Annotated in this window: 55 protein-coding genes and 2 tRNA genes (2 of these 57 cut by a window edge); 33 read left to right on the top strand and 24 right to left on the bottom strand. The window is 61.8% G+C overall.

All coding sequences use genetic code 11. From position 1 onward, the window contains the following. The 4 genes from HME9302_RS11415 to HME9302_RS11400 all read left to right on the top strand — a co-directional run. Positions 1–1,202, top strand: the 3' portion of a protein-coding gene (locus HME9302_RS11415) for an efflux RND transporter periplasmic adaptor subunit (protein WP_230079984.1). Its footprint begins 31 nt before the window's first position; 1,202 of the gene's 1,233 nt are visible here — the last part of the coding sequence; its start codon lies off the left edge, out of view; its stop codon occupies positions 1,200–1,202. 11 nt (positions 1,203–1,213) lie between these two features. Further along, positions 1,214–4,708, top strand: a complete 3,495-nt coding sequence (locus HME9302_RS11410; RefSeq protein ID WP_115367114.1) for an efflux RND transporter permease subunit — start codon at positions 1,214–1,216, stop codon at positions 4,706–4,708. 218 nt (positions 4,709–4,926) lie between these two features. Next, positions 4,927–6,138, top strand: a complete 1,212-nt coding sequence (locus tag HME9302_RS11405; RefSeq protein WP_115367713.1) for a DUF445 domain-containing protein — start codon at positions 4,927–4,929, stop codon at positions 6,136–6,138. A gap of 108 nt (positions 6,139–6,246) precedes the next feature. Further along, positions 6,247–6,933 (top strand): hypothetical protein, encoded by a 687-nt coding sequence (locus HME9302_RS11400; RefSeq protein ID WP_147270816.1) that lies wholly within the window; start codon positions 6,247–6,249, stop codon positions 6,931–6,933. Positions 6,934–6,975: 42 nt separating this feature from the next. On the opposite strand, the gene HME9302_RS11395 is transcribed toward HME9302_RS11400, so the two are convergent. The 3 genes from HME9302_RS11395 to sucC form a co-directional block, all read right to left on the bottom strand. Then, complete coding sequence (locus tag HME9302_RS11395) at positions 6,976–7,908, bottom strand: electron transfer flavoprotein subunit alpha/FixB family protein (protein WP_115367112.1); 933 nt, start codon at positions 7,906–7,908, stop codon at positions 6,976–6,978. 73 nt (positions 7,909–7,981) lie between these two features. Continuing rightward, positions 7,982–8,728 carry an electron transfer flavoprotein subunit beta/FixA family protein gene (locus HME9302_RS11390; protein WP_115367111.1) on the bottom strand — a complete coding sequence of 249 codons (747 nt, stop codon included), beginning with the start codon at positions 8,726–8,728 and terminating at the stop codon, positions 7,982–7,984. A 186-nt stretch (positions 8,729–8,914) separates the two neighbouring features. After that, positions 8,915–10,114 (bottom strand): ADP-forming succinate--CoA ligase subunit beta, encoded by a 1,200-nt coding sequence (sucC, locus tag HME9302_RS11385; protein ID WP_115367110.1) that lies wholly within the window; start codon positions 10,112–10,114, stop codon positions 8,915–8,917. A gap of 106 nt (positions 10,115–10,220) precedes the next feature. Between sucC and HME9302_RS11380 the strand changes: the two genes are divergently transcribed. Further along, positions 10,221–10,997 (top strand): 3'(2'),5'-bisphosphate nucleotidase CysQ, encoded by a 777-nt coding sequence (locus HME9302_RS11380; protein WP_115367712.1) that lies wholly within the window; start codon positions 10,221–10,223, stop codon positions 10,995–10,997. An 84-nt stretch (positions 10,998–11,081) separates the two neighbouring features. On the opposite strand, the gene HME9302_RS11375 is transcribed toward HME9302_RS11380, so the two are convergent. Further along, positions 11,082–11,777, bottom strand: a complete 696-nt coding sequence (locus tag HME9302_RS11375) for a YiaD family glycine zipper/OmpA-like lipoprotein (RefSeq protein WP_115367109.1) — start codon at positions 11,775–11,777, stop codon at positions 11,082–11,084. A 179-nt stretch (positions 11,778–11,956) separates the two neighbouring features. On the opposite strand from HME9302_RS11375, the gene HME9302_RS11370 reads away from it, so the two are divergent. After that, positions 11,957–13,255 (top strand): hemolysin family protein, encoded by a 1,299-nt coding sequence (locus HME9302_RS11370; protein WP_115367108.1) that lies wholly within the window; start codon positions 11,957–11,959, stop codon positions 13,253–13,255. A 270-nt stretch (positions 13,256–13,525) separates the two neighbouring features. On the opposite strand, the gene HME9302_RS11365 is transcribed toward HME9302_RS11370, so the two are convergent. The 10 genes from HME9302_RS11365 to HME9302_RS13330 all read right to left on the bottom strand — a co-directional run bounded on the left by HME9302_RS11365 (position 13,526) and on the right by HME9302_RS13330 (position 22,256). Further along, a complete protein-coding gene (locus HME9302_RS11365; protein WP_115367107.1) occupies positions 13,526–13,939 on the bottom strand; it encodes a DUF3035 domain-containing protein in 414 nt (137 codons plus the stop codon). Then, the gene (lspA, locus tag HME9302_RS11360; RefSeq protein WP_115367106.1) at positions 13,932–14,474 is read right to left on the bottom strand and encodes a signal peptidase II; all 543 of its coding nucleotides are present in this window, start codon (positions 14,472–14,474) and stop codon (positions 13,932–13,934) included. Before lspA ends, HME9302_RS11365 begins: the two co-directional genes overlap by 8 nt. Next, on the bottom strand, positions 14,471–17,461 hold the full coding sequence (gene ileS, locus HME9302_RS11355; RefSeq protein ID WP_115367105.1) for an isoleucine--tRNA ligase: 2,991 nt from the start codon (positions 17,459–17,461) through the stop codon (positions 14,471–14,473). The genes lspA and ileS overlap by 4 nt, the downstream gene beginning before the upstream one ends. Before the next feature lie 40 nt (positions 17,462–17,501). Next, positions 17,502–18,236 carry an EcsC family protein gene (locus HME9302_RS11350; RefSeq protein WP_115367104.1) on the bottom strand — a complete coding sequence of 245 codons (735 nt, stop codon included), beginning with the start codon at positions 18,234–18,236 and terminating at the stop codon, positions 17,502–17,504. An 85-nt stretch (positions 18,237–18,321) separates the two neighbouring features. Beyond that, complete coding sequence (locus HME9302_RS11345) at positions 18,322–19,248, bottom strand: bifunctional riboflavin kinase/FAD synthetase (RefSeq protein ID WP_115367103.1); 927 nt, start codon at positions 19,246–19,248, stop codon at positions 18,322–18,324. Further along, on the bottom strand, positions 19,248–19,772 hold the full coding sequence (locus HME9302_RS11340; protein ID WP_115367102.1) for a dihydrofolate reductase: 525 nt from the start codon (positions 19,770–19,772) through the stop codon (positions 19,248–19,250). Before HME9302_RS11340 ends, HME9302_RS11345 begins: the two co-directional genes overlap by 1 nt. Continuing rightward, the gene (locus tag HME9302_RS11335) at positions 19,769–20,857 is read right to left on the bottom strand and encodes a 5-(carboxyamino)imidazole ribonucleotide synthase (protein ID WP_115367101.1); all 1,089 of its coding nucleotides are present in this window, start codon (positions 20,855–20,857) and stop codon (positions 19,769–19,771) included. Before HME9302_RS11335 ends, HME9302_RS11340 begins: the two co-directional genes overlap by 4 nt. Positions 20,858–20,869: 12 nt before the next feature. Then, positions 20,870–21,376, bottom strand: a complete 507-nt coding sequence (purE, locus tag HME9302_RS11330; RefSeq protein ID WP_115367100.1) for a 5-(carboxyamino)imidazole ribonucleotide mutase — start codon at positions 21,374–21,376, stop codon at positions 20,870–20,872. Between the two features lies 1 nt (position 21,377). After that, positions 21,378–22,064 (bottom strand): 2,3-diphosphoglycerate-dependent phosphoglycerate mutase, encoded by a 687-nt coding sequence (gene gpmA / locus HME9302_RS11325; RefSeq protein WP_115367711.1) that lies wholly within the window; start codon positions 22,062–22,064, stop codon positions 21,378–21,380. A gap of 48 nt (positions 22,065–22,112) precedes the next feature. Beyond that, complete coding sequence (locus HME9302_RS13330; protein ID WP_181815757.1) at positions 22,113–22,256, bottom strand: hypothetical protein; 144 nt, start codon at positions 22,254–22,256, stop codon at positions 22,113–22,115. A gap of 111 nt (positions 22,257–22,367) precedes the next feature. On the opposite strand from HME9302_RS13330, the gene HME9302_RS11320 reads away from it, so the two are divergent. The 3 genes from HME9302_RS11320 (at position 22,368) to HME9302_RS11310 (ending at position 24,832) form a co-directional block, all read left to right on the top strand. Next, positions 22,368–22,442, top strand: a tRNA-Thr gene (locus tag HME9302_RS11320). A gap of 216 nt (positions 22,443–22,658) precedes the next feature. Continuing rightward, complete coding sequence (locus HME9302_RS11315; protein ID WP_230079983.1) at positions 22,659–23,237, top strand: PH domain-containing protein; 579 nt, start codon at positions 22,659–22,661, stop codon at positions 23,235–23,237. Continuing rightward, positions 23,234–24,832, top strand: a complete 1,599-nt coding sequence (locus HME9302_RS11310) for a PH domain-containing protein (protein ID WP_230079982.1) — start codon at positions 23,234–23,236, stop codon at positions 24,830–24,832. Before HME9302_RS11315 ends, HME9302_RS11310 begins: the two co-directional genes overlap by 4 nt. Positions 24,833–24,835: 3 nt before the next feature. Here HME9302_RS11310 and HME9302_RS11305 read toward each other — a convergent pair whose 3' ends face one another. Continuing rightward, a complete protein-coding gene (locus HME9302_RS11305) occupies positions 24,836–25,168 on the bottom strand; it encodes a GNAT family N-acetyltransferase (RefSeq protein ID WP_230079981.1) in 333 nt (110 codons plus the stop codon). Between the two features lie 53 nt (positions 25,169–25,221). Here HME9302_RS11305 and HME9302_RS11300 point away from each other — a divergent pair, with 53 nt between their 5' ends. Beyond that, complete coding sequence (locus tag HME9302_RS11300; RefSeq protein ID WP_115367099.1) at positions 25,222–26,262, top strand: threonine aldolase family protein; 1,041 nt, start codon at positions 25,222–25,224, stop codon at positions 26,260–26,262. A 62-nt stretch (positions 26,263–26,324) separates the two neighbouring features. Further along, entirely contained in the window at positions 26,325–27,209 is an 885-nt protein-coding gene (locus HME9302_RS11295) for a DMT family transporter (RefSeq protein ID WP_115367707.1), read from the top strand. 46 nt (positions 27,210–27,255) lie between these two features. Here the strand turns inward: HME9302_RS11295 and HME9302_RS11290 are convergent, their stop codons facing one another. Then, positions 27,256–28,026: a Rossmann-fold NAD(P)-binding domain-containing protein gene (locus HME9302_RS11290; RefSeq protein WP_115367098.1), complete on the bottom strand. Its 771-nt coding sequence runs from the start codon at positions 28,024–28,026 to the stop codon at positions 27,256–27,258. Positions 28,027–28,100: 74 nt separating this feature from the next. Here HME9302_RS11290 and pepN point away from each other — a divergent pair, with 74 nt between their 5' ends. From pepN to HME9302_RS11245, 9 genes are all read left to right on the top strand, one after another. Beyond that, the gene (pepN, locus tag HME9302_RS11285) at positions 28,101–30,743 is read left to right on the top strand and encodes an aminopeptidase N (protein WP_115367097.1); all 2,643 of its coding nucleotides are present in this window, start codon (positions 28,101–28,103) and stop codon (positions 30,741–30,743) included. Beyond that, the gene (gene pgeF, locus HME9302_RS11280) at positions 30,736–31,506 is read left to right on the top strand and encodes a peptidoglycan editing factor PgeF (RefSeq protein ID WP_230079980.1); all 771 of its coding nucleotides are present in this window, start codon (positions 30,736–30,738) and stop codon (positions 31,504–31,506) included. The genes pepN and pgeF overlap by 8 nt, the downstream gene beginning before the upstream one ends. Before the next feature lie 165 nt (positions 31,507–31,671). Continuing rightward, the gene (gene petA / locus HME9302_RS11275) at positions 31,672–32,259 is read left to right on the top strand and encodes a ubiquinol-cytochrome c reductase iron-sulfur subunit (protein WP_115367095.1); all 588 of its coding nucleotides are present in this window, start codon (positions 31,672–31,674) and stop codon (positions 32,257–32,259) included. A gap of 21 nt (positions 32,260–32,280) precedes the next feature. Further along, positions 32,281–33,576: a cytochrome b gene (locus HME9302_RS11270; protein WP_115367094.1), complete on the top strand. Its 1,296-nt coding sequence runs from the start codon at positions 32,281–32,283 to the stop codon at positions 33,574–33,576. Positions 33,577–33,598: 22 nt separating this feature from the next. Next, positions 33,599–34,450, top strand: coding sequence for a cytochrome c1 (locus HME9302_RS11265; RefSeq protein ID WP_115367093.1), 852 nt, complete (start codon positions 33,599–33,601; stop codon positions 34,448–34,450). Positions 34,451–34,522: 72 nt separating this feature from the next. Further along, positions 34,523–35,059, top strand: a complete 537-nt coding sequence (locus HME9302_RS11260; RefSeq protein ID WP_115367092.1) for an adenine phosphoribosyltransferase — start codon at positions 34,523–34,525, stop codon at positions 35,057–35,059. A 139-nt stretch (positions 35,060–35,198) separates the two neighbouring features. Continuing rightward, entirely contained in the window at positions 35,199–37,109 is a 1,911-nt protein-coding gene (locus HME9302_RS11255; protein WP_115367091.1) for a cation:proton antiporter, read from the top strand. Then, on the top strand, positions 37,106–37,699 hold the full coding sequence (locus HME9302_RS11250) for an OmpA family protein (protein ID WP_115367090.1): 594 nt from the start codon (positions 37,106–37,108) through the stop codon (positions 37,697–37,699). The genes HME9302_RS11255 and HME9302_RS11250 overlap by 4 nt, the downstream gene beginning before the upstream one ends. 118 nt (positions 37,700–37,817) lie before the next feature. Further along, positions 37,818–37,891: transfer RNA gene (locus HME9302_RS11245), tRNA-Gly, on the top strand. Positions 37,892–37,955: 64 nt separating this feature from the next. Here the strand turns inward: HME9302_RS11245 and panC are convergent. Beyond that, a complete protein-coding gene (gene panC, locus HME9302_RS11240) occupies positions 37,956–38,810 on the bottom strand; it encodes a pantoate--beta-alanine ligase (protein WP_115367089.1) in 855 nt (284 codons plus the stop codon). Between the two features lie 121 nt (positions 38,811–38,931). On the opposite strand from panC, the gene HME9302_RS11235 reads away from it, so the two are divergent. The 5 genes from HME9302_RS11235 to HME9302_RS11215 all read left to right on the top strand — a co-directional run bounded on the left by HME9302_RS11235 (position 38,932) and on the right by HME9302_RS11215 (position 45,232). Beyond that, on the top strand, positions 38,932–39,759 hold the full coding sequence (locus tag HME9302_RS11235) for a division plane positioning ATPase MipZ (protein ID WP_115367706.1): 828 nt from the start codon (positions 38,932–38,934) through the stop codon (positions 39,757–39,759). Positions 39,760–39,762: 3 nt separating this feature from the next. Continuing rightward, complete coding sequence (locus HME9302_RS11230; RefSeq protein ID WP_115367088.1) at positions 39,763–40,074, top strand: J domain-containing protein; 312 nt, start codon at positions 39,763–39,765, stop codon at positions 40,072–40,074. An 11-nt stretch (positions 40,075–40,085) separates the two neighbouring features. Next, positions 40,086–41,501 carry a phosphoglucomutase/phosphomannomutase PgmG gene (gene pgmG, locus HME9302_RS11225; RefSeq protein WP_115367705.1) on the top strand — a complete coding sequence of 472 codons (1,416 nt, stop codon included), beginning with the start codon at positions 40,086–40,088 and terminating at the stop codon, positions 41,499–41,501. A gap of 37 nt (positions 41,502–41,538) precedes the next feature. Further along, complete coding sequence (locus HME9302_RS11220) at positions 41,539–42,573, top strand: DUF2059 domain-containing protein (RefSeq protein ID WP_115367087.1); 1,035 nt, start codon at positions 41,539–41,541, stop codon at positions 42,571–42,573. Between the two features lie 151 nt (positions 42,574–42,724). Then, entirely contained in the window at positions 42,725–45,232 is a 2,508-nt protein-coding gene (locus HME9302_RS11215) for a ligase-associated DNA damage response DEXH box helicase (RefSeq protein ID WP_268243480.1), read from the top strand. Between the two features lie 12 nt (positions 45,233–45,244). Here the strand turns inward: HME9302_RS11215 and HME9302_RS11210 are convergent, their stop codons facing one another. From HME9302_RS11210 to HME9302_RS13585, 6 genes are all read right to left on the bottom strand, one after another. Then, positions 45,245–45,814: a biopolymer transporter ExbD gene (locus tag HME9302_RS11210; protein ID WP_115367085.1), complete on the bottom strand. Its 570-nt coding sequence runs from the start codon at positions 45,812–45,814 to the stop codon at positions 45,245–45,247. Beyond that, positions 45,780–46,181, bottom strand: coding sequence for an ExbD/TolR family protein (locus HME9302_RS11205; protein WP_230079978.1), 402 nt, complete (start codon positions 46,179–46,181; stop codon positions 45,780–45,782). The genes HME9302_RS11210 and HME9302_RS11205 overlap by 35 nt, the downstream gene beginning before the upstream one ends. 535 nt (positions 46,182–46,716) lie before the next feature. Beyond that, positions 46,717–47,160 (bottom strand): ExbD/TolR family protein, encoded by a 444-nt coding sequence (locus tag HME9302_RS11200; protein WP_115367084.1) that lies wholly within the window; start codon positions 47,158–47,160, stop codon positions 46,717–46,719. 79 nt (positions 47,161–47,239) lie between these two features. Further along, positions 47,240–47,770 carry an ExbD/TolR family protein gene (locus HME9302_RS11195; protein WP_181815756.1) on the bottom strand — a complete coding sequence of 177 codons (531 nt, stop codon included), beginning with the start codon at positions 47,768–47,770 and terminating at the stop codon, positions 47,240–47,242. A 95-nt stretch (positions 47,771–47,865) separates the two neighbouring features. Then, positions 47,866–48,696: a MotA/TolQ/ExbB proton channel family protein gene (locus HME9302_RS11190; protein ID WP_115367083.1), complete on the bottom strand. Its 831-nt coding sequence runs from the start codon at positions 48,694–48,696 to the stop codon at positions 47,866–47,868. A gap of 36 nt (positions 48,697–48,732) precedes the next feature. Further along, on the bottom strand, positions 48,733–48,984 hold the full coding sequence (locus HME9302_RS13585; protein WP_326833171.1) for an energy transducer TonB: 252 nt from the start codon (positions 48,982–48,984) through the stop codon (positions 48,733–48,735). A gap of 5 nt (positions 48,985–48,989) precedes the next feature. Here HME9302_RS13585 and HME9302_RS13580 point away from each other — a divergent pair, with 5 nt between their 5' ends. The 4 genes from HME9302_RS13580 to HME9302_RS11170 all read left to right on the top strand — a co-directional run bounded on the left by HME9302_RS13580 (position 48,990) and on the right by HME9302_RS11170 (position 52,576). Beyond that, complete coding sequence (locus HME9302_RS13580; RefSeq protein ID WP_326833176.1) at positions 48,990–49,151, top strand: hypothetical protein; 162 nt, start codon at positions 48,990–48,992, stop codon at positions 49,149–49,151. 647 nt (positions 49,152–49,798) lie between these two features. Further along, positions 49,799–50,692, top strand: coding sequence for a hypothetical protein (locus HME9302_RS11180; RefSeq protein ID WP_115367081.1), 894 nt, complete (start codon positions 49,799–49,801; stop codon positions 50,690–50,692). 76 nt (positions 50,693–50,768) lie between these two features. Then, positions 50,769–51,230: an acyl-CoA thioesterase gene (locus tag HME9302_RS11175; protein ID WP_115367080.1), complete on the top strand. Its 462-nt coding sequence runs from the start codon at positions 50,769–50,771 to the stop codon at positions 51,228–51,230. Beyond that, positions 51,227–52,576, top strand: a complete 1,350-nt coding sequence (locus tag HME9302_RS11170; RefSeq protein ID WP_115367079.1) for a homoserine dehydrogenase — start codon at positions 51,227–51,229, stop codon at positions 52,574–52,576. The genes HME9302_RS11175 and HME9302_RS11170 overlap by 4 nt, the downstream gene beginning before the upstream one ends. A gap of 3 nt (positions 52,577–52,579) precedes the next feature. On the opposite strand, the gene HME9302_RS11165 is transcribed toward HME9302_RS11170, so the two are convergent. Next, on the bottom strand, positions 52,580–53,323 hold the full coding sequence (locus HME9302_RS11165; RefSeq protein ID WP_147270814.1) for a hypothetical protein: 744 nt from the start codon (positions 53,321–53,323) through the stop codon (positions 52,580–52,582). 61 nt (positions 53,324–53,384) lie between these two features. Here HME9302_RS11165 and glpX point away from each other — a divergent pair, with 61 nt between their 5' ends. The 4 genes from glpX to HME9302_RS11145 form a co-directional block, all read left to right on the top strand. Continuing rightward, complete coding sequence (gene glpX / locus HME9302_RS11160) at positions 53,385–54,380, top strand: class II fructose-bisphosphatase (protein ID WP_115367702.1); 996 nt, start codon at positions 53,385–53,387, stop codon at positions 54,378–54,380. Between the two features lie 139 nt (positions 54,381–54,519). Next, positions 54,520–55,455: a ribose-phosphate pyrophosphokinase gene (locus tag HME9302_RS11155; RefSeq protein WP_115367701.1), complete on the top strand. Its 936-nt coding sequence runs from the start codon at positions 54,520–54,522 to the stop codon at positions 55,453–55,455. Position 55,456: 1 nt separating this feature from the next. Beyond that, on the top strand, positions 55,457–56,242 hold the full coding sequence (locus HME9302_RS11150; protein ID WP_115367077.1) for an inositol monophosphatase family protein: 786 nt from the start codon (positions 55,457–55,459) through the stop codon (positions 56,240–56,242). Positions 56,243–56,335: 93 nt separating this feature from the next. Beyond that, positions 56,336–56,859: the 5' portion of a sulfatase-like hydrolase/transferase gene (locus HME9302_RS11145; RefSeq protein WP_147270813.1), read on the top strand. 1,507 nt of this gene lie beyond the right edge of the window; the window shows 524 of its 2,031 coding nt (coding positions 1–524); it begins with the start codon at positions 56,336–56,338; its stop codon lies beyond the right edge, outside the window.

The raw sequence follows: 56,859 nt of genomic DNA, 5'->3' as shown, positions 1-56,859 counted from the left end.
ACGAGCCTGGCAACAGCCGCAATCCAGCTCGTCAGGGTCTGGATGCAGTACCCATGCGTGATGCCGATGGCGTGCTGCAGGATGACCGTGTCGGCGGGCCGCGCAAGCGCCGCACCGGGATGATCGTTCTGATTGCCATCGGGCTGGCGCTCGCTGCACTCGCGGCGTTCCTGATTTTGCGGGGAGGCGAGGCGACTGAAGAAACCGCAGCCCAGCTACCGCTCGTCACCGTCAGCGCACCGGGTGCAGGAACGGTCGAGGGCATGATCGAAACTACCGGGACCTTGTCTGCCCGCCGTGAATTGCCGGTCGGGATTGCGGGTGAAGGCGGCCGGGTCGTCTCGGTGCCGGTTGATGCGGGCGACTGGGTGTCTCAGGGTCAGGTGCTGGCAGTGATCGATCGCTCGGTACAGAACCAGCAAGTGGCCAGCGCCGCCGCGCAGATCGACGTGGCGCAGGCCGATGCGAATTTGGCGCAGGCCAATCTCGACCGGGCGCTGAAGCTGGTCGACCGCGGCTTCATAAGCAAGGCGGATGTCGATCAGTTGAGGGCCACGCGCGACGCTGCTGTCGCGCGGGTACGCGTGGCGCGCGCACAGGTTGCCGAATTACGCGCGCGGAACGCCCGACTCAACGTCTATGCTCCCGCCGCCGGACTGGTGCTGGAACGCAGTGTGGAACCGGGGCAGATCGTCTCCGCCGGCTCGGGCGCGCTGTTTCGGATTGCGCGAGGCGGCGAAATGGAACTGATGGCCGATCTGGGCGAAGCAGACCTCGCGCGTATTTCCACCGGCGCCACCGCGCAGGTCACTCCGGTTGGCTCCGACACGATATTCGAAGGGCAGATCTGGCAGGTCGCGCCGACGATCGATGCCACCAACCGGCAGGGTACGGCGCGCATCTCGCTGCCATACTCGCCCGAATTGCGTCCCGGCGGCTTCGCCACAGCGACCATTTCCAGTGGCACAGTGGTTGCGCCGCTATTGCCCGAAAGCGCGATCCAGGCGGACGCGAAAGGCAGCTACGTCTATATCGTGGGTAGCGACAACAAGGTCGCCCGCCGCGATATCGAAACCGGTAACGTGACGGCGGATGGTATCACTGTGGCTTCCGGCCTGACAGGGCGGGAACGCGTTGTGATGAGCGCTGCCGGGTTCTTGAGCCCCGGTCAGGAAGTCAAACCCGAAACACTGAAGAAATAGGGCCGCGCGTCATGGATTTCAGCCAGATTTCCGCATGGTCCATCCGCAACCCGGTGGTACCCATCGTGCTGTTCGTGGGCCTGATGATAGCGGGCCTGATGGCCTTTTCAGGCATGAAAGTGCAGGATAACCCGGACGTCGAATTCCCGATGGTCATCGTGGGTATCAGCCAGCCCGGCGCGGCTCCGGTCGAAATCGAGAACCAGATTACCCAGCGCGTGGAATCCGCATTGCAGGGCGTGGAAGGGGTCGAAAACCTCAATTCCACGGCCAGCGAGGGGTTCACCCAGACCATGGTCGAGTTCGAGATCGGGACCGACATTGCCCAAGCCGTGAACGAGGTGAAGGCGGCAGTGGACCAAATTCGCGGCGAACTGCCCGACGGGATTCTTGAACCTCGTGTTTTCCGGGCGCAGACCAGCAGCGAACCAATCGGCTATTTCGCGGTGGTTGCGCCCAATCTGACGCTCGAACAGCTCAGCTATTTCATCGACGATACTATCACCAAGCGGCTGACCAGTATCGAAGGCATGGCCGAAGTGGGCCGAGGCGGCGGGGTGAACCGCGAAATCCTGGTCACGCTCGACCCGGGCCGGATGCAGAGCTTCGGCGTCACGGCCAGCCAGATCAACGGCGCGCTACGGCAGACGAACGTCAATGCGGCAGGCGGCGCCGTGGAAATCGCCGGTTCGCGCCAGTCCGTGCGCGTGCTGGGCAACGAGAAGACAGCTTACGATCTATCGCAGGCGCGTATTTCGCTGGGCGGCGGGCGCACGATCAAGCTGACCGACGTGGCCGACGTGTCCGACAGTTATGGCGAGATTACGCGCATCGGCAAGATCGCGGGCAAGCCGGTCGTCACTTTCAGTGTGACCCGCGCGCGCGGCGCTTCCGACGTTGCCGTGTATGACAAGACGCTGGCCGAACTGGACAAGATCGAAGCCGAGAACCCCGGTATCACCTTCACCCGGCTTTTCACTTCGGTCGATTATACAAAGGGGCAGTATGAAAGCTCGCTCGCGGCGATGATCGAAGGGGCTATTCTGGCGGTGGTGGTGGTGTTCTTCTTCCTGCGGGATTGGCGCGCGACCATCATTGCAGCACTTGCCATTCCACTTTCGGCGATACCGACCTTCTGGTTCATGGATTTGCTGGGCTTTACGCTCAACACGTTGTCACTGCTCGCACTCGGATTGGTGGCGGGTGTCCTTGTCGATGATGCCATTGTCGAGATCGAGAACATCGTGCGCCATATGCGGATGGGCAAATCCGCCTATCAGGCCAGTATCGACGCGGCGGACGAGATCGGCCTGCCGGTCGTAGCGACCACATTTTCGATCGTGGCAGTGTTCCTGCCGGTCGGCCTGATGCCTGGCGTCTCGGGACAATTCTTCAAGAATTTCGGCCTGACGGTGGTGGTATCCGTGCTGATGAGCCTCGCCGTGGCGCGCATGATAACGCCGATGGTTGCGGCCTATTTCCTCGAGGCCAAGGGCACCGGATCGCATGGTGAAGGTCCGATGATGGACCGATACGAGCGCCTGCTGCGCTGGACGCTCGACCGTAGCGGCGCAGACCGCGTTCGTGACACGTTGCAGCCTGTGCGGTCGCACTGGTGGTACTGGCCGTTGGTGTCCGTGCTGTTCACCCTGATCGGCGCCGGCGCGCTCGCCGCGTTCGGCGGGGCGCTTTACGGGCTGGGTCAGGTAGCAGGAGAAGCCACCGATATCGCGTTCTGGAAGACGCGGATGGCCGAATTGCCGGATATCGCCGGGCAATTGATCGGCTTCGTCTTCGCGTTTACTTCCATGCTGCTGGGCGTGGCGATTGCGGCGGTCGTTGGCTTCGCCGCCGGTTGGCTGCTCGCCAGCGTGGTGCGTGTGTTGGCGAAGGTATTGATGGGCAAGCAACTGGGCGGGTTCTACGCCTATCGCGCCGGCCATTTCCGCGCCCGTTTGCGCGATCATCGTAGCTGGATGATGGGGGTCGGTGGCGGGGCGCTACTTTTGACCGGCCTGGTCGCGATCAATCTGCCGACGCAGTTCTTCCCGACATTCGACAGCGATTTCAGCCGTATCCGGATCGAAATGGTGCCGGGCACGACGCTCGCCCAGACCGAACGCGTGGCGGACCGTGTGGACCGGATCGTGAACGAGCGCCCCGAAGTCGAAGCCGCGCTTCTCAGCGTGGGTGAAGGCAATGCGCGGCTGTTCATCACCTTGTCCGAAGACCGCGAAAAATCGCAACAGGAATTCGAACGGGAAGTGACGCCGCTGCTGCAAGGTATTCCGGACGCGCGCATCAGCTTCCAGGGGCAGGGTGGAGGCGGCGGTACCGGTCGGCCGATTTCGGTCATGCTGTCCGGTTCCGATCCGGAATTGCTGGAAGAAACCGCCAACACGCTGGTCACACAGATGGCCGACGTCTCGGGCGTAGTAGCCCCGCGTGTCGAAGCCGACATGCAGCGACCTGAAATCATCATCACGCCGCGCGCTGACCTTGCGGCGTCTTTGGGCGTGACAACAGCCGCGCTCAGCCAGACGATCCGCATCGCCACTATTGGCGATATTGACCAGAACGCAGCGAAGTTCTCGCTATCGGACCGGCAGGTGCCGATCCGCGTGCGGCTGCCGGTGGAGGCGCGGCGCGACCTGTCCTCCATCGCCAACCTGCCGGTACCGACCAGCAGCGGCGGCAGCGTGCCGCTGTCTCGAATTGCCGAAATCGGTTTCGGCAGCGGACCGACCGCGATCCAGCGCTACAACCAGCAACGCCGCATTTTCGTCGGTGCCGATCTCGCGCCGGGCGTGGCCCAGGGCGATGCGGTGACTGCGATCAACAAGCTGCCCATTATGCAGGACCTGCCCCCCGGCGTGACCAACGCGCCGTTTGGCGACCAGCAATGGCAGCAGGAAATGATGGACAGTTTCGAGGTCGCGCTGGGAGCGGGCGTGTTGCTGGTATTTGCCGTGCTGGTGCTGCTCTATAGGCGATTTGTGTCACCGCTGGTGAACATGGGCTCTCTCTTCCTCGCCCCACTTGGCGGGCTGATTGCGATCTGGATGATTGGCCAGCCGGTTTCCATGCCGGTATTCATCGGTGTGCTGATGCTGTTCGGTATCGTTGCCAAGAACTCCATCCTGCTGATCGATTTCGCAATCGAGGAAGTGGAACGCGGCACTCCGAAATACGAAGCTATCGTCGAGGCCGGGCGCAAACGCGCGCAGCCGATCGTGATGACCACCGTGGCCATGACCGCCGGGATGATCCCGACCGCGCTTTCACTGAGCGGCGACGGAGCGTTCCGCGCACCGATGGGCACCGTGGTGATCGGCGGGCTGATACTGTCGACGCTGCTTACGCTGCTGATCGTTCCTGCAGGCTTCAGTCTGGCCGACGGAATGGAGCGGCGGCTGGGTCCGTGGCTGCGGACGCGGTTCCTTACTTTCAAACCGGGTGACGACGATTACGAAGATCCCACGCGGTCCCCCCAGCCTGCCGAGTGACCCGCAAACCCATTCCGACCGGGGGAGCGCCGTCCGAGAGCACGCCCGGCAAAGTCACGCATGGCAAGGGCCTGCCCGGTGAGGGAACCCCGGCGGCGTCCGGGGATAGTCTGACTATGCGGGCGCGCCCTCTTATCGATGACGAACAGGTGCGGCTCGATGCCGAACGTCTGGCGGCCGCGGTGGCGCTGGCAAACCCGCCGGATACCGGTCGGCAAATGCGGATGGTAGCCACGGCGACGTTGGCGCTGATGGCTTGCATCTTCTTCGCCACACGCGGGGCGGAGGCGGTGCATCCGTTCTGGGGTTTCGTCCATGCCTTTTCCGAAGCGGCCATGGTCGGCGGGCTGGCTGACTGGTTCGCCGTGACCGCCTTGTTCCGCAAACCGCTTGGCCTGCCGATCCCGCACACCGCAATCATTCCTGAAAACAAGGATCGGATTGCCGATACAATGGCGGCGTTCCTGCAATCCAACTTCCTCATCCCGTCGGTGGTCGCGCGGCGGATGGGCGCGATGAATATCGCCGGAAACGTTGGATCGATGCTGGCCGAAGGACAGAAGGGTGCGCTGGGATCGAGAGTTGGCGCGGGCGCGGCGGAGTTGTTTGCGCAAATTCTGGAATCGCTCGATCCCGACCGGCTGGGAACTCAGGTCCGTACCGGCCTGAAGACGCAATTCGACCGGTTGGAAATCGCGCCGCTGCTTGGCCGGATGCTCGACAGCATGATGGCCGACAGGCGGCACCTTCCGCTGATCGACAGCTTCGTCAAATGGGGCGGGCTGACGCTGGAAGATAACGAACAGCTGCTGCGTGACATGATCCAGCAACGTGCCAACGCCCTGCTGCGCTTTACGGGTCTCGATGTGCGGATCGCCAATTCGGTGCTGGACGGTCTCTACCGCCTGCTTGCCGAAGTGCTGGTGGATCAGGAACACCCATTGCGGGCAAAGGCGCAGGAGGGGCTGGAACAGCTTGCCAACGACCTCCAGCATGATCCGGAGTTTCAGGCCAAGGTGGAGGGGTGGAAGCGTGAACTGCTCGACAATCCGGCGGTTGCCGAATGGTGGCAGGGTGTGTGGGAGCGGATGCGGCATGGCATGATCCGGCTGGCGCGCGAGCCCGATGCCCTGTCGAAGGGTATGGTTGGCGAGGCACTGGCAGAGGCCGGCGCGGCGCTGCGTGACGATCCGCAAATGCAGCGCCAGATCAACCGTTTCGCACGCCGTACTGCCGTCGGCGTGACTACGCGTTACGGCGAGCAGATCGTGCGGCTGGTATCGGAAACGGTCAAGCGCTGGGATGCCAGCACGATCACTTCCCGGATCGAAAATGCTGTGGGCCGCGACCTGCAATTCATCCGCATCAACGGCACGCTGGTGGGCGGTCTGGTGGGCGTTGCGATCCACACGCTGGACAAGATTCTGTAACGCAGCGGCGCTTCACTCAAGTTACGCAAAACTGCTTAGGCGCACGCTTGGCCAGCGATAACGGGGACCGCGCTATCCCGATCTTTCCATTAAGGGATGGAGATCGGGATGACGGATATTATTGCGAGCACCGCGCCGCAAATTGACCGGCTTGCGCTGGCCGTGCGTTTGGCACGTGAGGACGGCGGGTCCTCCAGCACCTTGCCAAACCATGCGGCCGAACGGCTGTTCAAGACTTTGCTGACACGGCTCCAGCCGCTCGCAAGGAAGCTCGTGCGCTGCTATGGCCTGACAGATATGGAAGACGACGCGAGGCAGGCCTGTGCGATAGGGATACATCGTGCGGTCGACAGCTACATCACCGACAAAGCGCGCTTTACCACGCACGCAACCTGGCAAATGCGCGGCGAATTGCAGAGCCTACGTCATCGAGTCCGGCTGGATGACAGGCGGGGTGGGAAGAAAGCGAGTATCCGTACCTGTTCGCTCGACGGGTCGGCTACCGAGCCTGCGATCGAAATAGTGGACGAGTCGGCCAGTCTTCGGACCGAACGCGGTGCTAGCGATATCATGGCGCAGCGCTGTCTAACGCGTCTGCTGGATAGTTACGACAACACCCGGAAGGACAGGGCCGCATCCGATATAATCCGGGCCGAACGGCAGTTGTTTCAAACACAGATTATCGGGTCACGCCGTAGTTTTATGCCTGCTTGGTCGAACGAGCAGAAACGCCAGATCGTACGCAGGATATCGCGCAACTGCGCGAAAATTGCACGGGTCGAGGCAGGCCTTTAGGTTCGCGGCAAGTGCGCGAGGAGTTTCCTGTAGTGCCGACTTTTAGAGCTTCTCGGTAAGCTCCGGCACAATTTTGTAGAGATCGCCGACGATGCCGATATCCGCGACTTGGAAGATCGGGGCGTCCTCGTCCTTGTTGATGGCGATGATGGTTTTTGAATCCTTCATGCCTGCCAGATGCTGGATCGCTCCGGAAATGCCGATCGCGATGTAGACTTCCGGTGCCACGATCTTGCCGGTCTGGCCCACCTGATAGTCGTTGGGGACATAGCCAGCATCGACTGCGGCGCGGCTAGCGCCGACGCCTGCGTCCAGCTTGTCGGCCAGCGGGATGATGACTTCCTGGAACGTTTCAGCGTCTTTCAACGCGCGGCCGCCCGATACGATGATCTTGGCGCTGGTCAGTTCGGGGCGCTCGCTCTTGGCGAGTTCCTCGCTCACGAAGCTGGAAAGGCCGTCTCCGGTTGGGCCCGACACGGCTTCCACTTCGCCCGTGCCGCCTTCCATGGCGGCCTTGTCGAAAGCTGTTCCGCGCACGGTGACGACCAACTTTTCATCGCTCGATTGCACGGTCGCGATGGCGTTGCCAGCATAGATCGGGCGGGTGAAGGTCTTGTCCCCTTCCACCGAAAGGATATCCGACACCTGCATCACGTCGAGCATGGCGGCGACGCGCGGGGCAATATTCTTGCCGTTGGTGGTGGCGGGAGCCACGAACACGTCGTGATGGCCCATCAGGTCGACGATCAACGGCGCGACATTTTCGGCCAGGCCGTTTTCGTAAGCTGGATCGTCCGCAACGTGTACCTTGCCGACACCAGCGATTTTCGCCGCCTGTTCACCGACCGCAGAGCAATTCGACCCCGCGACCAGCAGGTGCACTTCGCTGCCGATTTCGCCGGCAGCTGTCACAGCTGCCAGTGTGGCGTCGTTTACAGCGGCATTGTCATGTTCGACCCAGACGAGAGTTTTCATCGTTCAACTTCCAGTTTCTCATCCACCCGTTCGGGCGGGTTATCGTTTAGCCACGAATGATCGGACGCACTGATTATACGACGCCCAGTGATTTGAGCTTGTCTACCAACGCGTCGACATTCTCCACCTTTACACCAGCCTGACGAACCGGCGGTTCGGCGACGTGGCTGGTGGTGAGGCGCGGAGCGGTGTCGACGCCGAAGTCGGCCGGGCTCTTTGTGTCGAGCGGCTTCTTTTTGGCCTTCATGATATTGGGCAGCGACGCATAGCGCGGCTCGTTCAGGCGAAGGTCGGTAGTGACGATGGCGGGCATCGTCAGCTTGACCGTCTGCAAGCCGCCATCGACTTCGCGCTTCACCGTAACACTGTCACCATCCACTTCGACTGTGTTGGCGAAGGTGCCTTGCGGACGGCCCATAAGAGCAGCCAGCATCTGGCCCGTTTGGTTGCTGTCATCGTCGATCGCCTGCTTGCCCAGCAGGACGAGGCCAGGCTGTTCTTCGTCGGCGATGGCTTTGAGGATTTTCGCCACGGCGAGCGGTTCGACCGTGTCGTCGGTTTCCACCAGGATCGCCCGGTCCGCACCCATGGCGAGTGCGGTGCGCAACGTTTCGGCAGCTTTTGCAGGGCCGACCGATACGGCGATGATTTCTTCTGCCTTACCCGCTTCTTTCAGGCGAATGGCTTCTTCGACCGCAATCTCGTCGAACGGGTTCATGCTCATCTTCACGTTGGCCAGGTCGACGCCGGAGCCGTCCGCCTTGACGCGCGGTTTCACATTGTAATCGATTACCCGCTTGACGGGCACGATGATTTTCATGGGCGAGGACCCCTTCCTGCGATGGTCTGCGCGGCGCGACGCCGCCGAGATAAGCAATGTCTAAGCAATGATGGACGCAGGTTTGCGTTCCATGGAAGCACCCGTCAAGGGCGCGGAACTGCGGCTGGCATTGCCGTAGCGGAAGGTTGCCGGATGCGCGCAAGGCCCGCATCCGGCATGACCGAATCAGGCCGCCTTCTTCACTTCCGCGACGATTTTGCGCGCTGCATCACCCAGATCGTCAGCCGCGACGATCGGCAGGCCGGAATTGGCGAGGATTTCCTTACCCGCTTCCACATTGGTGCCTTCCAGACGAACGACAAGCGGGACGGACAGGTTCACATCCTTCGCCGCCTGCACAATGCCATCGGCGATGATGTCGCATTTCATGATGCCGCCGAAGATGTTGACGAGGATACCTTCCACTGCGGGGTCTTTCAGGATGATCTTGAACGCCGCCGTCACCTTCTCGGTCGTCGCGCCGCCGCCCACATCCAGGAAGTTGGCCGGGAACGCGCCGTTGAGCTTGATGATGTCCATCGTCGCCATGGCAAGACCTGCACCGTTGACCATACAGCCGATATTGCCGTCCAGCTTGATATAAGCGAGGTCGTATTCGCTTGCCTCGACTTCGGCCGGGTCTTCCTCAGTTTCATCGCGCAGTTCCTCCACGTCGGGGTGGCGGTAGAGCGCGTTGCCGTCGAAGCTCATCTTGGTGTCGAGCACCAGCAGCTTGCCGTCCTTCGTTTCGACCAGCGGATTGATTTCCAGCATTTCACCGTCAAGATCCATGAAAGCGGTGTAGAGTTGCTTTGCCAGCTTCTGGCACTGCTTGTTGAGATCGCCCGACAGCTTCAGTGCGAACGCCACGGCGCGGCCGTGATGCGGCATGAAACCCTGCGCCGGATCGATGGTGATCGTGGTGATCTTTTCAGGTGTGCTGTGCGCCACATCCTCGATATCCATGCCGCCTTCGGTCGATGCGACCATGGCGACCTGCCCGCTGGCCCGGTCGACCAGCATTGCGAGGTAGTATTCCTGTTCGATGTCCACGCCATCGGTCACATACAGGCGGTTCACCTGCTTGCCTTCGTCACCCGTCTGGATGGTGACCAGCGTGTTGCCGAGCATGTCTGTTGCATCGGATTTCACGTCATCAAGGCTGTGCGCCAGCCGCACGCCGCCCTTCGCATCCGGGCCCAGTTCCGTGAACTTGCCCTTGCCGCGTCCGCCGGCATGGATCTGCGATTTCACAACGTAAAGCGGGCCGGGCAGCTTTTTCGCGCCTTCGACGGCTTCTTCCACCGTTGTGGCGGGATAGCCTGCCGGAATGCCGATGCCGTATTTCGCGAGCAGATCCTTGGCCTGGTATTCGTGGATATTCATGGGGCGCCGTGGCTCCTGTCTGGATGGTGCGGAATTTGTGCCTGCCTAAGCATGGATGGGCACACTTGAAAAGTGCCGCCGGTGCGCGCACCGCAATTCGGCAACCATGATCGATGAAAAACGCCTTGTACGGATTATGCGCGAAGCAGGGCGCATCGCGCATTCGCGCTGGCCCGGTGCCGGGCATGAGGTGGAACAGTGGGAGAAATCTCCCGGCGACCCTGTGTGCGCTGCCGACCTGGAAGTGGACGCTTTCCTGAAGCGGGAGCTTGGCGCGTTGCTACCTTCTGCCGGGTGGCTTTCGGAAGAAACATCGGATGATCCGGCGCGTCTCGACAAGGGGCTGATCTGGCTGGTCGACCCGATCGACGGTACCCGCGATTTCCTGCGAGGGCGCACTGGTTGGGCCGTGTCCGCCGCGCTGATCAGTGAAAAACGTCCGCTGATCGGAATGCTGGTTGCGCCGGCTCGCAGGGAAGAATGGTCCGCCATCGCCGGGCAGGGTGCGACGCGCAATGGCAAGGTGCTGACCGCTTCGACCCGCACGGAGTTGGCAGGGGCACGTATTCCGGCCGATTCGCTGATGGAGAAGGACCGGCTGCTGACCATGGTCGACAAGCCCAACTCCATAGCGTTACGTCTGGCCATGGTGGCGGCGGACGAGGCCGATTTGCTCGCAACCCTGCGCTGGGGTTTCGAATGGGATGTCGCCGCCGCTGCTCTAATTGCTCGGGAGGCGGGTGCCGCAGTGACGGATGCGCTGGGCAACCCCTTCGGCTATAATGCGCGCGATCCGCGTGCCTTCGGCCTTCTCGCATGCGCGCCTGCGATACATGGCGCTGCAGTAAAACATCTGGCGGAACGCGCAAAGCAGCTGATCTGAGCGCCCGCTATTCAAGGGGACAACAAAAAAGACCGATCCTTCCGGACCGGTCTTTCCTGTGTCGTCAGTGAATGTAGCGTTTGCTTACATGCCCTGCGCTTGGCGAACTTCGTCCTGGCTGATCGGAACGATCTTGATTTCCACCCGGCGGTTCATCGCCCGGCCTTCTGCCGTGTCGTTGCTGGCGACGGCATAACGCTCATCTTCGCCGAAACCCTGCGACTGGATACGCGTCTGCGCAACACCGCGCGAGGTGAGGTAGTTGGCAACTGCCTGCGCACGCTGTTCGGAAAGCCTCTGGTTGAACGCGTCCGAACCTGTCGAATCGGTGTAGCCATACACGTCAATCAGGCTGTTGGGGTACTGCACCAGGCTTTCGGCAACGCGGTCCAGCGTGTTGCGGAATGTCTGATTGATGTTTGCGCTGCCAGTGGCGAAAGTAACACCATCGGGCAAGTTGACGAGAATGGCATCGCCGCCATCCACTTCGCTGACATCCACGCCGGTGCCAGCTGTGTTGGTGCGAAGTTCCTTGATCTGTTCGTCCATGCGGTAACCGACATAGCCGCCGATTGCGCCACCGGCTGCCGCGCCGATAATGCGGCCGGTCTTGTCGCCGATCAGGCCGCCAAGCAGGCCGCCGGCAAGAACGCCGCCAAGGCCGCCGATGGCGGTACGCGAAATCTTCTGTTCGCCGGTGTTGGGGTCGGTCACACAGGCCGAAGTGCCCAGCAATGCTGCGGCTGCGGTGCTGGCGACGAGAATACGTTTAATGTTCATGGGTTTGGTCCCTCTTATGTCGGGCTGCGTCATGATATGCGGCGCACGCCCATGGAGCGCGTCCACCCGCGCGCATGGTGTGTATAACCGCTTACCCAAGCGGCTGTTCCCGCAGAACTGCATTTCCTGTGGCAGACCGGGATGGTGCAGCGGGTAAACCTTGTGCTAGCACACAAACCGTGACCCCCTTTCCCTGGACAGATCTCCTCATTATCGGCGCGCTGATTCTCCTCAACGGAGTGTTCGCGATGTCGGAACTCGCCATCGTTTCGGCGCGTACCTCACGGTTGCGCTCGGCGGCGGAGCAAGGCCGGACCGGCGCTGGCGTCGCAATGTCGCTGGCGGCGGATCCGGGCAAGTTTCTCTCCACCGTGCAAATCGGCATCACGCTGGTCGGCATCATTGCCGGTGCCTACTCTGGGGCAAGTCTGGGCGGTCCGGTGGGCGAGCGGCTGGCGGCACTGGGCGTCGCGCCCGAATGGGCGGACGATGTGGGTTTCATCACCGTAATTGCGGTAACCACGTATTTCAGCCTCGTCATCGGCGAACTGGTGCCCAAACAAGTGGCTCTGCGCGCGGCAGTGCCGATCGCCGTTACCATGGCGCGTCCAATGGCGATGATCGCACGAATTGCCGCGCCTCTGGTGTGGCTGCTCGACAATTCCTCCGCCCTGATAATCCGTCTTCTGGGCGTACGTCCGGCGGGACAGACGAGCGTTACGGCGGAAGAGCTGCACATGCTGTTCGCGGAGGCCACCCGTTCCGGCGTGATCGAGGCGGAGCAATCCCAGATTCTGGCCGGCGTGGTTCGCTTGACGGAACGTCCGGTGCGCGAAATGATGACCCCTCGGACCGAGCTGGACTGGATCGACATCGCCGCCGACGAGGACGCCATCCGCGCGGCCATCGAAGCCAGCCCGCATTCGCTGTTGCCGGTGGCGGACGGCTCGCCCGATACCGTGCTGGGCGTGGTGAAGGCGCGCGAAGTGCTCGGCGCGCTGGTGGCCGGACGCAGCATCGATTTGCGCGCCCTGATGGCGAAACCGGCGATCATCCCCGACCAGCTCGATGCAATGGATGCGCTTCGCAGCCTGCAACAGTCCGAGGTGCCGATGGCGATGGTGCATGATGAATACGGCCATCTCGACGGGGTGGTGACGCCGGTCGACGTTCTGACGGCACTGGTGGGCAGTTTCGCCAGCGATGTGGATCAGGGCGATGTACCGGAAATCGTCGAGCGGGCTGACGGCTCGTTGCTGGTCTCGGGCGCGGTATCCGCCGACACGCTGGCCGACCGGCTGGGGCTGGAATATGGTCAGGACCGCGAATTCGCCACGACGGCGGGGTTCGTTTTGTCGGTGCTGAAAAAGCTGCCGGTCGAAGGCGAGCACTTTACAGAACAGAGCTGGCGCTTCGAAGTCGTGGATATGGATGGCCGCAAGATCGACAAGCTGCTGGTGAGCGAGGTTGCACCGTAGCGCGGCGGGGGAGGTTTTGTTTTTTGTTTGGGCCTCAAGCGCCGGCGGTCGCATGCGCTCCCTTACGCTTCCGGCCTACCGGCCGGCGTGCGGTCGCACGCTGGACCGCCGTGACCTGGAACCGGGTGCGAGCTAGCAGGTCTCGCGCGAGTTCCGTTTGCGACAAGCAAACCAAAGGCCAACCGGCCGCCCGAGCTTATGCGAGGAAGCCAAGCCTGCGGATGCAGGCGCCCGGCGTTTGAGGGGCCTGACCGCTAGGTCAGGCTCACATCAAGAAGGTATCACCGCCTGCGCAGTTGCCCCGTCGCCTTCGGGTGCGGCGACGATGTCCTGCGTGACGCGGCCCTTGGCGACCGTGTTGGTTTCAGGATCGCCGATCGAACTGCGGATGCCGGGCGCGGCAGTGCCGGCGCGGTCGAGAGCGCTGGTTTCAACGCCGCTGCGCGCTGCGGGGCCGCCGAACAGCACTTCGAGTGCCTGCTCGCTGGCAGTGCCTTCCGCCGGACGCGGAGCGCCGGGGGCTGGCGGCACCAGGTTGAAGTCGGGCGGTACAACCAAGGGTGCCTGCCGCTGCACGGCGAACTCGTCTGGCCGTTCGCGGTTCAGGAACCCGCCGCTGCCGCAGCCTGCCAGCATGGCGGCCGCGCCGATGATCAGGGGAAGGGTGACTTTAGCTTTACGCATGGTTTGTCTCCGCGGCATCGGGTGCCGGTTCGTCGTTTTCGCCATCCTTTTCGGACATGAAGAAGGAGCGGGCAAGGATAATCAGGACGCCGATGGTGATCGCGGCGTCCGCTACGTTGAAAATCAGGAACGGTCGGAAGGTGCCGAAATGCAGATCGGCATAGTCGATCACATAGCCAAGATCGTACCGGTCTTTGATATTGCCGAGCGCGCCGCCGAGGATCAGCGACAGGCCGATGATGTCGCCCATCACTCGCTCGCGCAGCATCCAGATGGTGACGACAACGGCGATCAGTGCAGTGACCGCGACCAGCGCCCAGCGCATTTCCATCGAAGTCGCTTCGAACAGGCCAAGCGAGATGCCGAAGTTCTGCGTCCAGCGCAGGTCGAAGAACGGGATCAGTTCGATCACGCCGCCCGGTTGGTTGCGCAGATCGAGCGGGCCGACCATCAGCCATTTGATGTATTGATCGACGGCGAAGATCGCCAGCGCGATGGCGAGCCCGATCAGGCGGCGCTTGGTCACGACGGTCATGCCGCCACTCCTGCATTGTCCAGGCTGGTAACCACATCGTCGCACCGATCGCACAGCGCGCCGTTCGCACTCACATCGGGCAACAGCCGCCAGCAGCGGCCGCATTTATGGTCGGAGGTACGGGTGACTGTCACATCTCCGCCTTGCGTGCGAGTGACTGACGCGGCGATGAACAGCTCGGCCAACATGGCATCGCTCACGCCTTCGGGAATGGCACTTTCAGGCACGGTAACGTCGGCTTCCAGGCTGGAGCGGATGGTCTTGTCGCGGCGTAAGGGCTCGATCGCCTCATTGGCGCGTTCGCGCAAGGCGCGCAGTTTCGCCCAGCGGTCGGTATCGACAGTGACCTGCGGGATATCGGGCCATTCCAGCAGATGCACGCTGCCGCCCTGTTCGCCGTCCTGCGGGTATCGGGTCTGCCAGACCTCTTCTGCGGTATAGACCAGCACCGGCGCGGCATATCGAACGAGCGCGTGGAACAGGATATCCAGCACCTGCCGGTAGGCACGCCGTTCGGGCGCGTCCGGTCCGTCGCAATAAAGCCGGTCCTTGCGGATATCGAAGAAGAACGCGCTCAGGTCCTCGTTGCAGAAATCCACCAGCAGCCGAGTGTAGGTGTTGAAATCGTAATCATCCACGGCGCGGCGCAAATTCGCGTCGAGCTGCGCCAGCAGCGACAGGATATAGACTTCCAACTCGGGAATCGGCGTCTCGTCCGACAGATCGCCCACGAACCCGTCCAGCGCGCCCAGCAGATAGCGGAACGTGTTGCGCAGTCGGCGATACTGGTCGCCCACACCTTTCAGGATTTCGTCCCCGATGCGGTGGTCTTCGGTGTAATCGACCGAAAGCGCCCACAGGCGGATGATATCGGCCCCGTATTGCTCCATCACTTTCAATGGATTGACGGTGTTACCCAGGCTCTTGGACATCTTGAAGCCCTTGGAATCCATCGTGAAACCGTGAGTCAGCACTTCGTTATAGGGCGCGCGGCCACGAGTGCCGCAGCTTTCCAGCAGGCTGGATTGGAACCAGCCGCGATGCTGGTCGCTGCCTTCCAGGTAGAGGTCGGCGGGGCTGGAAAGTTCGGGCCATTCGTCCGATTCTAGCACAAAGGCATGGGTCGATCCGCTGTCGAACCAGACATCGAGGATATCGGTGACCATCTCGTAATCGTCCGGATTGCGGTCCGGGCCGAGGAATTCCGACGCGCGGGATGCTTCCCATGCGTCCACCGTGCCTTCGGTGATGGCGGCCTGAATGCGCTGGTTCACGTCCCTGTCCACCAACAGCTCGCCCGTCTCGCGGTGGACGAACAGAGCCAGTGGCACGCCCCAAGCGCGCTGGCGGCTGATTAGCCAGTCCGGGCGGCCTTCGACCATGGAGCGCAGGCGGTTGCGCCCCTTTTCCGGAATGAAGCGCACCCGTTCGATTTCCGAAAGCGCGGTCTGGCGCAGGGACTGCGATCCATCGCGGCCTTCTTCGGACGGATCGACAGCGCCACCTTCGCTTTCCCAGCTGCGGTCTTCCGGTGATTTGGGGCAGATGTGCTCCAGCTTCTCGTCGATTGCGATGAACCATTGGGGCGTGCACCGATAAACGACCTTGGCCTTGGAGCGCCAGGAATGCGGGTAGCTGTGCGAATAATCGGCGCTGGCGGACAGCAGCGCGCCCGCATCGCGCAGATCGCTGCAGATGGGGCCGTCGGGTGCGTTGAAGGGCTTGTTGATGACCGACCGGCGCCGTTCATCATCACCGCCCAGCCACAGCCAGTCGTCGCGATAGCGGCCATCGCCCATGACCGCGAAGACCGGATCGATGCCGTTGGCCTTGCACAGGTCGAAATCGTCCTCGCCGTGGTCGGGCGACATATGGACGATGCCGGTGCCGCTGTCGGTGGTGACGAAATCGCCCGCGAGCAAAGGGCGCGGCTTGGCGTAGAACCCGCCAAGATGGTGCATCGGGTGGCGGACGATGGTTCCGGCTAGGTCGGAGCCTTTGCCGGACCACAATTCAGATACCTGCACGCTTACTTCATCGCCTGAGTTGCGCTTTAAGAACTCGTCTTGGAGGCTTTTTGCGACCAGCAAACGAAAATCCATCGACCCATTGCCGGGCGATGCCCCATTCTGCGGTGCGTAAAAACTGGCTTCGATAAGAGCGTATTCAATTTCCGGCCCGTACGCGAGCGCCTGGTTTACAGGAATCGTCCAAGGCGTCGTCGTCCAGATGACAGCGTATGCGCCGACGAGTTCCGTAATCGGCGACTCCACAATCTCGAATGCCACGTCGATCTGCGGGCTGTCGGTCAGGTCCTGATATTCGACCTCGGCGTCTGCCAGCGCGGTTTCTTCCACCGGGCTCCACATCACCGGCTTCGCGCCGCGGTAGAGCTGGCCGGTCTCGGCGAATTTGTGCAGTTCGGCGACGATCGCGCCTTCCGCTTCGGGGCGCATGGTGAGGTAGGGCTTGTCCCAGCGTCCGCCGATGCCCAGCCGTTTCAACTGGTCCCGCTGCACGTCCACCCATTTGGCGGCATAGGCGCGGCATTCGGCGCGGAATTCGTCGGCCGGCACGTCCTTCTTGTTGCGCTTCTTCTTGCGGTAGAGTTCCTCCACCTTCCATTCGATCGGCAGGCCGTGGCAATCCCAGCCCGGCACATAAGGCGCGTCCTTGCCCAGCAGCGTCTGCGTGCGGACCACCGTATCCTTCAGCACATGGTTCAGCGCGTGGCCGATATGCATGTCGCCATTGGCGTAAGGGGGGCCGTCATGCAGGATGAACTTTTCGCGGCCCTCCCGCGCGGTGCGCGTCTGGCCATACAGATCGTCCGCTTCCCACTTCGCCTGAATGACCGGCTCCTTCTGCGGCAGACCGGCCTTCATCGGGAAGCCGGTCTTCGGCAGGAAGACGGTATCCTTGTAATCGCGCGGTGCGACGGGGGTCCGATCGGGGGGAGTTTGGTCAGGGGATGGAGTATCGGCCATAGGGATGCGCCGTTACGGCATAAGCGCGCCCCGTTAAACCCTATTCTCCCTGTGCGATGCGCCGCGCCTGAAACGCGTAACGCGCCGCCTTGCTGACGTCCTGCTGGAACTGCGAATTGACGAAGCCGCCCACGGCTGACCCGATCAGCGGCACCAGCATGCCGGCGCGCCTGCGGAACGTGGCAAAGGCGATGGCGCGGCTGACGCGCTCCACGATCTGGTCCACCAGCGGTTCGATGCTCTGGGTGGCAATCGGTGTCAGGCTGCCATCGTCGGCAATATCGTTTTCCAGCATATCCAGCCGGGCCTTGCGGTCCTCTGGATCGTCCAGCGCGGCGAGTTCCAGCACTTGCAGGCGGAACACCTGTTCGCGCTTGCCATCACCCTCGTAGCCATAGGCGCGTCCGGTATCGCGGATGTTCCGCAGCGCGACTGCAATGGTGGCGGGAATATCCGCACTGGCGGTCAGCGCGCCGGCGAACCCTGCCGCTGCGCCGCTGGCGGCGTTGATGCTGCGGGCATAGCGCTCAACCTTGCGCGCCGCCTTCTGGCTGGCGGCAAAGTCAGCCTTGTCGTGATCGAAATCGAGCAATGCGGGCACGCTCATCGCGCTGTCGATGCCTTTGAGAACCCCTTCCATCAGCGACTTGGGCACCAGATTTGCCAGAGTCTTGCCGACCGGATTGGTCAACCGCTCGATCCCGCGTCCGAGGAAGGAAGGTTTGCTGTTTCTGTAAGCTTGCTGCTGGGCTTCGATGGTGTCGGGAATGGGCATGCGGGCGCTCCAATGCGGGTATTTCGTCGATGGTTTGCTTTACCAACCGGTTCGCGCGCCGCGCCGTTCCCGGCCAACGGATATGTTATGCCAGCAGGTGGCGCGCGCGTTCGCAGTCCTTGTCCATCTGCGAGATGAGTTCGTCCAGCGAATCGAACTTCGCCTCGCCGCGCAGGAAGTGGTGGAACGCCACCTCGATCTCCTGCCCGTAGAGATCGCCGTCGAAGTCAAAGAAATGCGGTTCGAGCAATTCCTTGGGCGGTTCGAACTGCGGGCGGATGCCGATATTGGCCGCGCCTTTCAGCACCTCGCCGGTGGCCAGCACGCGCCCGGTGACGGCATAGATGCCGTATTTCGGGCGGAGATAGGTTTCCAGTGCGATGTTGGCTGTGGGATAACCGATGGTGCGGCCCACCTTGTCGCCATGTTCCACGATACCGCGAATCGCGAATGGGCGGGTCAGCAGGGCGGCGGCGGTTTCAGGATCGCCATTGCGCAACGCCTCGCGGATGCGGCTGGAGGATACGACCGCGCCTTGGTCGCCAACTGGGGACACAGTGCGCGAATGCAGACCGGCGGAAGTGCCCGTTTTGCGCAGCATCGCGACATTACCGCGCGCGCCCTTGCTGAAAGTGAAATCGTCTCCCGTCACCACGCCATGCGCGCCAAAGCGGCTTACCAGCAGCTCGGTGATGAAGTCCTCGGCGCTGGTCCCGGCCAGTTCCGCGTCGAAATGGAACACTAGCATCGCGCTTGCTCCGGCGGCCAGATAAAGCTCCTGCCGTTGCTCCAGCGTGGTCAGGCGAAACGGCGGTACGTCGGGTTTGAAGAAGCGCACCGGATGCGGGTCGAAGGTGGCAACAATGGAAGGGCGACCTTCGCTGCGCGCCCAGTCGATCGCTTCGCCTGCTACCGCCTGGTGTCCGCGGTGGAACCCGTCGAAATTGCCGAGCGCGATTATCGCGCCGCGCAAGGGTTTGGGAACCTCGTCACGGTGATCGAGCCAGCGCATCAGGCGGCTGGTCCGGGGGCGGTCCGGCGATAGGTTACGAAGGAGAAAGCAGGCCTGTCTCCCTCTGCCGGATGATCCTCGCGCGCGGTGACTTCCCACGTCGCGCCGAGCGGCTTCATTACGGTATCGCCGTCGAAATCGGCGTGGATCTCGGTCACCTCGATGCGGTCCGCCAGTTTGCGAAAGGCGTCGTAAACCGCTGCCCCGCCGATGACGGCAACTTGCCCGCTGGTATTGTCCTGTGCTGCCATGGCGCGCGCCTCGGCGACGGAATGGGCAATGTCCACGCCGTCCGGATGGAAGCTGTCACGCCGCGTCAGCACGATATGGCGACGACCCGGCAACAGGCCGGGCAGGCTTTCGAAAGTCTTGCGGCCCATCACCATCGGACGGCCTAGCGTTAGCGCCCTGAAGCGCTTGAGGTCGGCGGGAATATGCCATGGCAGCGTTCCGTCGCGCCCGATCACGCCATTGGCAGCGCGGGCATAAACCATGAAGATCTCGGATGCGTCGGAATCGCTCATTCCGCTGGCGCTACCGGATCGTGCCCGATGCGCGTGACATGGCCCATCTTGCGGCCCTTGCGCGCCTTGGTCTTGCCGTAGAGATGCAGATGCGCGCCGGACTCGGCTAGCAGGTCAGTGGCGGTCCCAGCTGCCTTGCCGATGATGTTTTCCATCTCGATTTGCGGCGCGGTGGTGGTGGTGTCGCCGAGAGGCAGACCGCAGATGGCACGGATGTGATTGGCGAACTGGCTGGTGACCGCGCCTTCGATGGTCCAGTGGCCCGAATTGTGTACGCGCGGCGCGATCTCGTTGAACACCGGGCCGTCTGCCGTGGCGAAAAATTCCGCCGTCAACACGCCGGTATATTCCAACGCATCCGCCACCTGCCGCGCCAGCTCGCGCGCAGCCTCGACCTGATCGGCGACTGCCTTGCACGGGGGCAGGGTAGAGCGAGTAAGGATGCCGCCTTCGTGGGTATTTTCCGCGCTGTCCCAAAACCGGATTTCGCCGTTCTGTCCGCGCACCAGGATGACGGAGAACTCCGCCTCGAACGTGACCAGGCCTTCGTAAATGCACGGCGTGCCGGGTAGCGCGATGCCATCCGCGTCATGGCGCGATTCGATGCGCCACTGACCCTTGCCGTCATAACCGTCGCGCCGGGTCTTAAGGATGCCGGGCGCGCCGATGCGGTCGATCGCGGCATCGAGATCGGCGGTGGTCTCGACCGATGCGTAAGGCGCGGTGCGCCCGCCCAATTGTTCGACGAAGCGTTTTTCCGCCAGCCGGTCCTGCGCTGTTTCCAGCGCGCGCGGATGCGGGGCGAGCAAGCTTTCCAGCGGGGCAAGTGGTTCGACCGGCACGTTTTCGAATTCCCACGTCACCACATCGCACTGCGCGGCAAACGCCGCCATCGCCGCGCTATCGTTCCACTTGTTCTGAAACACGTCGTTGCTGACCTGCGCCGCTACGCTGTGCGCTTCCGGTGCGTAGGTGATCACACGGTAGCCCAGATAGGCCGCCTCGATCGCCAGCATCCGGCCCAGCTGCCCGCCGCCCAATATCCCGATGGTGGAGCCGGGTTTCAGTGTCGCGTTATCGCTCATTCGCAGGCCCGATCAGTCAGACGGATGGTCGGCCACGGCATCGCTGCGTGCGGCGCGCCATGCCTTGAGACGGTCTGCGAGGCCTGTATCGCCCAGCGCCAGGATGGCCGCTGCCATCAGCCCGGCATTGGTCGCGCCCGCTTCCCCGATGGCAAGTGTGCCGACCGGCACGCCGGCGGGCATCTGCACGATGGAAAGCAGGCTGTCCTGCCCGGAAAGCGCTTTTGACTGCACCGGCACGCCCAGCACCGGAAGCTGCGTCATCGCGGCGATCATGCCGGGCAGATGCGCCGCGCCGCCAGCACCGGCAATGATGACTTTTACCCCTTCCGCCTCGGCCGATTTCGCAAATTCCACCATCCGGTCGGGGGTGCGGTGGGCCGACACGATGCGCGCTTCGTGCGGGACGTCGAGATGCGCCAGCACATCGGCGCATTTCCGCATAGTCGGCCAGTCGGACTGGCTGCCCATGCAGATCACGACTTCGGGTTTCTGTGCGGAGGGCTGGTGCGCGGCCATCTCAAATATCCTTCAGATAGCGCATTTCGCCCGGCTGCATGCGATCATCGAATTCATAGATGATCGGCTGCCCGGTCGGGATTTCCAGGCCCGTTATATCTTCGTCGGAAATATCGGAGAGATGCTTGACCAGCGCGCGCAGGGAATTGCCGTGGGCGGAAATCACCACCGTCTCGCCGCTGGCCAGCACAGGCAGTATTTCCGCTTCCCAATAGGGCAGCACCCGCTCGATGGTCATTTTCAGGCTTTCGGCCGATGGCACATCGATACCTTCATACCGCACGTCGTTGGCCGGATCATACTGGCTGCCCGGCTCGATCGGCGGGGGCGGCGTGTCGAAGCTGCGGCGCCAGATATGCACCTGCTCGTCGCCGTGCCTGTCGCGGGTTTCCTGCTTGTCCAGCCCGGTCAGCCCGCCATAATGCCGCTCGTTCAGGTGCCAGTCGCGAGTCACCGGGATCCACACCCGGCCCGCTTCCAGCAAGGCTAGATGCGCGGTGCGGATGGCGCGGGTCTGCACAGATGTGAAGCAGATCGTGGGCAGAACGCCGCGTTCTTTTAGCAAAGCGCCCGCCGCTTTCGCCTCGGACACGCCCTTGTCGGTCAGATCGACATCCCACCAGCCGGTGAAACGGTTCTGGAGGTTCCATTCGCTCTGGCCGTGACGGACGAGGATGAGTGTGGGCAAGGCAAGCTCCGAAAAATTCGAACCGCGACGGTTCGGGAGCAATGCGGGTTAGCTTTCGGACGCCGGTTTGGGAAGCTTAGATTGCTGCGCATCCCTTTCCATCTGGCGCGCCTGGGTCTTGCGCCGCTTCAGGTTCTCCCGCAGTTTTGCCGCCAGCCGCTCGTCCCGCGATGAATCGTTGCCAATCGTCATCACATCAACATGGTCGGCAGCGACCGCCCGCACAAGCTTAACTTGACTTTGCAAGGCCTCGCGACAATAGCGCGCCCCCTGTAAGCCAGCGCGTATCCATGCGCCGGCCCGGCTGCTGTAGCTCAGAGGTAGAGCACTCCCTTGGTAAGGGAGAGGCCGAGGGTTCGATTCCCTCCAGCAGCACCATTTGTTTTTTTGTTTAGCCCCTCAAACGCCGGGCGCTCGCATCCGCTCGCTTGGCTTCCTCGCATAAGCTCGGGCGGCCGTTCGGCCTTGCGGTCCGCTGGTCGCGGACCGAACTTGCGTTACCCTCGCAATCTTGGATCCGGTTCCAGGTTACGGCAGTCATAGGCCCAAAGGGCCGCCCGCAGCGCGAAGCGCGAGGATAGCCTAAGGAAGCGAATGCGACCGCCGGCGCTTGAGGCGAAACAAAAAATTGCCTTTCCCGTACCGGCACGCGAAACAGCTTCCATGGATATCGAAACTACCGCGCCCGTGGCCACGCCGCCGTCCAACACCGGCGATGCGCCGTTGACTGAGCTCGATCCGCGATATCGCACCGTGCTGCGGATCGAATTGTCGATCCTTGCCGCGATTGTCGTGATCGGGGCGGGTGTGCTGGAATTCGTTGTGCCGGGTTGGACCGGGGTGTTTTTCATCCCGGTGCTGCTCCTCGCGGCCTTGGTGATCATCAGGATTCCGATGCGCCGATACCATGCGCGCGGTTATACGATGGGCGCGGACCGGCTGCGCGTGGTGCGCGGCATCTGGTTCCGGTCAGATACCGTGGTGCCGTTCGGACGGGTGCAGCATATCGACGTCGGCCAAGGGCCGCTGGAACGTGCTTTCGGACTGTCCAACCTCACCCTGCATACCGCTGGCAGCCACAACGCCTCGGTCAATCTGCCGGGCCTCGCGACCGACGATGCCAACGCCATGCGCGAGGAGATCCGCGCCCATATCAAGCGCGAAACGCTGTGACCGCGATCCCGCATCCGGAAGAGCCGGTGGCCGCATCCGAAACGCAAAGCACAGGCTCCGCCACCTCGGTGGGCGAGGGGCTGCGGACCCATCCTGCCAGCATTGCCATCGGTACGTTGAAAGGCCTGCCCAACGCATTGTTCGGGTTGGCGGCGGTTGCCTTTGCAGGCGATCTGGTCAGCCGGGAGTATCTGTATATCGGCGGGCTTGCCGTCGGTGTCGCGTTGCTGATGTTGTTTTTCGCATGGCTCAGCTGGCGCCGCCGCACATATATCGTCGGTGAAACCGACATCAGAGTCGAAGCGGGTATCGTCAGCCGTCAGGCCCGCTCTGTTCCGTATGAACGCATCCAGGATGTCAGCCTCGAACAGGGGCTGCTGCCGCGCCTGTTCGGGCTGGTGCAGGTGCGGTTCGAAACCGGCGCTGGCGGCAAGGACGAGTTGGCGCTGGCCTATCTGACGGAGGATGAGGGCGAACGGCTGCGCGAAACCGTGCGAGCGCGGCGCGATGGGCATGAGGCTGCCCCGGCTGCGGACGATAGCGAGTCGCCGCTGCAGGAGCCGCCGCCATTATTTGCCATGCCGCCCAAGCGCATTCTGACATTCGGATTGTTCGAGTTCTCGCTTGCCGTTTTTGCGGTGTTGTTTGGCCTGCTGCAGCAATATGGCGACGCGCTGCCATTCGATGTGTGGGAATCGTCATTCTGGAAGGAATTGATGGTTGGGCCGGGCGAACAGATTGCTTCGCTCGGGCCGATGGCCCAAGCCATCGGGATCGTCATGGCGCTGCTTTCCGTGGCCGTGCTGGGCGTGGCGACGGGGCTGGTGCGAACTACTTTGCGCGAATGGAACTTCCGCCTCGACCGAACGGAGAAGGGATTTCGCAGGCGGCGCGGATTGTTGACGAAAACTGACGTGGTCATGCCGGCGCACCGGGTTCAGGCGGTAACCGTGGGCACCGGGCTGATCCGCCGCCGGTTTGGCTGGCATAATCTGAAATTCGTCAGCCTCGCGCAGGATTCAGGCAGTGCGAATCACGTGGTCGCTCCGTTTGCCAAGGTGGAGGAAATTCGCCCAATCGCCGCAGCGGCCAATTTCGCGCTGCCGCAGGGCGATCTCGACTGGCATCGAGCAAGCAGTCGCTACCGCTTCGATAGCGCGGTTTTGAACGGGTTGTTCATGGGGGTGGTTGCGCTGGGTGTCGCGCTGTCCGATTACCCTTGGTTCGCCATAATCCCACTCGCAATCGGAGCGCTGCAGGTAATGCGGCAGGCGTTTCTGTGGCGGTTCGAACGTCACGCGCTAAGCGAAACGCAGCTATTCCGCCGCGAGGGCTGGCTTGCACCGAAACTTGCAGTCGCCAGCCGGGTGAAGCTGCAATCGGTCGAGATCGCGCAAGGGCCGATCACCAAATGGCGCGGCTATGCCACGCTGCATCTGGGGTTGGCGGGCGGTAAGCTATCTATCACCGGCATTTCGCTCGATCGTGCACAAAGCCTGCGCACCGCCATTCTGGAAAGCATCGCGCAGACGGATTTCAGCGAGCTGGTGGACGCGCCGCCCGCGTCAACGATCTCGGCGCGCCCGGCAGGCTGATGTTCAGCTCTCGATTTCGGCACGTAAATCCGCCCAATCGGGATTGCGGCGGAACTTCGCTTCGACGTAGGAACATTGCGGGCGAATCTTGAACCCTTCCGCCCGGGCATCGGCCACCAGCCGGTCGACCAGCTGCGCCGCGATACCGCGCCCGCCGATTTCGTCAGGCACCCGTGTGTGATCCGCGATCCGGACGTTGCCTCGCTTCTTGTAAGTCAGCCGTCCAACCGCATCATTGTCGGCGGGAGAAGCGCGATATTCCCCTTCCGAGGCTTCTTCGTGGTGGGTGATTTCGACGTCGGCGCCCATGTTTTCAGTGGTGTTTTCAACAGTCATGCAGATGTTCTCCTTCTTGCACCCAACGCAAGGCCGACTATGGCCGTTCCGTGATGCAGCCAGCCACCAATCCCGTTCCGCATCAGGGCCGCCAGTTCCTGTCCGATAATGCCGCGCCGGTTCATCCAAAGGTGTGGGACGCGATGCGCGCCGCCGATGCGCAGGACGCGCCGTATGACGGGGACGCGGTTTCCGCGAGGCTCGACGCGCATGTGACCGCGCTGTTCGGGCGCGAATGCGCGGTGTTGTGGGTGGCGACTGGAACGGCGGCGAACTGCCTGGCGCTGGCGACGATGTGTCCGCCCTACGGCGGCGTCGTCTGCCACCGCGAGGCGCATATCGAGGCGGACGAGGGCGGTGCGCCGGGCTTTTACCTGCATGGCGCGAAGCTGTTGCTGGCCGATGGTCCTTCGGCAAAACTGACGCCGGATACCGTACGCGTAGTGATCGACCCGATCCGCGACGATGTGCACCAGGTGCAGCCGCACGCTATCTCGGTCACGCAGGTCAGCGAATACGGCTGTGCCTACAAGCCGGACGAGATTGCGGCTCTGCGCCGGCTTGCGCATGAGCGGGATCTGGGTTTCCATGTCGACGGCGCGCGCTTCGGCAATGCGGTTGCCTATCTCGGATGCTCGCCGGCAGAAGCAATCGGCGGGGCGGACGCGCTGAGTTTCGGGTTTGTAAAAAACGGCGGCATGAATGCGGAAGCCATCGTGTTTTTCGACACGGCCCGCAATCCTGATGCTGCGCGCGAGGCGCGGTATCGGCGCAAGCGTGCGGGGCATCTGCAATCCAAGGGGCGGTTTCTGGCGGCGCAGATCGAGGCCATGCTGACAGACGATCTCTGGCTGGAAAACGCCCGCGCGGCAAACCACGCGGCAGCCAGTCTGGCGGGCGCGGAAGATCGCCTGATGCATCCGATCGAGGCCAACGAGGTGTTCCTGCGCTGCACCGCTGCCGAACGTGAACTTTTGCGCGCGCAGGGCTTCGGGTTTTACGACTGGGGCGCCGATGCAGCACGCTTCGTCATGAGCTGGGACGCATCACCGGATGCCGCCACCGCGCTTGGCGAAGCCGTTTCCCGATTGTGAGCGAGCCACCGCCGGGCCAGCCGCCCCAAATCTCCGGGCAGCATAACGTTTCGGAACACAGCCTGCTGCATTGGCGGATTGCGGTGCCGTTCGTCCTGACAGGAGTGATCTGGGGCAGCACTTGGTGGGTTATCACCGACCAGATCGACGGTGTGCCGCCAAGCTGGTCGGTCGCCTGGCGCTTCCTGTTGGCGACGCCCGCGATGTTCCTTGTGGCAAAGCTGATGGGCAAGCCGCTTGGCCTGGGCACGAAAGGCCAGCTGCTGGCGCTGGCTATCGGGATCGCGCAATTCTGCGGCAATTTCAATTTCGTTTATCGCAGCGAACTGCATCTGACTTCGGGTATCGTGGCGGTGCTGTTTACGATGCTGATCGTGGCCAATGCGACCTTCGGCTGGCTGTTGCTGGGTCAGCGCATCACGCGCAATTTCGTGATCGGTACGGTGATTGCTTTGGGCGGTATCGCGCTGCTGCTGCTTCACGAGGCGCAATTGTCGCCGCTGGGCGGGAATATCGGGCTGGGCGTTGCGCTGGCGGTCGGCGGTATCCTGTCAGCCTCCATTGCCAATGTCGTGCAGGCAAACGAAACCGGGCGCGGGCTGCCGATGGTCAGCCTGCTGGCCTGGGCGATGCTGTATGGCACCATCGCCGATGTGGGCTTAGCATGGTTCACCGCCGGTCCGCCGGAACTGCCGGTGCGCGCAAGTTTCTGGTTGGGCATCGGTTGGCTGGCGCTAGCGGGTAGCGTGGTAACGTTTCCGCTTCACTACACGCTGGTGCGCCAGATCGGGGCGGGGCGCGCGGCATATAACGGGATCGTAGTGGTGATCGTGGCAATGATCCTGTCGACCCTGTTCGAAGATTACCGCTGGACGCCGCTCACGGGATTGGGTGCAGTACTGGCGCTGATCGGGCTGGTGGTCGCCCTGCGCGCACGGCGCTCCTGACCAAACCCGCGCGCGGCGCGCCTGACCAGACCCGCGCGCGGTACGTCTAAAGCAGCGAGCGAAGACCCGTTTTGTAATCGGCGAATTCCGGCTGCCATCCCAACACCCGCTTCGCTCTACCATTGGCGACCCGGCGGTTTTCCGCATAGAATCCGCGCGCCATTGCGGACAGGCCCGCCTCGTCCATGGTCTGCAAGGGCGGCTGGTCCACGCCCAGCAACCGGCAAGCTTCCTCGATCACGGCGTTCTGGCTGCATGGCAGATCATCGCTGAGATTATACGCTCCCGCCTGCGCATTCATCGCTGCCAGCACACCCGACACGATGTCGTCCACATGTACCCGGCTGAAGACTTGTCCTGGCAAATCGATCCGATGCGCGCGGCCCGCTCTCACACGGTCCAGCGCGCTCCGGCCCGGCCCATAAATGCCGGGTAGGCGCAGCGCCCGCGCGCCCATATCCAGCCAGCGCGCATCGCACCTTGCCCGTGCACTTCGCCGACCGCCGCCGGTCGGGCTGGCCTCGTCCACCCAGGCGCCGTCCGCATCGCCATAAACGCCGGTTGAGGACAGATAGACCAGCCGCTTGCCCGTCAAAGCCTCGCCATAAGCATCGAGCACCGGATCGCTGCCGTCTGCGGGAGGCACGCTCGACAATACGTGATCTGCGCCCGACAACGCCTCGCTCACCGCATCCCCGTCGGCAAAATCGGTGTCACCGTCCCTGCCCGTGGCGCGCACTGCGAAACCATCTGCTTCCAGCGCCGATTTCACGCGTTTTGCGGTATAACCTAAACCGAAAATGAACATTGTCGCCATCGGTGCGTTGTAGCGGTTCAGGGCCTAGGCAAAAGGGCTCATCCTCTATTGTATAAAGAAAGCCAGCCCGCCTTATGGATATTGTCAGCACGCCAGCTACCGCCGAAGACAATCTGCAAATGGCGGACGCTCCGCCGGAGCCCAAGGCGCCCGCGATCATCCAACGCAAGGATTACAAGCCATTTCCATGGCTGATTCCGCAGACACATTTGTCGTTTGAACTGGGCCTCGAGAAAACGCGTGTTACCGCAACGCTTACGGTAGAGCGCAATCCAGAGGCAGAGGCCTCGCCGACTATCCGGTTGAATGGTGACGGGCTGAAACTGGGCGAGTTCAAATGCGATGGCGCCAAGTGCAGCGGCCACACTATGGATGGCGACGATCTGGTGGTGACGCTGGAAGGCGACAGCCACACGCTTACCATCGTGACCGAAATCGACCCATCGCAAAACACCCAGTTAATGGGCCTGTTCGCCAGCGGCGGGATGTTGTGCACACAGTGCGAGGCGGAGGGTTTCCGCCGCATCACCTTCTTTCCTGACCGGCCCGACGTGCTTAGCACCTATACCGTGCGGATGAGCGCGCCGAATGCAGAATTCCCGGTGCTGCTGTCGAACGGCAACAACACCGATAGCGGGGAGGGCGAAGGCGGCACGCATTGGGCGGAATGGCACGATCCGTGGCCCAAGCCATCCTATCTCTTCGCGCTGGTGGCCGGCGATCTGGTGGCCAACTCGGACAGCTTCACCACCATGTCGGGACGTGAGGTTACGCTCAACATCTATGTCCGCGACGGCGATCTGCCGCGCACGGAACATGCGATGGAATCGCTGAAGAAATCGATGGTCTGGGACGAGGAGACCTTCGGCCGGGAATACGATCTCGACCTGTTCAACATCGTCGCCGTAAGCGATTTCAACATGGGCGCGATGGAGAATAAGGGCCTCAACATTTTCAACACGAAATATGTGCTGGCCGACCCCGAAACCGCGACCGATGGTAATTTCGACGCCGTGGAAGGTGTGATCGCGCACGAGTATTTCCACAATTGGTCAGGCAACCGCATCACCTGCCGCGACTGGTTCCAGCTGTCCCTGAAAGAGGGCTTCACAGTGCTGCGCGATCAACTGTTCAGTCAGGATATGCAGGGTGAGGCCGTCAAGCGGATCGAAGATGTTCGCGTGTTGCGCAGCGTGCAGTTTCCGGAGGATTCCGGCCCGCTCGCGCACCCCATTCGTCCCGATTCCTACCGCGAGATCAGCAACTTCTATACGTCCACGATCTACAACAAGGGCGCCGAAGTCATCCGCATGATGCGCACGATGGCGGGGCCCGACGCGTTCCGCAAAGGCACCGATCTGTATTTCGGCCGCCATGACGGCGAGGCAGCGACCTGCGAGGATTTCGTCAGATCGATGGAGGATGGTGCAGGGCTGGAGCTCGAACAGTTCCGCCGCTGGTATTCGCAGGCCGGGACGCCTGTCGTCGAAGCCGTTCTTGTCCATGACGGCGATACTGCCGCGTTGACACTAAAGCAGACCGTGCCGCCAACGCCCGGCCAGGTTGAAAAGCAACCTATGCCGATCCCCTTGCGGATTGCGCTGTTCGACCGGGCTACGGCCACGCATCGCGGCGAGGAACTGGTCATGCTGACGGATGCCGAACAGACCTTCACCTATGAAGGTTTCGCCGAAAAGCCCGTATTGTCGATCAATCGCGGCTTCTCCGCGCCGGTCACGGTTCGCCGCGATATTCCGCAGGACGAACTGGTGTTCCTCGCTGCGAATGACGATGATCCCTTCGCTCGTTACGAAGCGATGCAGGATCTTGTCACCGACTATCTCACGCAGGTCGCCGCCGGTTCGCAGGATGACGCGATGCGCGCCGCCATCGGCGAGGCTTTTGCAGCCATTATGCAGGATGGCGACCTCGAAGACGCCATGCGCGGCGAACTGATGATCCTGCCGGGCGAAACCTATCTGGCCGAACAAGTCGACGCTGCCGATCCCGGCCGCATTCACGAGGCGCGGCAGGGTTTGAAGGCGTGGCTTGGCGAAACCTTTGGCGATCAGCTTCGGGCTTTACATGACCGGGCCAATAATGTCCCTTACGGCCAGTCCGCGGAAGCGCGCGGAGCCCGCAAGGTGAAGACGCTGGCGCTGACCTTCCTTGCCGCCGCCGACGCGGACGGGACCGCGAAACGGGCGGCAGGCCAATATGACGCGGCGGACAACATGACCGACCGGCAGGGTGCGCTGATGGTGCTGGCGGGGCTTAATTCGCCTGAACGCACAGCGCGTCTGATGGATTTCTACAACCGCTATCGCGGTGACGAACTGACCATCGACAAATGGTTCGCAACGCAGGCCGCCTCGCTCCATCCCAATGTCATCGAGCATGTAAAGGCGCTGGCAGAACATCCCGATTTCACCATGCGCAACCCCAACCGCGTACGTTCGCTATATATGGCGTTCGCCGCCAATCCGCAGGGTTTCCATGCGCCCGATGGCTCGGGCTACAAGCTGATCGCCGACGTTATTCTGGCGCTCGACCCGATCAACCCGCAAACTGCCGCGCGGTTCGTGCCCTATCTCGGCCGGTTCCGGCGGATCGAGGCTGGCCGGGCCAAGCTGATGCGGGCCGAGCTGGAGCGGATCGCCGCCTCTCCCACCCTGTCTCGCGACACCCATGAACAGGTCAGCCGCAGCCTTGGCTGAGGAAGCCGCGGTGCTCCTGCAGGCTGCCGCGCTGGACAGTATACCGCACGGGTTCGGAACGGCGATGGGGGGCGTCTCAACCGGGAAGGTAGCGGGCTTACAATGCGGTTTCGGCGCGGAGGACCATGACAGCAATGTGGCGGAAAACCGCCGCCGCGTAATTGCCGCTACCCTGCCGAGCGCCTCGCTTGCCACACCCTATCAGGTGCACTCGGCGGAAGCGGTGATTGTCGAAGCCCCCTGGAGCCATGAAAATCGTCCGCGCGCCGACGCCGTCGTCACAGCGGTGCCGCAATTGCTGCTTGGTATCGTGACGGCGGATTGCGCGCCTGTATTGCTCGCCGACGCCCAAGCAGGTGTCGTCGCCGCCGCCCATGCCGGTTGGCGCGGAGCAACGGGCGGCATCCTGGAAGCGACCGTTGCCGCAATGGAACAGGCAGGCGCCCGTCCGTCGCGCATCGTTGCCGCTATCGGCCCGTGCATCGCGCAAGCCAGTTACGAAGTTGACGAGGCGTTTCGCGCCAATTTTAGCGCGGCCGATGACCGTTTCTTTGCTGAAGGACACGGCGGGCATTGGCAGTTCGACCTGCCCGCCTTTTGCGCCGCCCGCCTGCATGCCGCAGGTGTCACTCAGGTGAGCGATTGCGCGGAAGATACCTATAGCCAGCCGGACCGGTTCTATTCCTATCGCCGGGCCACACATCTCGGCGAAGCTACTTATGGCCGCCAGATATCCGTCATCGGGTTGCACCAAAGCGCATGATGGTTGCCAAAATGGCGGTTGGCAAAAGCGGGCCGCTTGGCTATCGCGCGACAAAATGGTTTGAGCAAACGGCCGGTTGGGGCAATGCGCGGTTCGTCGAGGCGCGTGCGCGACATCCCCTCCAACGGTGCGGTAACGGGCTCGGTTCGAAGATAAGGCAGGTTGATGGCTAACAGCACGGTACCGGCAGACAGCGCGGACCCGGCTCTGCATGGGGCGGAAACGGGTGACGATGGCGTGCGCCGCCGCGATTTTATCAATATTGCTGCCGTCAGCGCCCTGGGCGTCGGCGGTGTGTTCGTGCTGTTGCCGCTGATCAGTCAGATGGCCCCATCCGCTGATGTGTTGGCTGAAAGCTCGACCGATGTGGACGTCTCGCTGATTGAGCCGGGCCAGTCGATCAAGGAAATCTTCCGCAAACAACCGCTGTTCGTGCGCCGTCTGACTCCAGCCGAAATTGCCGAGGCGAACGCCGTGCCGACCGGTTCGTTGCGCGACGCGCAATCGCTGGCCGACCGGACCAAGGAAGGGCATGGCGACTTGCTGGTCACCATGGGCGTCTGTACCCATCTGGGCTGCGTCCCGCTGGGTGCGGCGGAAGGCGAGAATAAGGGTGAATATGGCGGTTATTTCTGCCCCTGCCACGGTTCGCATTACGACACCGCAGGCCGCATCCGCAAAGGCCCTGCACCGACGAACCTTGTGGTTCCCGATTACGAATTCACGTCCGATACGGTCATACGCGTCGGTTGACGCTTAGAAAGTGCTGAGACCATGAGCTTCCCCTGGGCCAAACAATATACGCCGACCAACGGCTTCATGCGTTTTATGGACGAGAAGCTGCCGTTGCCGCGGCTGGTCTACAACGCCGTGGGCGCGGGTTATCCGGTGCCGCGCAATCTTAACTACATGTGGAATTTTGGCGTGCTCGCCGGGTTCTGTCTGGTGCTGCAGATCGTCACCGGGGTCGTTTTGGCGATGCATTATGCCGCCAATGCGCAGGTCGCTTTCGCCACTACAGAACACATCATGCGCGACGTAAACTGGGGCTGGCTGATGCGTTATATGCATGCCAACGGTGCCAGTTTCTTCTTTATCGTGATCTACCTCCATATTTTCCGCGGGTTTTTCTATTCGTCCTACAAGGCGCCGCGCGAAATGATCTGGATCTTGGGCGTGGTGATCTTCCTGCTGCTGATGGCGACCGCGTTCCTCGGCTATGTGCTGCCGTGGGGCCAGATGAGTTTCTGGGGCGCGAAGGTCATTACCGGCCTGTTCGGCGCAATTCCGCTGGTTGGCGAACCGATCCAGGTTTGGCTTCTGGGCGGTTTCGCGCCTGACAATGCTGCCCTGAACCGCTTTTTCAGCCTGCACTTCCTGCTGCCATTCGTAACGGCTGGCGTGGTAATCCTGCATATCTGGGCGCTGCACATTCCCGGTTCGTCCAACCCGACAGGCGTCGAGATCAAGAGCGAGAGCGATACCGTGCCCTTCCATCCGTATTACACGGCGAAGGACGGGTTCGGGCTCGGCGTCTTCCTCATCCTCCTGTCGATCATGGTGTTTTTCCTGCCCAACTATTTGGGCCATCCGGACAATTACATCGAAGCAAACCCGCTTTCGACCCCGGCTCTCATCGTGCCCGAATGGTATTTCTGGCCATTTTACGCGATCCTGCGTGCGTTCACGATGGATTTCTTCTTCATTCCGGCCAAATTGATGGGCGTGCTGGCGATGTTCTCCGCGATCCTCATCTGGTTCATTCTGCCATGGCTCGACCGGTCCCCGGTTCGCAGTGGCCATTATCGCCCGTTGTTCCGCAAATTCTTCTGGTTCGGCCTGATCCCGGCGATGCTGGTGCTGTTCATCTGCGGCGGGGCTCCGCCTTATGAACCGTATGTGATGCTCAGCCAGGCAGCGACCGCCTACTACTTTCTGCATTTCCTGGTGATCTTGCCGATCGTATCCAAGATCGAAACGCCGCAGCCGATGCCTTACTCCATTACCGAAGCGGTGCTGGGGTCGGACAAGAAGGCCGTACTTGGCGAAAACGCCTCACCTGCGGTTTGATCCTGAAGAAAGACACAGAACAATGATCCGCATTATCGCAATCCTTGGCGGTCTCTTCTTCGCCGTTGCCGCGTTCTGGGCTTTGGGCGTTGGGGCCTACACCGCCATGACCGTGGAAACCGAGGAGACCGTAGAACACGAATTTTACGTACATCCCAAAGATGTGTCTTTCTCCAGCGATGGGCCGCTCGGCACCTATGACCGTGCGCAATTGCAGCGCGGGTTGAAGGTCTATCAGGAAGTATGCGCCGCTTGCCACGGCATGAAGTTCGTGGCGTTTCGCGATCTGGGCGCGCTCGGCTATACCGAACCGGAAGTGGCTGCAATTGCCAGCCAATTCCAGGTTCCCGGTGTCGATCCCACGACTGGCGAACCCGTCCTCCGTCCAGCAGTGGCAACGGATTACATGGTCGGTCCCTATCCAAACGACATTGCCGCGGCCGCAGCGAATAACAACGCCATTCCGCCCGATCTTTCGCTGATGACCAAGGCTCGTCATGATGGTTCGGCTTACGTTTATTCGTTGTTATCGGGCTATGGCCCAATCCCGGCTGAATTGAAGGCGGCGTATCCGGACTTCGAAACTCCGCAGGGGCTTTATTTCAACCAGTACTTCCACAACCTCAACATCGCGATGGCTCCGCCACTGACGGCCGCCGGTCAGGTGACCTATTCCGATGGTACCGACGCGACGATCTCGCAGATGTCGAAGGACGTGACGGCGTTCATGACGTGGTCGGCGGAGCCGAAGCTGGAGCAACGCCGCCAGACGGGCTTCGTGTTCATCGGCTTCCTGATCTTCGCGACTATCCTTGCATATATGTCCAAGAAACAGGTCTGGGCGGGTGCGAAGCCGAAGAAGCGCAAGGATTAAGCTCGCGGCGATATCGATACTGGGCAGTCGGTTCGGCCGCCCGTTCAGCGACGTCCAAGCAGCCTCCAGCGCATGAACTCGCGGCAATTGCAGGCGTTGGTACGCACCGTGCCGGATTTCCCCGCGCCCGGCATCATGTTCCGTGACCTTACGACCCTGTTTGCCGACCCGGCCGGCCTCGCAGCCACAGTCGACCAGCTCGCAAGTCATGCACGGTCGATCGGTGCGGACGCGATTGCGGGTATCGAAGCGCGGGGTTTTATCTTGGGCGCAGCTATCGCCGCCGCTTGCGGCAAGGGGTTCGTGCCGTTGCGCAAGGCGGGCAAACTACCCGTGCCCGTGATCGAGGCGGAATACGAACTGGAATACGGTAACGACCGGCTTGAGCTCGACCCTACGCTGATCGCCGACGACGCGAATATCCTGTTGGTGGATGATCTGATCGCCACAGGGGGAACCGCGCTCGCGGCGTTGGGACTGTTGCGCCGCGCCGGGGCGCGGGTCACTCACGGCGCTTTTGCAATCGATCTTGCCGATCTGGGCGGCAGCAAGGCGCTTCGCGAGGCGGATTGCGCGCCATTTTCGCTGATGGCCTATCCAGGCAAATAAGGATCGGGGATTGACGGCACCCCGCAAACGCCGCAGCCGTATCAGGAAGTTGGCAAGCCATCGTGCAGCGACTGGCGGATCGATCGCCAAAGTCGAACAATGGCCCCGATATGCCGTCGTGTGGGAAGAGAATTAGGTCATGGAAGAACAGGCACTGGTAATTGCCATGGTCGGCTTGCTGGGCATTGGCGCACAGTGGATCGCCTGGCGTACAGGCTGGCCAGCCATCGTGCTGATGCTGGCTGCAGGCTTTCTCGCCGGGCCGGTGTTCGACCTGTTCGATCCCAAGGAAGCATTCGGCGAACTGTTGAGCCCGATGGTCAGCATCGGCGTCGCGCTGATCCTGTTCGAAGGCGGGCTCAGCCTGAATGTTCGTGAGTTGCGACATTCGGGCGATGCCGTTTGGCGACTGGCCACGATCGGCGTGCTAGTTGGCTGGGCGTTTGGCTCGCTTGCCGGGTTCTACATCGCCGGCCTGGTGTGGCCGGTCGCAATTCTGTTTGGCGGGATCCTCGTGGTCACCGGACCCACGGTGGTGCTGCCCTTGCTCCGACAATCCAACGTCAAGACCAGACCGAGCTCGATCCTGAAATGGGAAGCGATCGTCAACGATCCGACCGGCGCACTATGTGCTGTTATCGCGTATGAATATTTTCGCAAGGTCGCCGAAAGCCCCGGCGCTTCGCTGTTCGAAGTGGTCCCGCCGCTGATCATCGCGGCCCTGCTGGCAGGAGCGATCGGCTATGCGGCCGCCTGGGTCATCGCCTACACATTCCCGCGCGGAGGGGTGCCCGAATATCTCAAAGTGCCGGTGCTGTTCACAGTGGTGGTCGGCGTGTTCGTGCTCTCCAACGCGATCGAGCATGAGGCTGGCCTGGTAGCCGTCACCGTAATGGGTGTGGCGATGGCGAACATGAATGTGCAATCGCTGCGGTCGATCCATCCGTTCAAGGAGAATATCGCGGTCCTGCTTGTCTCGGGCATATTTATTCTGCTTTCGGCATCGCTGGAATGGGAAGATCTCACATATCTCGGCACGACATGGCGCTTCGGTGCATTCCTGCTGGCGCTGCTGTTCCTGGTCCGTCCGGCAACCGTCCTGATTTCGCTATTGGGCAGCGATGTACCGTGGAACGAACGGCTGTTCGTGGCCTGGATCGCACCCCGAGGGATCGTGCTGGTCGCGATCAGCGGCCTGTTCGCGCTACGTTTGGGCGATCTGGGTTATGCGGGTGGAGAGCTGCTGATCGGCCTCAGCTTCGCGGTCGTCGTGGCGACAGTGGTGGCGCACGGCTTTACCATCGATCTTGTCGCACGCTGGCTCGGCATCAAGGGCGTGTCGAGGCCCGGCCTGCTGATTGTCGGTAGCACTCCGTGGACTATCTCGCTGGCACAGGAGATGAAGGATCTGGGAACGCCGGTTATGGTCGTGGACCCGAGCTGGCAGCGGCTCGGTGCCGCGCGGCAAAAGGGGCTGCCGTTCTATCATGGTGAAATCCTGAACGAGGCGACCGAGCACAATCTCGACCTTGCGCCGTTCCAGGTGCTTGTCGCCGCGACTGAGAACGAAGCTTACAACACGCTTGTCTGCAACGAATTCGCGCACGAGATCGGTCGCGATTCGGTGTATCAGCTGGGCGAGGCGGGCAGCGAGCACGATCGCCATGCCTTGCCGCCGTCGCTGCGCGGGCGCGCCTTGTTCGAAAGCGGGTTCGGCGTGTCAGATGTGCATGAACGGCAACAGCAGGGCTGGCGGCTGCGCAAGACCAAGCTGTCGGAAGAATTCGACTTCGAGGACGCGCAGCAAACCCTGCCCGAAGCAACGCATATGCTGCTATTGCTTCGCTCCAGCGGCGTAATGCGCTTTTTCACCCACGCATCCCGTCCGGAACCGCGCGCTGGCGATACCATCATTTCGTTCTCCCCCCCGGTCGAACGCAAGCCGGACGAAAAGGCCGCGCGCAAGGCAGAAAAAGCCACCGCGGAATCGCGTGAAGGCGCCCGGACGGGCCCGACAACCGATCCGGATACCGGACCGCAAACTGCATGACTTACAAGAAGGAGTACACCGTGATGCGCTGGCTACCCGCCATCCTGATGCTGGCCGTTCTGGGCGCTTGCAAGAAAGACACGCCGCCGGTGCAGCCGGAAGAACAGGTTTCGATCATCCGTGAGGATATCGAGCAGCCGATCGAAGCGCCCGCGCTGGAGCCGCTGCAAACCAGCATCTCCTTTGCTGGCGGCGGTATCGAGATGACCGAAGAAGCCGCAGCGGAAATTGCTACGATTGTGAACGCCCCGCAAACGGAGGAGAACGGTCAGATCATCTTGCGTGGCCATAGCGATGCAGGCGGCAGCGATGCCGTGAACATGCGGATATCGCTGGAACGGGCCGAACTCGTGCGCGATGCCCTGATTCAGCGCGGCATCGCCGAAGACCGCATCACGGTTATCGCTTTCGGAGAACAGAATCCGATCCAGCCCAACGCTCTGCCCGATGGCGAACCGAACGAGCCAGGCCGCGAGGCAAACCGGCGGGTGGATGTCTCGGTGAACCTGGCAGAGGCTGTTTCAGACGCCGAACCAATTGCCGACACGGATGGCGAGACGCCGGATGTGATCGAGGATACTGCCGAATAATCGAGCCGGTGAGGCGCAGTGGGCAGTTGACGGCAGGCACCTGTCTGGGGCAATTGCCGTGCCATCGATCAGCACTCGGCGCGAACGATATGGTTTGTTGTGCGGGCAAAAGTGCGATGCGGGTATAGCTTAGTGGTAAAGCCCTAGCCTTCCAAGCTAGTTATGCGGGTTCGATTCCCGCTACCCGCTCCAACCTTTACAATCCGGTTTCACGCTATGTGCATTTCGTGATCCGGAAGCCGCCAACGCTGCTGCCTCATCCTACCGCCATGTTGTCGATCAGCCGTGTACCGCCGATCCTGCCCGCCACGATCAAGCGGGCAGGCCGCTCTCCCACGCTTTCAAGCGGGACCAGCATTTCCGCGTCGGCCAGTTCGGCATAGTCCACGCTTTCGAAGCCCCCTTCCAACAGCTGTTCGCGAAATTCCGCCAATGCAGCGCCGGGCGTCGTTCCAGCTTCCATCGCAGTGATTGCGGCACGCATCAGGCGGGGCAGGGCGGCGGCCTGCCCTCGCTGCTGGGCATCCAGATAACGGTTGCGACTGGACAGGGCGAGGCCGTCCGTCTCGCGTATGGTCGGAATTCCAAGGATGGCATCGGCTTGCGGGCGCGTAAGGTCGAGGTCTCGGGCCATGCGGCGAATAACCGCGAGTTGCTGCCAATCCTTTTCCCCGAACACCGCCACGTCCGGCTGCACTTGATTGAAAAGCTTGTTCACCACTGTCGCCACGCCATCGAAATGCCCCGGCCGGTCGGCACCGCAGAAATGGTCGCTCACGCCAGCTACCGTGATGCTGGTCGCATACCCGTCGGGGTACATTTCAGCTGCGCTGGGAGCCCATAACAGGTCCACCCCCTCCGCCTTCAACAGGGCGCTGTCGGCGTCCAGCGTGCGGGGGTAAGCGTCCAGATCCTCGTCCGGGCCGAATTGGGTGGGGTTGACGAAAATCGACACGGCCACCCGATCCGCCTCCGATCGCGCGGCCCGCACCAGTGCGAGATGTCCTTCATGCAGGGCGCCCATGGTCGGCACCAGCGCCAGGGTTTCGCCCGCGCTGCGCCACTGTGCTGTCAAGGTTCTCAACATATCCAGCCGTTTGACGGTTTGCATGGGGGCCTGGCTCCGGTAGGATTTGCAGCATCGGACGCGTTCGGCGTCCTGTATCGAGAAACCGGCCTTGCCGGACAAGACTGTCCCGCGCAATTGCGCCAACCACCGCGAGGTTCCCTGCGTGCCGCCACCTTCAAACACCCAACAGGCACACAGGATCGTTTTCGCAAACGAGAAGGGCGGAACGGGCAAGTCCACGACCGCCGTGCATATCGCAATTGCGCTGGCCTATGGCGGCGCGAAAGTGGCCGCAATCGACCTCGATCCCCGGCAGCGCACGCTGTACCGCTACATGGAAAACCGCGACGCCTTGCAGGAAAAGCGCGGCGTGACCTTGCCGGGGGCACGGTACGAAGTGCTCGATTCCACCGATCCACAGGAGTTCGAAGCGCTCGCGGCGGAGCTGGAGCGAGAGGCGGATTTCCTGATCGTGGATACGCCGGGCCGTGACGATCCGCTCGCCCGCCATGCTGCCGCGCAGGCCGATACGCTGGTCACGCCGATGAATGACAGCTTCGTGGATTTCGATCTGATCGGGCAGGTCGATGCCGAAACATTCAAGGTCAGGAAGTTGTCCTTCTACGCCGAACTGATCTGGGAGGCGCGTCTGAAGCGCAGCCGGGCCACTATCGAGGAAAAGCGGCGCGAGCTTGACTGGATCGTGGTGCGTAATCGCACCGGTTATACCGAGGCGCGCAATATGAGCCGGATCGAACAGGCACTTGCCGAAATGTCGAAGCGCGTGGGCTTCCGCGTGGCGCATGGCCTGTCCGAACGCGTGATCTACCGCGAACTGTTTCCGTCTGGGCTGACGCTGCTCGACAAGGGTCATCTGGGCAACCTCGGCACCAGTCATCTGGTAGCGCGGCAGGAGCTGCGAAACCTGCTGGCGGCACTGAAATTGTCGAAAATTGCAGATCGGGCCAAACCGTTGCTGGAGCCTGCCTGAACGATGCTCCGCATTTTCGTTATCGCCGCGCTGATTTCCATCGGCTGCAAATTGGCGCTAGGCCGCTGGCCGTGGGATTACCTCCGCACCACTTCCACGCGCCAGCAGGCCGTGTTCCGCGCACGCAAGCTGCTCGGCGTGCGCGAAAATGCCAATCACGCTGACATCCGCGAGGCGCATAAACGGCTGCTGATATTGGTCCATCCCGACCGCGGCGGCTCCGACGCGCAGGTTCACGAGGCAACGGCGGCGCGTGATCTGCTGCTGGGCGAATTGCCTTACGAGCCCGGCCAAAACGACATCATCGATCAATGAACGGACAACCAATGACCGACCATGACAGCCACCAGTTCGACTCTACCACCCTGCGCGAATACGACATTCGCGGCATCGTGGGGGAGACTTTGGGGGAAGCCGATGCGCGTGCGATCGGGCGCGGTTTTGCAACGCTGCTCACCCGCGCGGGCGGCAAGCGTGTTGCGGTCGGTTATGATGGGCGCACCAGCTCGCCGGTGCTGGAAGCGGCCCTGATCGAGGGGCTGACCGTCAGTGGCTGCGATGTGGTGCGGATCGGTATGGGGCCGACCCCGATGCTGTATTACGCCGAAGCGTCAGCCGAAGATGTGGACGGCGGCATACAGATAACCGGCAGCCATAATCCCGCCAATTACAACGGCTTCAAGATGGTGTTTCAGGGCCGTCCGTTCTTCGGCGACGATATCCAGGAGATCGGCCGACTGGCCGCTGGCGGGGATTGGACGACCGGGAGCGGCACTACGCAAAGCCGCGAGGTCCTGGACGAGTATGTCGAGCGCATCGCCGAAGGGCTGGACGGTATCGACACCGCCCGGCTTTCGGGATTGCGCGTCGGTTGGGATAACGGGAACGGTGCTGCCGGACCCGCGCTTGAAAAGCTCGCGGCTAAGCTGCCCGGGGAGCATCACCTCCTCTACACCGAAGTCGACGGAAACTTTCCCAACCATCATCCCGATCCCACTGTCGAGGCCAATCTGGAGGATCTGCGCCAGCTGGTGGCGGACAAAGGCCTCGATTTCGGCATTGCCTTCGACGGCGATGGCGACCGGATCGGCGCGATCGACGGCGAAGGACGGGTTATCTGGGGGGATCAACTACTGATGATCTATGCCCGTGACCTCCTGGTAAGAATACCTAACGCCACCATCATCGCCGATGTGAAAGCCAGCCGTGCGCTGTTCGATACGGTTGCCGAGCTGGGCGGAAAACCGGTGATGTGGAAAACCGGGCACAGCCTCATCAAGTCGAAAATGAAGGAAACCGGTTCGCCGCTCGCGGGCGAAATGAGCGGTCATGTGTTCTTCGCCGATACTTATTATGGTTATGACGACGCGCTTTATGCAGGAGTGCGGTTGATGGCGGCATCCGCGCGGCTCGGCAAATCGGTCACACAATTGCGCGGCGAGATGCCCGCTATGGTCAACACGCCGGAATTGCGGTTCCAGGTCGATGAAAGCCGCAAATTCGCCGCCATCGACGAAGTGAAGGCGCGCCTTGCCAATAGTACGGACGATGTGGACGGTACCGACGGTGTGCGCGTGACCGGCAAGGATGGCTGGTGGTTGCTGCGCGCGTCAAATACGCAAGACGTGCTTGTCGCCCGCGCCGAAAGCGACAGCGAAGAAGGTCTTGCCCGGCTCGTGGCGAAGATCGATGAGCAATTGCAGCTTTCCGGACTGGAGCGCGGACCGCAGGCGGGACACTGAGGGCAAGTCACAAATTTGGTTACTGAGGGGATTTGAGTTGGAACATAGAATAGTCGCATTAAGCGCCATTGGCGCTGCGCTCGCTTTTATTGCTCCCGCTTCGGCGCAGGATGCGGACGAAGTGCCACCTATCACGCTTGGCAAAAGGATCGGCGATGCGCCCGTTCCTGTCATGACGATGCGGGTGGAGGATCTTACCTGCAAGGAACGCGCCGACCTGCCCGAGGACGCACAGTGCACCGAAGAAGAGGCCGCTGCCGAACCGGCAGATGATTTTTCGAACCCCGTTTTCTCGCCCGAAGACGAAGCCGAGATGGCGGAGGCCTTTGGCATATTCAGACAATTGTTTCCGACGACACCGTTGACGACGGAGCAGGAAGCGCTGCTGCCGCAAGCTGAAAAGCTGGCGAATGATCTTGTGCCGGATGGCAGTTATGCCCGTATCATGCAGGACACGATGGAACCGATCTTCAGCGGTATTTTCGGTGATCTGATGGACGATCCCGCCAGCCATCTGGTGGATGTTACGGGGCTGGAGGAAGAAACCTTCGAAGAGCTGGAGGATACAGCGATGGAACAGGCGCTGGCTCTGCTCGATCCGCGTTACAAGGAGCGTAATCGCGCAATGGGCGAAGCGCTGACCGGACTGATGGGCGAGTTGATGGGAGCGATCGAGCCAGCTTTGCGAACGGGCTATTCGCGCGCACTGGTAAAACGCTTCGACGCGGCAGAACTGGCAACGCTTTCCTTGTTCTTCGATACACCTACGGGCGGCAAGTTCGCCCGCGAGCTACTGCCAATATCTGCCGATCCGGAAGTGATGGGCGCCATGGAAGCGATGGGCCCGGCAATGGTCGGGCTGATGCCACAGATGATGGAAGAGTTCGAGGCGGTCACTGAAGAATACGGCGAAGCGCGTGCCTTTTCCGACCTGACCGCCGCAGAACAGGGGCAACTGGCGTCGTTACTCGGCAAGGCGGAGGCGGAACTGCGTGCTGGTGAAGAAGCGCTGAATTCCCAAGTCGAGGTCGAAGAAGAGATCGGCGCGGATGCCACCAGTCAGGAAGCCTGAATTCCGTATCGGTTGCTTGGCGGCGGTCGGTATTTCGCTCGCCACTATAAGTGTCGTTGTCTAATGGCCTGCCGCTGAAGTCGTCGCGCCTGGTGAAAACGTGTGAATGTCCCGCGCGGGAGACTTTTGCCGCGCGGCGCATTCTAAGGATGTGAACAAGCGCACCACCCAAACCGCATCCCGCGTGGTGCCGCCTGAAATCGAGGCATGGTTTACAGGCCGCGACTGGCGCGTGCGCCGCCATCAGACCGAAATGCTGGAAGCCAGCGATGCCGGACGGCATTCGTTGCTGGTGGCCGATACCGGTGCCGGCAAAACGCTGGGCGGTTTCCTGCCAACGCTGGCGGCATTTTGTCCTTCGCGGTTGAATGGTGAAGACCCGCCCGAAGGCCTGCACACCCTGTATGTCTCCCCGTTGAAGGCGCTGGCGCATGATGTGCAGCGTAATCTGGTAACGCCCGTGGAAGACATGGGCTTGCCGTTGCGGATCGAAACGCGCAGCGGCGATACGCCGTCGGATCGCAAGAAACGCCAGCGTACAAAGCCGCCTCATATTCTGATGACAACGCCGGAATCGCTTTCCTTGCTGCTGTCCTATCCTGACAGTTTTGCAATGTTCGCCGGGTTGAAGCGCGTGATCGTGGATGAGGTCCACGCTTTCGCAACAGGCAAACGCGGCGATTTGCTGGCGCTGGCGCTATCCCGGTTGCAGGCCATCGCGCCCGATCTGCAGCGGGCCGCTTTGTCCGCGACGCTAGCCGATCCGGAAAACTACCGCACATGGCTCGCGCCTTGGGGCGATATCGAGGAAGTCGCGCTGATCAAGGGGGAGGATGGTGCGCCTGCCGAAGTGGAAATCCTGCTGCCCATCGAAGAACGCGTGCCGTGGGGCGGCCACGCCGCAACCTGGTCGATCCCGCAGCTATACGATCTGATCAAGCAGAACCGCACGACGTTGGTGTTCACCAACACACGCTTTCTTTCGGAATATATCTTCCAGTATCTGTGGGATGCGAACGAGGACAAGCTGCCGATCGGTATCCATCACGGGTCGCTGTCGAAGGAAGCGCGGCGCAAGGTGGAAGGCGCAATGGCGCGCGGCGAATTGCGGGCCCTGGTGGCCACTGCCAGCCTCGACCTAGGGGTCGACTGGGGGGATATCGATTGCGTTGTGCAAATGGGTGCTCCGAAGGGTTCGTCCCGCCTGTTGCAGCGCATCGGCCGTGCCAATCACCGGCTTGACCAGCCAAGCCGCGCGGTGCTGGTGCCCGGCAACCGCTTCGAATTCCTGGAAGCGACCGCGGCCAAGGAAGCGGTGGATGCAGGCCAGCGCGATGGCGAGGATTTCCGCCCCGGCGGACTCGACGTACTGGCGCAGCATGTGATGGGGTGCGCCTGCGCCGCACCGTTCGAAGAGGCCGCGCTGCTGGCGGAAATTCGCTCCAGCCATGCTTATGCATGGGTCGACACTGCGATCTTTACTCGCGTGCTCGAATTCGTGGCAACCGGCGGATACGCGTTGAAGGCCTATGACCGGTTTCGACGAATCGTACGCGAAGGCGGAGCGAAAAAAGCGGCAGCCGGCGGCGATGCCACATGGCGGCTCGCGCATCCGCAGCAGGCCGCCAAACACCGGCTGAACGCAGGGATTATCATGGATGGCGAGATGCTGCAGGTCAGGTTTCGCAACGGTCGCTCGCTCGGCAAGGTCGAGGAACGCTTCGCTGCGCAGCTTTCGCCCGGCGATACATTCGGCTTTGCGGGCATGAGCCTGGAAGTTGAAAAAGTGCAGGACATGGACGTGGTGGTCCGCGCCAGTAGCAAGGCGGCGATGATCCCGTCCTATGGCGGCGCGCGGATGCCGCTGACCACGCATCTGGCCGACCGTGTGCGCGAAATGCTGATCGACCGGGCAAAATGGGGCCGCTTTCCGGACGATGTCCGCGAATGGCTGGAAGTGCAGGATTGGCGCAGCAAGATGCCCGCGCCCGGTACGCTGCTGGTGGAAAGTTTTCCGCATGGGAAGCGGTATTTTACGGTGTACTACACCTTCATCGGCTGGAACGCGAACCAATCCCTCGGGATGCTGGTGACCAAGCGGATGGAAGATCGCGGGCTGAAACCGCTGGGATTCAACGCCAATGATTACTGCCTCGCGGTGTGGAGCCTGCGCCCGGTAGAGGATCCCGTGCCGCTACTCTCACCGGACATTCTTACCGACGAATTTATCGACTGGGTGCAGGATTCGCACTTGCTCCGCCGCGCCTTTCGCGAAGTGGCGGTGATCGGCGGGCTGGTGGAACGACAACAACCGGGCAAGCGCAAGACGGGCAAGCAGGTCACGTTTTCCACCGACCTTATTTACGAAGTGCTGCGAAAATACGAGCCGGATCACGTGCTGCTGGAGGCCGCGTGGGCCGACGCGCGCACATTAATGACTGATATCGGCCGATTGGGCGATATGCTTGATGTGGCCGCCGAACAGCTCGTCCATGTCGAACTCGACCGGGTCAGTCCGCTAGCAGTGCCGGTGATGGTGCTGATCGGCCGCGAAAACGTGCCGCAGGGTGCAGCGGATGACGAATTGCTGCTGGAAGCGGAAAGCCTGGCCGATGCAGCCATGCGAACCGATCCGCTGGAGGAGCTGGAGCCGGACTGACACTCGCAGAGGTTACCAGTGAAGGTCCGGCCGGTAATTCGTGCGCGGGTTGCATTCCTTTGGCGTTGCGGCTGTCGTCTTGCCGTCCAGGGCTTCGTATCGCTGGTTCGCTGTGGTGCCGCCAAAACAGAATTGCCAGCTGGCAAGTCCAGCCGTTTTGATGACTGCCAGAACCGGCAACCATTGGGATGTTGCCGTATTGTCCGCCGGTGCAAAGATAATTCCCGCTTCGGTAGGTAGGCTAGCAATCGTTTCCAATCGCTTTGGAAGCGCATTCAAGGGTGCTACATTACCATCAACATAAATCGTCCCCGTTGGCATAATTGTGATTGTATACACGGGCATGTCCGAATGAGGAGCCTCGCCGTCATAGCCCGGGAACGGGAGATCGATGAGTAGTGCATGGGTTTGCACCGGCCATGCTGCGAAGAACAGAATGCCGACAATCATCAGGACTCCGGCTATCGGCGCAAAGTTGGGGCGCCAGATCGGTTCGCCATGATCGAACGGCTCGATGTAGTTTGCGAACAGATCCCGCCGGCAGGGGTCAATCGGCACGCGCGAACTGGCGGTAGCGGTCATTGCCCACGAAACCGAATTTGGTTACGCCGGATTGCCGGATCAGGTTTAGCGTACTCGCGGCGGTACTGTAGCTGGCCTGTGCGTCAGGTTCGTACTGGAGTTCCGGCTCAATGGCAGCGTTGCGAGTGGCATGCAGCACGCGCAGGAGCTGCGTTTCGCTGATAGCCTCGCCGTTCCATAACAGCTCGTCTTGCTGAGTGATAACGAGTTTGTTCTTGATATCGTCGAATGCGACATCGTCGCATCTGGCGCCGCATTGGGGCAAGTCGACGGCGGTTTCGTGGGTTGCCACCGGTATCGTGACGATGAACATGATGAGCAGGACCAGCATCACGTCGATGAGCGGCGTGGTATTCAGTTCGCTCATGGGGTCGCTGCCGGAATGCGAAGTTGCGAAGGCCATCATCTTCTCCCGTTATGCATGATACAACATATCTAAATATTGTAGTTTGGCAAGGGAACGAGCGAAATCTTTACTTTCGCTTCGGATGCTGTGGGGAGTGTCGGAAGATTGACCGTAAGAGCTGTGTAGTTGAGCGCTCTGATTAAAAGGGAATATCGATCGAGAATTTTTATATGGGTTAGTGCTTGGTAACCCGCCTGTACCAAGAGCAGCGTGGTTTTTCCTGAGCGAGGTAAGCTGGCAAAACTTGGCATAGAGAAACGCGCCGAACCTGTTGCCCGGCAACAGGTCGACGCCATGCCTATCGTGCCGACCATGCCCATTGTACGGACTGTACCAGCCCAACCTGATCGACCGCATCCACCGCTCTTAGCTAAATGCGCCTTCGACTTGGTGACGCTTGACCATCCTGTTGGCACAGGAAGCTAGCCTGTTAGGCAGATACAAAAAGGGGGCGGATCGCTCCGCCCCCTTTTTGTGGGTATCCGGTCCTGCCGGGTTATTCCGCGGCGATCGATCCGAAGGTGCGGTACTTTTCATTACCGACGAAGCCGAACTTCGAGACGCCCGACGCCTTGATCAGCTCCAGCACTCGCGCCGAGATATCGTAGCTGGCGAGTGCTTCTGGCTCGAACTGCAGTTCCGGCTCGACTTCGAACTTCAGTGATTCCTGAAGATTGAAAACTAGCTGCCCTTCGTTGATCGCTTCGCCGTTCCAGAGAATCTCGTCATTCTGGGTGAGAATAAGCTTGTTCTTTACCGGATCGATGATCTGTTGGTCATCGTCCGGGCTTGGTTGCGGAAGATCGATATTCACCGCGTGGGTAGCCACCGGAATGGTGATGATGAACATGATGAGGAGCACAAGCAGGACGTCGATCAGCGGCGTCATGTTCATGTCCAGCATCGGCGAACCGTCGTCGCTGCCGCCTGCCATTGCCATCGTCAAATACTCCTAAAGTCTTCGTGTAAACTATCGGACAAAGCGAATTGCACCGTCCGCCTGCCAATCCTGAACCGCCTTAGCCGTTCGGATCGACTGGATTGGAAATGAACCCGACCGTCGGATATCCAGCGGCCTGAACGTTGTAGATCGCACCTGCGACGCAGCGCCACGGCGCATTTACGTCACCGCGAATATGAACCTGCGGAATCTGGTCGGGATCTTCCAGTATGGCTTCCGGACCGCCTGCGCGTTCTACGATCGTGTCCAGCCGCTCGAAGGAACGGTCGTACAGTTCGGTCGACGTCACCGGGGTCGTGTTGTTGAAATAGACCCGGCATTCACCTTGCCGTGCGGCACCTGTGAACCCAGGTTCCCCTGCGCTGCGACCGGCTTCGTCCGTGGTCGAGACAGTCAGCAACAGGTTTTCAACCTTGTCCTTGGATTCGACCGATTCGAACACCGGAATTTCTAGCTTTTCGATGGTCTGGATCGCAACTGGAACCGCGATGAGGAAGATGATCAGGAGCACAAGCATCACGTCCACCAGCGGCGTGGTGTTGATGTCCGACATTGGCGTCTCGCCGCCACCTGCCAAGGATACTGCCATGAATTACATCCTATCCGTTGTGACCGGACCAGCCGTTACCGACCCGGTTGGAATAATGGGAGCGACCACCCGATGCGGTCGCCCCCGCAAGCACTTTAACGCTTCGGCGGAACCGTAGTCGTTGTCGTTGTGGTCGAAGCCGGACGGGCCGGAGCGGTCGCTGGCTTTGTAGCGGCGGGCTTGGCAGCCGCCTGGCCGGCCGTCTTGGTCGACGTGGCGGTCATAACCTGCGGCTTCACATTGCCGCCGGAGTTAATGTTGGCCAGAAGCGCAGTCGAGAAACCGGTCAGCATCGAAGCAATCTTGCGATTGCGGCTCTGCAGCCAGTTATACGCGAGCACTGCAGGCACAGCGACCAGCAGACCGATGGCGGTCATGATCAACGCTTCGCCGACCGGACCCGCAACCTTGTCGATCGAAGCCGACCCGGCGAGGCCGATGTTGATCAGCGCGCGGTAGATACCGATCACCGTACCCAGCAGGCCGATGAACGGTGCCGTCGCGCCAACCGATGCGAGGAACGAAAGACCGCTTGCCAGCTTGGCATTGATGGCTGCTTCCGAGCGGGCCATCGTGCCGTGGATGTAGTCATGCGCTTCCATCTTGTCGGTCATCTTGGTGTAATCATCCTGCGCCGCGATGCTGTCGTCGACGAGCTGACGCCATGCGCTGTTCTTTTCCAGCTTGGTAGCGCCATCCTTCAGCGAGTTGGTCTTCCAGAAAGAGGAGCGTACGTCCTTGTACTGGTTGAGCACTTTTTGCTGTTCGAACAGCTTGGTGAACAGGATGTAGAACGAACCTACGGACATGATAACCAGAACACCAAAGATGGCCCAGGCGATCGGACCGCCCTGTTCCATGGCTTCCCAGAAACCGAACTGGTTCTTCGGGGCTTCCGCGGCAGCGGCAAGAAGGTCGATTGTCATTGCGAGTATCCTCTCAGATAAAAATTAGTTGTTGGCTTAATCAGGTAGAACGTAACGAATGGACTGCGAAATGGTCGCTGCGATTGGGTTGCCTGCAGCATTCAACGCCGGCTTGTACCGTGCATAACGTTCCATCCCGCGGCAGGCGGCCCTGTCGAGTTCGCTCGATCCCGAACTGCCAGTCACATTGCATCCCGACACGCGGCCGTTTGTGCCTACCGTAATCGACATACTGACCACGCCCTGTTCTTCGGCGCGCAACGCACGCGAAGGATAATCGGCCTGGATCCGCGATGCCCAACGGCTTTGGCCTTCAGGCTGAACACCGCGCGCCTGTGACGGCGGTGGTGGTGGCGGTGGTGGTGGCGGAGGCGGCGCAGGTGGCGGAATTACGCGCGCAGGCGGTGCTGGCGGCGGAATTATCCGCGCCGGCGGTGCAGGTGGCGGAATTCTGATTTGCGTCTGCACGTCAGGTGGCCTTGGCGCGATATTCATCGGCGGCGGCGGTGCAACGGGAGGCGGGGGAGCCACATCCGGAGTTTCTGGTTCCGGTGGAGGCGGTTCATCCTCCGGTTCCGGAGGAGGCGGTTCCTCGATATCTACCGTCGTCACCCGCTCCACGATCTTCTCAACCGCGGAAAAGGCAAGGCCGGTAACCAGTACGTAGCCGACACCGATATGGATCAGCGCGACGATAATCAGGGCAATTACCCTGTTACCGCTCATTTCTTGGTCAGCGTAGGCCATTCAGTCCCATCACTCCATCGTAACCTGCCGGGGACGTCCCGGCTTCGGACCCGGCCTGGCACCAGACAAGGATGCCACAACCGGAAATTTCGTCGTATCCCGCCGCGCTACCGATGCGAACAAAAGACCGAAGGGCCGTTTCGATGCTGCCGTGCGAGGCGGAATCTCTCGGGGATATTGTGTTTTGTTACCCCAAGAGCCTCATTCCTTAGCGGCGATGAAAGGCACGATGCAAACGCTTTATCGGTTAATAGACGATTCATCGCAAATCTCTTGAAACAACGGAAACCTTGAGGCTTCGGCGCGTTATGTCCTGTCGCGCTTCGGCGAACCACCATGGATCGGAACCTGTATCATGCGCCGTATCGCTTTTGTCGCCCTGGCCTTGTCGGCTGGCTGCGCTCCGCTTGTGCCAAGTATGGCGCAAGCCCCGGTTACTGCCGATTCGCAGCCTGATTCGAGCAGCGTGCAGGGTGGGCAAACCACGCTGTCCGATGGTGTATCCTGGGCTGATCTTGCTGATCTGGCGGACGCCGCACCTATGGTCGTGCGCGCCGAAATCAGAAATCAGGCGGAATTAAAGCCCGAGCGCGCCCCCGGCCTCGCCGCGGGCTATACCCGGCTTTATATCGAAGCACGGACCGGGGCACTGATCGCCGGCAATGCGGCGGTTGGCGAATCGCTGGCCTATCTGGTCGATGTGCCCCTGAACGCAAAAGGCCGCGCGCCCAAGTTGAAGAAGCAACAGGTCATTCTGTTCGCGCGCGACGTGCCGGGACAACCCGGCGTAATTCAGCTGGTGAAACCCGACGCGCAGCTCGACTGGAGCCCCGCGCTGGAGGCCCGGCTGCGCCCCATATTGTCGGCCTTTGCCGATCCCGCTGCGCGCCCGGCCGTAACGGCGATACGCGATGCGCTGTCGGTCGAAGGCAATCTGTCCGGCGAATCGGAAACGCAGATCTTCCTCGCGACGGCATCGGGCGATCCGGCTTCGATAACCGTGGTGCGTCGGCCTGGCGCGCCGCCCAGGTGGGGTGTGTCGTGGTCTGATATCGTGGACCAGGCCGCTGCCGCACCGCGCCGCGATACGCTGGCCTGGTACCGCCTCGCATGCTTCCTGCCGCGCACGCTGCCTGCCAGCGCCAGCCTGTCGAACGATGCTGCCGCCCGTCAGCGGGCAGCAGCCGATTACGCCTTCGTACTGGACGAGCTGGGCCCGTGCGATCGGCGTATGAACTTCGCCCCCTGACCCAACCGGCGCTTGGGTGTGCCCAAGCCTTTCACGGTTCACAAATGCCGAGGCACAGGCCACAGCGCGGCACATCATGTCCGACGCCCCGAACAACCATACCGCCAGCCCGTTCACCACCGAGTTTGCAGTCCGCTATGCCGAACTGGACCCGCAGAATGTAGTCTTCAATTCGCGTTATCTGGAATATTCCGATGTCGTGATCAGCGAATACTGGCGCGCGTTGGGGCTTTCGGGGCCGGATGCGCCCGACCTTCAATTCCATATTCGCCATGCCGGAGTGGACTTTCTTGCGCCGCTGCGTGGCGGCGACGTGGTGCGCGGAACGGCGCAAATCGCGAGGCTGGGCAATAGCAGCCTGACGATTCGGGTGACCTTGCGCGAAGCCCGCGACGATGCCGCTGCCGCACCGCGTGCCACAATCGATCTCACCATGGTCCATGTCGATCTGGCCAGCGGACGTCCCACCCCGGTTCCGGACCATGCGCGCAAGGCATTTGGAAATGAACTGGCCCGACAACAGGATATCTCCGCATGACCGATGCCGGCCAATTGCATGACAAACCCTTGCGAGTCGCGATCGCAGGATTGGGCACGGTCGGCACCGGCGTGATCCGGCTATTGCGGGAAAATGCCGCCTTGATCGAGGCGCGGGCGGGCGTGCCGATCGCCATCACCGCTGTCAGCGCGCGCGACCGCAGCCGCGATCGCGGGGTCGATATCTCGCATATCGCGTGGGAAGACGACATGACCGCGATGGCCGCGCGCGACGATGTCGATGTGGTGGTGGAACTGGTCGGCGGATCGGATGGACCGGCGCTGGTGCTGGCCCGCCAGGCGCTTGGCCGCGGCAAGTCCTTTGTCACCGCGAACAAGGCGATGGTGGCGATGCACGGCATGGAACTGGCCGAAGCAGCCGAGGCCGGAAACGCCGCTCTTAAATTCGAAGCGGCGGTGGCAGGTGGCATTCCGGTGGTGAAGGGCCTGCGCGAAGGGGCCGCAGCCAACCGCATCGAACGCATTTACGGCATCCTCAACGGCACCTGCAATTACATCCTCTCCGCCATGGAAAGCACTGGCGCGGATTTTGCCGAAACGCTGCAGGAGGCCCAGGCGCTGGGGTATGCCGAGGCTGACCCGGCGTTCGACATCGATGGGGTGGACGCTGCGCACAAGCTCGCCATCCTGGCAGCGATCGGGTTCGGCAGCCGCATCGATTTCAGCGCCGTCGCCTGCACCGGGATCGCCGCTGTACGCGCCGCCGATATCGCGCAGGCCGACGTGCTGGGTTATGTGATTCGGCTGATCGGAATGGCCGATATGCTTGACGGGGAGCCGGGGGCGGTTGGGGAAGCCAAACTGCTCCAGCGGGTGCGCCCGTGCCTGGTGCACAAGCGGCATCCGCTGGCCCACGTTACGGGACCGACCAATGCTGTGGTGGCAGAAGGAAATTTCTCCGGGCGGTTGCTGTTCCAGGGTGCAGGCGCGGGCGATGGTCCTACTGCAAGTGCGGTAGTGGCCGACCTCATCGACCTTGCGCGGGGCGATACCTACTCGCCCTTTTCCGTGCCCACGCGGGCGATGGAAGCGGTGCCGGCTGCAGATCCCGGTGGGCGTATGGGACGAACTTATCTGCGCTTCACTGTGACAGACCGCCCCGGCGTGTTGGCGGAGATCGCCGCTGCCATGCGCGATGCAGGCGTTTCCATCGAAAGCCTCAACCAGCCTGCCCTGTCGGAAAATGCCGGCGGCGAAGCATTGGTAGCGCTCGTCACCCATGAAGGCGAAGAGCGTAGCGTCACGCGCGCGCTGGAATTGCTGGAAGGTTCGGACAGCCTGACCGGCCCCCCGCTGGTCATGCCGATTCTGAAAGATCGGGGATAGACTTCAAACAGGCTCGTCGAACAGCGATTCCCTGCTCCCAAGATCGCTGCCCGCGCCAGTAATGGGGCGGGATTCGCCAGTCCGACCGTCGGATTGCGCTTCGTCCAATTCGCCTCCCGACGACAGGTTCGGCGGCGGCAAGCCCAGCGCCTCCTTGCGCTCCTGCTTTTCAAATTCCGACAATTCTTCTCGCACGGCGTTTCCGTTGTCCAGCGGCGCGAGGCCGCGCGCGACGCGGTCTGCGTCGGACCCGGGCGGGCTTTCCTCGATGGCTTCCAGATCGATCAACAAGGCAGGCGGGGGCGGGCACGGATTAAGGCCGAAGCCGCATAATCCGCTGACCGTAGCAGGCCCGCGAAAGATACCTGCGCCGGCTACGTCCGGTGGCGGGATATCCCCCGCATTGGCGGTTTCCCGAGCAATCCGGTCTTCTGCAGCTTCCTTGCTGCCGCTCCAGTAATAGGCCGAATCGTCCCCGCTCTCGCCGCAGACCACGATTTCGCCCGGGTCGCCATCATTGCCGTCGGCAGGTGGTTCAAGATCCTTGCACCCCTTGGGCAGCCGGTCGTCCGGATGCGGCATCGGCACGAGGATATCGATACGTAACGGCGGCGATCGATCTGGTGGAGTTCGCTCACCGGGGGATGGGGCGATTGGCGGCGGCTCGTCCTGCGCCATCGCAACGGCGGGAGCCAGACCGACCAATGCCGATACAACTGCCGCCCATATCGGTGTTCTGGTCGACAAGCCCCGTCCCCTTGGTTAAGCGCCGACACACGCCAATGGGACTGAATAACTTATGAATGATATGACCAAGAATAGCGCCAAACCGGCCGCATCCTCGGTGCTTGACCGGGTTCTGGTGTTGGAGATGGTGCGCGTCACGGAAGCCGCCGCCATCGCTGCGTCCGAACTGATCGGCCGGGGCGACGAAAAGGCCGCCGACGCTGCTGCCGTGGAAGCCATGCGCAAGGCGTTCGACGAGTTGTACATGGACGGAACCGTAGTCATCGGTGAGGGCGAGCGGGACGAGGCGCCCATGCTGTATATCGGCGAGAAAGTCGGCGGCGCACCGGGCAAAGGCCCGCGTATCGATATCGCGCTGGACCCGCTGGAAGGCACCACGATCACTGCCAAGGCGGGGCCAAATGCGCTTGCCGTACTGGCCGCTGCAGAAAAGGGCGGGCTGCTCAATGCGCCCGATACCTACATGGACAAGATCGCCGTTGGTCCGGGCTATCCCGAAGGCGTCATCAGCCTGGCCAAGACGCCGACGCAAAATGTCGAGGCGGTGGCTGCCGCCAAGGGTGTGCAACCCAAGGATATCATCGTCTGCGTGCTCGACCGCCCGCGTCATGCGGACATCATTGCCGAACTGCGCGGTATCGGTTGCGGCGTGGTGCTGATCGGTGATGGCGATGTGGCGGGCGTGATCGCCACCACCGATGAAGATACCACGATCGACATGTATATGGGGCAGGGCGGTGCGCCTGAAGGCGTTTTGGCCGCGGCGGCCCTGCGCTGCGTCGGTGGGCAATTCAACGGGCGGCTGGTGTTCCGCAACGAAGAAGAAAAGGAGCGCGCCCGCAAATGGGGCATCGCGGATGCGGATTTCGACCGGATCTACAAGCTGGAGGAGCTGGCCAGCGGGGACTGCATTTTTGCCGCGACCGGTGTGACATCGGGCTCGTTGCTGGATGGCGTGAAGCGCAAGCGCGGCGGGGTGATGACGACCGAGAGCGTCGTGATGCGCGCCAGCAGCGGCACTGTGCGCTGGGTACGCGGGGAACACCGGGTCGGTTAATTCAAGGACTTGGTCCTGCGATCCTGAATACCTCCACAATCTAAACCGGCCGGTGGTTGCAATCGCTCGGCGGGTTTGCAATCCGCTGCGATATGGCGCCCCCGGCCCCGAATCTGGCGCTCAAGAACGGAACCTGCTGATGAAATTGATGTCCGGCAACGCCAACCTGCCGCTTGCCCGTGCCATTGCAGGCTATCTCGAAATTCCGTTGACCGACGCCAGCGTGCGGCGGTTTGCGGATGAGGAAATCTTCGTGGAAATCCACGAGAACGTTCGCGGCGAAGACGTGTTCATCATGCAGTCGACCAGCTTCCCGGCGAATGACAATCTAATGGAACTGCTGATCGGGATCGACGCGCTGCGCCGCGCCTCGGCCAAGCGGATTACCGCCGTGGTGCCGTATTTCGGATATGCCCGGCAGGACCGCAAACCGGGCCCTCGCACACCGATTTCGGCGAAGCTGGTGGCGAACCTGATAACGCAGGCTGGTGCCGACCGCGTGTTGTCTGTCGACCTGCACGCTGGCCAGATACAGGGCTTCTTCGATATCCCGACAGACAATCTGTACGCAGCGCCCGTCATGGCGGCTGATATCCAGGCGCGATATGGCGATCAGGATCTGATGGTCGTTTCCCCCGATGTGGGCGGTGTGGTGCGCGCGCGCGCGCTTGCCAAGCGGTTGGACAATGCCCCGCTGGCTATTGTCGACAAACGCCGTGAACGTGCCGGCGAAAGCGAAGTGATGAATATCATCGGCGACGTGAAGGACCGCGCCTGCATCATGATCGACGACATCGTCGATTCGGGTGGCACGCTCTGCAACGCAGCTCAGGCATTGCTCGACAAGGGCGCGAAAAGCGTGGCAGCCTATATTACGCACGGTGTGCTGTCGGGTGGGGCCGTGGCGCGGATCGACGCCAGCGCGCTGAAGGAACTGGTCATCACCGACACCATTCGCGCGACCGATGCCGCCACCGATTCGCAGCGCATCCGATACCTCACCATCGCCCCGCTGATCGGCGAGGCGGTACGCCGCATCGCCGACGAAAGCAGCGTTTCCAGCCTGTTCGACTGATATGGCATATGCTGCCGAACTCGCATTGGCGAACCGGCTGGCAGAGGCGGCTGGGGCAGCCATCCGGCCCAAATTCCGCGGGGCGTTCGAACATGAGCGCAAGCACGATGCTTCTCCCGTAACCGAGGTAGACCGGGCGGCGGAAGCTGCCATGCGCGCTATTCTGGAATCCGAACGTCCCGATGACGGCATCATCGGCGAGGAATACGGGCGCAGCAATGAAGCCGCCGGGCGGCAATGGGTGCTCGATCCGATCGACGGCACCATTTCGTTCATGGCCGGACGCCCGATCTTCGGCACCCTGATTGCGTTGTTGCAGGACGGCTGGCCGGTCCTGGGCATTATCGACCAGCCAATTGCGGGCGAGCGCTGGGCCGGGGTGATTGGCGAAGGCACGACGCTGAACCAGGACCCTGTTCGCGCGCGTTCCTGTCCATCGCTCGATCAGGCGGTTCTCGCCACCAGCAGCCCGCATTATTTCACCTCGCAGCAGGCCGACCCGTATATGAAGCTGGCGGCCAAGGTCGGCGGCAACGAGCGGCAGGGCACCATCGTCTATGGCGGGGACTGCTATAATTATGGCCTGCTCGCGGGCGGCCATCTGGATGTGGTGTGCGAGGCCGGACTGGAAATCTACGATTACGCGGCTCTTGTTCCGATCGTGGAAGGCGCGGGCGGCACTGTGAGCGATTGGCAGGGCAATCCGCTGGACGCGGATAGCGACGGGACCATTCTCGCACTGGGCGATCCGGCGCGGTTGGAGGATGTGCTGGAGGCCATGGGGTAGGCGCTCCACGTCCAATCTCGTCACATCCGCAATTTAGCAGGATTGCAAGGTTTTCAGGTTATCGCGCGTTCCCGAACAGGGAGATACGCCGCCGTGGCCACCCACGCCGCTTCAACACACGATACGAGTTCGCGCGCCGTAGAAGGGCGCGCGAGCGAGCTTTCGCGTTCGGGTGCCGGAAGCAGCGTGTTGGCGCGCTGGCTTGGCATAGGCCCGGTAGCAGTCGTACTCGCGGCAATGTTCGTGGAACTGGTTCTGGCGGACCGGAAATACGGGCTGTTCACCGGCGGCTTCGGCCAGTCGCGCGCGGTGGACAGCCCGGCCGAGCTGGCCCTGTTTGCTATCGGCTATACCGCATCGATGCTGTTTCTTGCGATTGCAGGCTGGGCGTTTGCCCGGCGGGTCACACGCGGTCGGCTGGGTTGGGCAGCGGTGTTTGTCTTCGCGCTCACTAATGGCATCGTGTTCGCATTGGCATTGGCCGCGCAATACCAGCTACACAGCTACTTCAGCGACGCGGTTGGTTTTGCATTGCTGAAACAGCTGGGCGGTGGAAGCCTGGTCGATGCGCTGCTTTATGGCCTCAGCGAAATCGGCATCGCCTTGCTTGCTCTGGC

This window comes from Alteripontixanthobacter maritimus, from assembly GCF_003340475.1.
GTDB classification, from domain to species: domain Bacteria; phylum Pseudomonadota; class Alphaproteobacteria; order Sphingomonadales; family Sphingomonadaceae; genus Alteripontixanthobacter; species Alteripontixanthobacter maritimus.
This window is presented reverse-complemented; position numbering and strand designations above follow the sequence as displayed.

Excerpts from the sequence above, each read along its gene's own strand:
- HME9302_RS11340 (WP_115367102.1), bottom strand. The coding sequence starts at position 19,772 with ATGAGCGATTCCGACGCATCCGAGATCTTCATGGTTTATGCCCGCGCT.
- HME9302_RS11345 (WP_115367103.1), bottom strand. The coding sequence starts at position 19,248 with ATGCGCTGGCTCGATCACCGTGACGAGGTTCCCAAACCCTTGCGCGGC.
- HME9302_RS11390 (WP_115367111.1), bottom strand. The coding sequence starts at position 8,728 with ATGAAAATCATCGTGCCCGTCAAGCGGGTAATCGATTACAATGTGAAA.
- HME9302_RS11405 (WP_115367713.1), top strand. The coding sequence starts at position 4,927 with ATGCGGATGGTAGCCACGGCGACGTTGGCGCTGATGGCTTGCATCTTC.
- HME9302_RS13330 (WP_181815757.1), bottom strand. The coding sequence starts at position 22,256 with ATGACGATTGGCAACGATTCATCGCGGGACGAGCGGCTGGCGGCAAAA.
- HME9302_RS11335 (WP_115367101.1), bottom strand. The coding sequence starts at position 20,857 with ATGAGCGATAACGCGACACTGAAACCCGGCTCCACCATCGGGATATTG.
- HME9302_RS11200 (WP_115367084.1), bottom strand. The coding sequence starts at position 47,160 with ATGGCAATGGCAGGCGGCAGCGACGACGGTTCGCCGATGCTGGACATG.
- HME9302_RS11395 (WP_115367112.1), bottom strand. The coding sequence starts at position 7,908 with ATGAAAACTCTCGTCTGGGTCGAACATGACAATGCCGCTGTAAACGAC.
- HME9302_RS11155 (WP_115367701.1), top strand. The coding sequence starts at position 54,520 with ATGAAATTGATGTCCGGCAACGCCAACCTGCCGCTTGCCCGTGCCATT.
- HME9302_RS11410 (WP_115367114.1), top strand. The coding sequence starts at position 1,214 with ATGGATTTCAGCCAGATTTCCGCATGGTCCATCCGCAACCCGGTGGTA.
- HME9302_RS11170 (WP_115367079.1), top strand. The coding sequence starts at position 51,227 with ATGACCGATGCCGGCCAATTGCATGACAAACCCTTGCGAGTCGCGATC.
- panC (WP_115367089.1), bottom strand. The coding sequence starts at position 38,810 with ATGCAAACCGTCAAACGGCTGGATATGTTGAGAACCTTGACAGCACAG.
- HME9302_RS11175 (WP_115367080.1), top strand. The coding sequence starts at position 50,769 with ATGTCCGACGCCCCGAACAACCATACCGCCAGCCCGTTCACCACCGAG.
- lspA (WP_115367106.1), bottom strand. The coding sequence starts at position 14,474 with ATGACCGTCGTGACCAAGCGCCGCCTGATCGGGCTCGCCATCGCGCTG.
- petA (WP_115367095.1), top strand. The coding sequence starts at position 31,672 with ATGGCTAACAGCACGGTACCGGCAGACAGCGCGGACCCGGCTCTGCAT.
- HME9302_RS11290 (WP_115367098.1), bottom strand. The coding sequence starts at position 28,026 with ATGGCGACAATGTTCATTTTCGGTTTAGGTTATACCGCAAAACGCGTG.
- HME9302_RS11255 (WP_115367091.1), top strand. The coding sequence starts at position 35,199 with ATGGAAGAACAGGCACTGGTAATTGCCATGGTCGGCTTGCTGGGCATT.
- HME9302_RS11180 (WP_115367081.1), top strand. The coding sequence starts at position 49,799 with ATGCGCCGTATCGCTTTTGTCGCCCTGGCCTTGTCGGCTGGCTGCGCT.
- HME9302_RS11260 (WP_115367092.1), top strand. The coding sequence starts at position 34,523 with ATGAACTCGCGGCAATTGCAGGCGTTGGTACGCACCGTGCCGGATTTC.
- HME9302_RS11210 (WP_115367085.1), bottom strand. The coding sequence starts at position 45,814 with ATGACCGCTACCGCCAGTTCGCGCGTGCCGATTGACCCCTGCCGGCGG.
- sucC (WP_115367110.1), bottom strand. The coding sequence starts at position 10,114 with ATGAATATCCACGAATACCAGGCCAAGGATCTGCTCGCGAAATACGGC.
- purE (WP_115367100.1), bottom strand. The coding sequence starts at position 21,376 with ATGGCCGCGCACCAGCCCTCCGCACAGAAACCCGAAGTCGTGATCTGC.
- HME9302_RS11315 (WP_230079983.1), top strand. The coding sequence starts at position 22,659 with ATGCGACCGCCGGCGCTTGAGGCGAAACAAAAAATTGCCTTTCCCGTA.
- HME9302_RS11400 (WP_147270816.1), top strand. The coding sequence starts at position 6,247 with ATGACGGATATTATTGCGAGCACCGCGCCGCAAATTGACCGGCTTGCG.
- HME9302_RS11350 (WP_115367104.1), bottom strand. The coding sequence starts at position 18,236 with ATGCCCATTCCCGACACCATCGAAGCCCAGCAGCAAGCTTACAGAAAC.
- HME9302_RS11380 (WP_115367712.1), top strand. The coding sequence starts at position 10,221 with ATGATCGATGAAAAACGCCTTGTACGGATTATGCGCGAAGCAGGGCGC.
- HME9302_RS11300 (WP_115367099.1), top strand. The coding sequence starts at position 25,222 with ATGCAGCCAGCCACCAATCCCGTTCCGCATCAGGGCCGCCAGTTCCTG.
- HME9302_RS11250 (WP_115367090.1), top strand. The coding sequence starts at position 37,106 with ATGACTTACAAGAAGGAGTACACCGTGATGCGCTGGCTACCCGCCATC.
- HME9302_RS11305 (WP_230079981.1), bottom strand. The coding sequence starts at position 25,168 with ATGACTGTTGAAAACACCACTGAAAACATGGGCGCCGACGTCGAAATC.
- HME9302_RS11195 (WP_181815756.1), bottom strand. The coding sequence starts at position 47,770 with ATGGCAGTATCCTTGGCAGGTGGCGGCGAGACGCCAATGTCGGACATC.
- HME9302_RS11230 (WP_115367088.1), top strand. The coding sequence starts at position 39,763 with ATGCTCCGCATTTTCGTTATCGCCGCGCTGATTTCCATCGGCTGCAAA.
- HME9302_RS11150 (WP_115367077.1), top strand. The coding sequence starts at position 55,457 with ATGGCATATGCTGCCGAACTCGCATTGGCGAACCGGCTGGCAGAGGCG.
- HME9302_RS11205 (WP_230079978.1), bottom strand. The coding sequence starts at position 46,181 with ATGAGCGAACTGAATACCACGCCGCTCATCGACGTGATGCTGGTCCTG.
- pgmG (WP_115367705.1), top strand. The coding sequence starts at position 40,086 with ATGACCGACCATGACAGCCACCAGTTCGACTCTACCACCCTGCGCGAA.
- HME9302_RS11365 (WP_115367107.1), bottom strand. The coding sequence starts at position 13,939 with ATGCGTAAAGCTAAAGTCACCCTTCCCCTGATCATCGGCGCGGCCGCC.
- ileS (WP_115367105.1), bottom strand. The coding sequence starts at position 17,461 with ATGGCCGATACTCCATCCCCTGACCAAACTCCCCCCGATCGGACCCCC.
- glpX (WP_115367702.1), top strand. The coding sequence starts at position 53,385 with ATGACCAAGAATAGCGCCAAACCGGCCGCATCCTCGGTGCTTGACCGG.
- pepN (WP_115367097.1), top strand. The coding sequence starts at position 28,101 with ATGGATATTGTCAGCACGCCAGCTACCGCCGAAGACAATCTGCAAATG.
- HME9302_RS13580 (WP_326833176.1), top strand. The coding sequence starts at position 48,990 with ATGCCCAACGGCTTTGGCCTTCAGGCTGAACACCGCGCGCCTGTGACG.
- HME9302_RS11265 (WP_115367093.1), top strand. The coding sequence starts at position 33,599 with ATGATCCGCATTATCGCAATCCTTGGCGGTCTCTTCTTCGCCGTTGCC.
- HME9302_RS11190 (WP_115367083.1), bottom strand. The coding sequence starts at position 48,696 with ATGACAATCGACCTTCTTGCCGCTGCCGCGGAAGCCCCGAAGAACCAG.
- HME9302_RS11270 (WP_115367094.1), top strand. The coding sequence starts at position 32,281 with ATGAGCTTCCCCTGGGCCAAACAATATACGCCGACCAACGGCTTCATG.
- HME9302_RS11375 (WP_115367109.1), bottom strand. The coding sequence starts at position 11,777 with ATGAACATTAAACGTATTCTCGTCGCCAGCACCGCAGCCGCAGCATTG.